Below are 48,737 nucleotides of genomic sequence, written 5' to 3'. Positions count from 1 at the left end.
AAGCCTTTTTAAGAAAAATATCGAACCACAATGCAAATTTTTGAGTTTCTTTACACATTGATAACATAACAGGAATGTACACCTTATATATATATAGAGAGCGGGGAACCTTATGAGCATCGCTGCAATCAGGCTGTCTATCGACATAAAGCAACAGTATCATTTACCCAGGGCACAGTCTAATTCAATATAGTTACTCCTTACCCTCGTTAAAGTATCCTGCTCGTTATAAAGCTCAACTAATGGACATTTGGTAGGAAAAAACCGAGAGTTTCCAGCCTACCAAATGGCCATTTACACATAAAGCTCCAACACTTCATCCTTCGTCCTCTTCACACCAATCCCATCCATAGTTAGGTTTAGCTCCAATTTCATCAGGGTTGTGGGGTATTTCCCCATGTTGATCAGCATTTCCATCGCCATCGTTATCAAACCTTGAAGCTCCAGGAGCAATGAGCAACTCATCTAAGCCGAAGTGTATCGCAGCACAATCGGGTTTTAAATAATCATGTGTTTTCATTCGTTCCAACTCTATTTTAAGATGAGTTTCTTATGGTTGACAATATAAACGCCCTTTGGCAAGCCCTCGGTAGACGTTGCATTCGGACGTACCAGTTTCCCGTCTATGGCATAGATGTTGCACGGAACAGCGAATAGGTCGCCATTTCCCTCACTAGCCGTTGTTGCTATACCTGTAGTGTTGAACGTGTTGCCTATTTCCTCATTGTCAACGAAGAATTTCAGAGCTTTAGATTGAGTGGCAGAACCCGTAGCAATCCAGCAACGGAATCCCTTGACTGGCATTGGGCTTTGCGTATAGTGCCACAGCCACCTATGTTTCGATGCAGAGCTTTTGCCCAACGCATACGAAAAGGCTGGCACAACCGCACTAGCATGACGATATAGCGAACCACAGAACTGCAGTTTCCCGTCTGCCGTAGTACTCCAAGAGGCTGCATTTCGCAATATTCCCCCAGAATAACCTGGCTGGTCTTCCGGTTTCTTATCGAGTGTGACATTGTTAATGACGTAGTAAGGAGCATTAACCGAGAGCCACGGTTTATTATTCTTCAACTTACTGTAGGGTTTTAACGAGGTCATCACCGTTGGGTCTTTGGTAGGCTTTATCAAGTACAGCTTATAGGCATCAAGAGCAACATGGTCGTCCTCTTGGTCTAAATCAACCTTTGTAAAGTCGATACGTCTTTCATAATCTGTGGATTGTTTGGGATAGGCCGATAACTTCACATCTTCACCAAATGCCGCTTTCAGTTGTCCCACAGTAAGCGACACTGGCAACACAATAGAGTTCCACTCGTTCTTCTGCAACGTTCGTTTCAGCACCATTATGGCCGCCCTATTAGGTTTCACTTGTTCCAAGATATAAGTTGAGTTGTTTTGTGTTTCATCAAGTATCAAGTCAAGCGTTCCGCAATAAGCCAATGAGAAGTCATCCCAGCAAGTCCAGTCGAGCGGCTTAGTGGAATTAGCCACCCTTACGCCAATTTCCATTACATCGGTGTCGTGCGGAACATACACGAACACCGTGTTGTTATACATGCCGTGTTCAAAAACCTTAGCCGCCTTTACGTAAGGGCTCACTTTATCGGCAGCTCTGTCCGCATTGGTATATACCTTTCGAAATTCTTGAAGCGTATACTCAAAGTCACCCCCAAACTTGTTTAAGGTTGTTTTTACATTCGAATTTGCATCAGTAATACCCACTACACTCACAAAAAGCTCCGCCGTGAGGTTACTGCCTGTGGCAGGAGCATAGAAACCATTACACGAAATGCGATACCACCCCTTCTTAATAGCCTTCACTTTCTGCGAAACTTTCCCGTTGGCATGAGCCGTATTCCCCAGATTCCTCACGTTGGCTGTGCCATAGCTAGCATTATCGGCCATGTACGAGTTGCTGCTCGTGGCGCCATTGCCCACATAATATGTATATGCGTCATTCGCAGGTTCCAGCAAATAAGCGTTATGGTCAGCCCAGCCCCAAGTCAATCCACCTGCTGTAACCCATTTTTCCACATCTCTATCACCACGCGCAAAGTTGTGGTCGTCTATCAGAATGGTGGCATTAGCAGGCGATTCGTCAGACGCATACACATCTTTAAACACGTCTTTAAGGTCGGCTCGCGTAACTATCCTCCATTGACAGGTTTCGTCGTTAGGGTTAACATTGCCCGGATAGCTAATGGGATAAACCTTATCCTTCAACACCTTCGTCATTTGCAAATAGCGTTTGCCGCCCATTCCTTGGGTCGTCTCATCGTTATACACACTAATCCAATAAGTTTTGCTACCAGGCTTAACCTCTTCAAATTTCCAATCTAGCACGCCATTGATGTATTTTTTTTGTACGGCATAGGGGTTTGGCGTTACATCCGTATTGTATGTCACCCCTCTATCCACATACGCCCTGTTGTAGTTAGCCGCATCGTCAAACCCCGGCGTGTCTCTTCTTCGGCCAAAGGCAATGTTCTGTCCCTCAGTTGTCTTCAAGGGACCAACCATTCGATAGTGATTGGCAGGGGTAGAATGCTTGACTGTTATGGTCATACCCGTGCTGAAACCCACAAGCGACGTGCCCCAATAGCTACCGGCATTGAGGTATTTGCCTGTACCAACGTTATAAAGGTACACAATTCTTTTATTCTCGTCTGGGTTATTAATAACCGATTCGACGGGATTACCAAGCCATTTGTGCGTAGTGGGGTCTTGCCCTTGCGCATTCACAGCAAGCGGGATGCAGGCATACACGGCCAACAAAGCGAAAAACAGGATTCGTTTCATAATCATTAACTACTTAAATTCTCTTGTTATGTTTTTGATGGTGCTATACAGAAACGACGTAAGTTTCTCGTTATCTGGCACTTTTCATGGAGCGAAACGGTTCACAATAGCTGCCGTGGCTATATTTACTCGGATGTTTATTACCATGCACAGGAGCTAGGTTTTAACTTCATGCTAGGTAAGCGGAGCTTTAGCAAGGCGTTATTCATCCTTATTTATCAGCAATACTGTTGTTTTCCAATGTAGTACGCTTGTTCCGTTTCTTTCATTAGTTCTTTATCTGGGTGCAAATATATCAAAAAAAACAGATTGCGCCAAATTTTTTCGTATTTATTTATCCTTCACGTCGCCAAACAGTCCATTCATTATGCCAGCAAAGACATTGGCGTTAACCCACAATCAAGTACTTATATTTCACACTCTCGTCTTTGTTCGGCACCACAACCTCGTAAAAAAAGAAGGAAGTCGAGTTGCTAATTAACCATTGTTTTCTATCTTACACGCTTCGATATTCGTCAACATCTGAGAACGCCACCTGCATCTTGCCCCCTTACCTTTCCTGTTTGCTGCGAAACGCCGACTTTTCAATCTCCCGAAATCCGCTTTTCCATCAAAATGCACACTTCTTAAAATTCTTTTTACCCTTATCCTACACAAGTTTACCATCTAGCGAAAAGGCATTAACACCCACACAGGGCACAATTTGCTAGCCCTGCTTTTTGCTAGGCTTAACACTGCGATTTGCTGCTAATTGCAGTGCTTTTTACAACCGACAAACGGGCATTCTGCATCATATTGCAAGATGTTTTGCTGCAAATAACACGCCATTCTGCACAAGTCGCGCTTACAGGCAACATCAAACCGCTCTACCCCCTGTTTACAGCCTACTCCCACCATGTTTCAAAACACCCTCAGCGAGTATTGATCTTCTTTTTGCGACAAGGTGATAGATTGGCGAACGACGAGGAACCTCACAACGTTAAACCCCAATCGGCCGTTAGAACACCTGTCAATTATTATAGGTTGTTCCATCTCCTCCTGCACATCTTTAGTTTGTTTGACGGGCTTATTGCCCGTCTTATTCTTTTAACGTTGTCCGTTACGCCTTCAAAAATAAGACAGACAATAAGCCCAACAATCAAACAAAACTGCACAGGCTCTAATGTATGGCAGTGGACACTCGTGATTTCTATAAATTGAGATGAGTGTATTATCATTGTGATGCAAAACCGATACAAATACTCCTCTCCATGTACGACGTACTGTACAGAGACACGACAAAAAATGGATTTTTGCCCCATTTGTCTGTGGCAAAACGGGCTTATGCCGCAAAAGGTGAACTGGCGGAAGATATTCAATGCCTTCTCTACCATTTGAAAACCGGATCTCAATGGCAGATTACTTCCGCATTTTCATGATGCTGTCTTCGTTGGCCGTGATTAGCATGCCCCGCAACCGCTCGCGCTGGCGGTCGCAAGTGTACGTGCTTTCCGTCGCCGTTGCCATGCGTGCTTATACGGCACAATTGTCTTTTGTCCGGTTTTCAGCAAAAATTTTAACATTATGAGTGCCCCTTTTGTCCACCAACCGCTCACCCTGTCGTAAAAAATCGATTCTCGCGAAGGTTTGTTTTGATGCAAAAGGGGGTTAGCCAGTGAATGCGGCAAAATGAATATTAATTCCAAAAGGCCGCCATTAGCGCCCCTTTTGGGGCTATTTGCGGCAAAATATAGTGCAATATGCTGCTAAACGCAGTGCAATATGCCGCAAAACGCAGTGCGTTTTGGTGCAAAATGCAGTGTATTTTGGTGCTAAACGCAAGGTAAAATGGTGCTAAACGCAAGGTAAAATGGTGCAAAACGCAGGGTAAGATGCTGCTAAATGCGAGGCAAAAGGCATAAATATACGCCGTAATGGTATAAACAAAACCTTTTAGAGCCATGAAAAACATGTCTGAAAAGGGCAAAATAGTCGTTAAAAAGTGGGGTTTTATGGGCTAAAAGCAGGAAAATGGGCTTGAAAAAATACGAGGTGGCCACCAAACTAGAAAGGCAAAATGGTGCAAAACGCAAGTTCTGGGCGTAAAAATTGACAATGCCAAAGGTGCGAAAGGGTATAAAAAGCGGTTTTTTACTAACTTTTCAGCCTGAATTTTCGCTAGAACGGAGCGAAAATTAGAGCGATATTGTAAAATAAAAATATCAATTTAAGTTTTTGAGTTGATGAAACTGTGAGCTTTTTAGGTTATGAGGTCTTGAGTTAGCCAAGCTATGCACTCATGAATCTCTGAAACCCTAACACTCCAAGTTGACGAGCCGACAAGACAAAAACTTCGCATGTTTACGAAAAAGATACTGGCGAGCAAGCTGCCCAACGAGCCAACCTCCGTCAAGTTTCCACAGAGCCTAAAAGGAATCATCAAGCAGACGAACCCAAATCGATTGTTAGAGCTTTTGGAAATAAAGTGTAACGAAACGACTTCCGTAATCGACAGGGACACTAATGGAGAACTAACCATTTGCAAGCATACCGTGCTTTTCCTGCAAAAAGAAACAAGTTTCTTAATAACCAATTGGGTTAAACAAACATCCGCCCAAACGGAACGACTTACCAACAACAGCTGCACAACAACAAAATAAAAAGAGGTGTAAGGAATTTCCTTACACCTCTTTAATATAGTTGCGGAGACACGACTCGAACATGTGACCTCCAGGTTATGAGCCTGGCGAGCTACCAACTGCTCCACTCCGCGATGTTTATTTTGCGCCTCATTTCTGATTTGCGAGTGCAAAGGTACACATTTATCTGGAAACACACAAACTTTCTGCGAACTTTTTAGCGAAAAAGAATAGAACTGTTAACAGAATAGCATCTTTCCTTGCTAAGCAACGACCATAAACGCTCGCAAAAGTAAGAATAGTGAGCGTTGAGACAAAGCCCAACTTCCACTCCACCAACAACGCGCCACGCCCCACACTTCAATGTCCGCCCTCGCGTGCGCGACGTTCCTCGTCCAGCGTTTGAAAATCCTTTTTACGCAACACAAAGCTATTGCTCAGATACTTCTCGCGTACGATTTTATTCTCAGCCAGCTCTTCGGGCGCGCCTTGGAATAGTATCCTACCCTCGAACAACAGGTAAGCCCTGTCTGTAATGGTAAGCGTTTCTTGCACATTATGGTCGGTTATAAGGATGCCGATGTTGCGATACTTCAACTGCCAAACGATGTGCTGAATATCTTCAACGGCAATGGGGTCAACGCCAGCGAAGGGTTCATCGAGCATAATAAACTTCGGGTCGATGGCCAAACACCGTGCAATCTCCGTACGCCGACGTTCTCCACCCGACAATTGGTCGCCCTTGTTCTTTCTCACCTTCCCCAAACGAAACTCGCGAATAAGGCTTTCAAGCTTATCTAGCTGATATTGGCGCGGCTTTCCCGTCAGCTCCAACACGGCCATGATATTGTCTTCCACGCTTAATTTTCTAAACACACTGGCCTCTTGCGGCAGATAGCCAATGCCGGCACGCGCACGTTTGTACACGGGGAAGTCGGTAATCTCGGTGTTGTCGATAAAGATATGCCCGTCGTTGGGTATCACCAAGCCCGTAGTCATATAGAACGAGGTTGTTTTACCTGCCCCGTTAGGCCCAAGCAGTCCCACAATCTCCCCCTGGCGAACGTTGATAGAAACATCGTTCACCACCGTTCGCTTGCCATAACGTTTCACAAGTCCTTCGGCACGCAGTTCCATGTGGGTATCTTCGTGGTTCTGGTTGTTGAATTGAAAATCATTCATAGACATATCTTTCCTTATATTCTGAAATTAAAACCTTGGTGCAAAGGTAGGCATAAAAGTGGAAACAAGAAATAAAAAGCGCGCGCAAGATGGCTGTTTCTATCATAATTTGCGTACTTTTGCATAAGTTAGGCGGCGTTCGGCAATCAGAAAAACAAATTTTCATTGCGCTCACTGGCACTAACTTTGCATAAGTTAGGCGGCACTGGGCAACGAGAAAACAAGCTTTTGCAGCCGACAACATGCCAAACGACAAAAGAGCTTAAACCTTGCCTGCCGACAAACGGAGAGTAATCGAAAGGCTTACACAATATTATATATAGGATAAAAATGTTGATACTCAACTATCTCAACACACTTGGGCAATACCTCATATTGATGGGCCGCTCTTTTTCGCGCCCCGAACGCATGCGGATGTTCTTTAAGCGCTACGTTAAGGAGATGTCACAGCTTGGCGTCGACTCGGTGGGCATTGTGCTGCTCATCTCTTTCTTCATCGGAGCAGTTATCTGCATACAGATGAAACTGAACATCCAAAGCCCCTGGATGCCCCGTTGGGTGTCGGGTTATACCACGCGCGAGATTATGTTGCTCGAATTTTCATCAAGCATCATGTGCCTTATCTTGGCCGGAAAGGTGGGTTCGAACATCGCCTCCGAACTTGGAACGATGCGCGTTACCCAACAGATAGACGCACTCGACATCATGGGCGTTAACTCGGCCTCGTACCTGATATTGCCCAAGATACTAGGATTGGTAACCATCATGCCGTTTCTTGTGATATTCAGTTCGGCCATGGGCATCCTCGGAGCCTACGCCACGGCCTACATTGGGCACATCCTCACCCCCGACGACCTCACCCTTGGCATACAACATGCGTTCAAACCCTGGTTCATGTGGATGAGTATCGTCAAGAGTTTGTTCTTCGCCTACATCATCGCCAGTGTGTCGTCGTACTTCGGCTACACGGTTGAAGGCGGTTCGGTAGAGGTAGGAAAGGCCAGCACAGATGCCGTTGTAAGCAGTTCGGTGCTCATTCTGTTCTCGGATGTGTTCCTTACACAAATGCTCAGCTAAACTTAGCCATGCTACACAACCTGTAATCCACAATAAGATGGAAACGTTTTTAGGTCTCGTAAAACGAGAGGGAAAAGCCCGCCCCAATGGGCAACGGATGGCCACGAAACGGCGAAAAACAAACCCGAAGGCCAACCCTTAAAAAGCAAAAACAATGATTGAAGTAAAGAAACTGACCAAATCTTTCGAGGACAAGACCGTTCTCAAAGGTATAGATTGCGTATTCGAGACAGGCAAAACCAACCTTATCATCGGACAAAGCGGTTCGGGAAAGACCGTCTTGATGAAGAACATCGTTGGCTTGCTCGAACCCACTTCGGGCGAGATTCTATACGATGGGCGCAACTTCGTTACGATGTCGAAACGCGAAAAGGTGCACATGCGCCGCGAAATGGGCATGATTTTCCAAAGTGCGGCCTTGTTCGACTCGCTTTCGGTGCTCGAAAACGTGATGTTTCCACTCGACATGTTCTCCACGATGAACCTGCGCGAACGAACAAAACGCGCGCAAGAGTGTCTTGCCCGCGTTAACCTTACCGACGCACAAGACAAGTTTCCTGGCGAAATATCGGGCGGAATGCAAAAGCGCGTGGCCATTGCAAGGGCCATTGTGCTAAACCCCAAATACTTGTTTTGCGACGAGCCGAACTCTGGACTCGATCCCAAAACTTCGCTCGTGATAGACGAATTGCTGTCGAGCATCACCAAAGAGTTTGGCATGACCACCATCATCAACACCCACGACATGAACTCTGTGATGGGCATTGGCGAAAACATCTGCTTTATCTATAAAGGTAAGAAAGAATGGCAGGGAACGAAAGACGATGTGATGAGCAGTAAAAACCAAAAGCTAAACGACCTAGTGTTTGCCTCCGACCTGTTCAGAAAGGTGAAAGAGGTGGAAGAACGCGAAGAGGCAAACATCACCGCTAGCAAATAATTCATTTCATTCTGTGCACCAAGTGGGTTGCTTGCGCAAATCTAGCAGCATGCCACATGCCTCAACACAGCATGCGTTTTATCTATTACTCACGCCCAACTCTCGGCAATGCGCCAAAACCAATCGGGGCAACATTAGCGCATATACCACACGCCCCGATGTAGCACCATAGGCACAACAACCTCTTCGCTAGTGCTGTCGCCATAGGCAAAAAGCAGGAACACATTGGCCGAACGCTTGGCCGTATCGGCCACGCCATTTACCACACGCACGTCAAGAATACCGCGCCGTTCGGCTTTTTGTTGTCCCACAAACATCTTAGCGTTGTCTATCAACTGTCGGCGATAGCTTGGCGGAATGCTGTCTGGCCGATAAAACCCATCCACATAATGTTCGTATTTGCCTGCCAATAGCTGCATGTAATATTCCTTGGCCGCTTGTGCAGCAACCTCGCCAGGGTCTGGCCCCATCGAACAGCCCACAACAAGCAATGCCACGAAAAAGTAAAATAGTTTCTTCATCTGTTCGCTATCCTGTTAATTTATAGCACAAAGATACGAATTATCTATTTAGAACAACGCCCTTTCAACGCTATTTTCCATTATCTAACAATGTTTTAGGAGAGCAACAAACGGTTGTTCGCTTTACAACACAAGTACAAAGTTCTAAACTCAGAGTTTACGGACAGCCTTGATATGCAACATTCAATGTTGCTTTGATAGCCAGAGCATTCCCCAACACGAAGGGCCGTGGTGTGACTGCCGTCCAAATCCTCGCTGGACATATCCAAGCAACACCTGTTACGCTCCAAAACTATGCCCACACCTTCTCCCATTCACCGTTCTTTGACCACTTGCGGAAATGCTCATACACGGTTTTGTAAGGCTGTGCTGTCCCGATGAAGATAAATGAAACAGGTATCATGTGCCTTTGGCAGCCAGTCTTCAGCTTATAGAGAATGCCCTGAATGACCTCTACGAGGTGTACTTTTCGTAACGAAACCACGTTTTGCCACAGATAAGAGGGGGTAAAATTTCGAATTTTATTGTATCTTTGTCCAGTACTTCGTACATGAGAGGAGTGTTTATCTTGGTTTAACATCACAAAGACAATAAACTTCTCTCAATTTAGAGATTAAAAGTCAAGACGACTTCAATAAGAAAGAGTGAAAAGTCACGATAGCTTTAGTGACATGAGTAGTAAATTCTTACACATGCTGATTCACTATATAAAATCCCATCTGCTTTCAGTTCACCAAAGCCTTGTTTTGGATTAATACAGTATGCAATAAATACGATTAAATACACTTCATTACTCCATATGCCAGAAGAATGTTAGATATGATGTTGAAGTTTTGGTATTTGAGAAGAATTGATTATTTTTGCAAAAAACATGCCACATGAATTGTAAACTTTATGTTTCTATTATATTGCATTTTATGTTACTCATTGCAGGTTGCGGTGAAAATCATAATAATGAGGTTGAATTAGCGAATAAATTGATACTGGCCAATCTTGCCAAATCCTTAGATTTCCCCAGTCATATACATCGCGAGGACATAAATAAGAATTATAGTGCGGAATGCCCTTTCATTCAATCAATCGTTCTAGGTATGAAAGAACTTGATTCTGGTGATAAATTCTTGACAAAGGCGGTTTGCACATATTATAATGCAGGAACAGACGCAACCCTTTATGCTCTGAATAAATACTGTCTGGAAAAACATTGTTTGTTAAATGTTGATACCGAATCTGCAGTAGTCAATTTGCAAAATTTTTCCGATGTGGCAGATGGACTGACAGACAAATTTACTAAAAATCTCGCCTTGAGGATACTCTCCATTTTTATTATGCAAGCCTGTCAACAATGGTTTGTGGAAGTGACTAAGTTTGCTAAGGGACATAAAGAATTCCTAAGCGTTGTCCATAACAATAGTTTTTCTTTATTTCCTATTGTTATTAAGGATGTGATTACTTTTACTAAGCAGTGTAAAGTCTATATCCGGTCTTTACATTATCCCAGGCTGTCGAATAAATTTTGTTTGTACAAGCATATATTCTGGACATTAAACCTTACAGCTGTTTGTCTTAAAGCCGCTTTCCCGACATCTTGTAACAAACTGTTGAGCAATGCCCACACAGAGAACCGCGAGTATAAGTATTATACAACCAACATACCACATTGTAATGATGCAAAGGGGCTTAGCTATGCGAAGTCTTTTGATTCCGCAAGTTTCTTCTCCTATCCTCTTGGATGTAAAAGCGAACAACTATATTGTAATTTATTTTTGGATACAAAATACGAGAGTAAGGTTGTAAAAAGAGGTACGATTGTTTTAACATTGCTGATTGTTTTGATACTCATTTTCTTTGCTGCGTCCATAATTTTAGCCTTACATTGTTTCAAACTGCATAGTATCTGCGTAAAAATTAAGGTGAAGTTAGGGAAACAAAGTCAAGAGAGAAGATTGCTCAACGAGAAACTGTTTCAAAAAGAGCTGCAACTTTCAAACATGCGCAATTTTATTTTAAGTAGGATAGATACTGCCGAAAAAATTCAGAGATTGAGGAGCAATAAATCTGACAACGTTCGACTTAAGGATGAGGATTGGGAAGAAATAAGACTATTTATGGATGCTGTTGACAATAACTTCATTACTAGGTTACTGAATCGCTTTCCAAGTTTAGGTATTGAAGACCTACATCTTTTGATGCTTATCCGCCTTAAGATGTCAACAAAAGCATTGGCATTGATATATGGAATCAGCGAAAAATCAATTAAACAAAAACTTTTTATTAGTAAAATTAAAGTGGGAATTAACGGTGGCAAGGTCTCTTTACGGGAGTTTATTGAAGTTTTTTAGTTAAAGTCTCGATGGAATAGACCTGTTCTTTTCCTCTCCATTTAATAAGTGACTGCTAGAGAGGAACTTATTTAAACGTCCTAAAATACAAAAATAGACCTAACTTGTTTGCATGTTTGTTTTTAATATTCTAATTTTGCAATCGAAGTTAATTTTCACTTTGAGATACATAAATGGCATTCATCTCTTAGCCTCAATTAAAGTCAAAAAAGATAAGCAGACCACAGTGTTATAAAGGGGTAAACACCGCAAAGCCTTAACGGTTTAATTATTAACATAAAATTTAAGTAAAATGAAGAAGTTAATTGCAACTTGTTGTCTCGTTTTCGGGTTTGCTACTGCTTCGTTTGCTGAAGTTCCTGCAGTTACACCAGAACTTAACAGCCCTAATGTCAGCAACGCTCAAAACAAAAGTGACAAGCCCGATGTCATTATCCTTGTTGTCGATGACAAAGGAGTCATTATTGACATTATTGTCATAAAGGTTCAGTAGGGACTTTTTAAAGTTATTGCCCTCTTCAAAAGCCATTTCAGTTTGTGGAGAGGGCAATTTCTTTATCTTCAAGAACAACATATCTTGAGGATAGTTTTCATATCATGTATGAACTGTAACAATTTAACCGAGTATGAGACTATTATTATTGCCATTCTTAATGTTTCTTTCTATGCTCACCTTTGCGCAGAGCATAGAGGTTAAGTACTTTGTATATTTAAAATCCAGAAAACAAGTTGTCAACAAGATTAAACAAGCCAAAGAGAACCGAAGCTATCAAGGGCTTTTGAATGATTTGCAAGCAGAGAAGCGAGATTCTTTCCGCCTGATTGTAAAGGGAAGAATGTCGTCTTTTGAACAAATCGTTTCCGAGGGTGAGCTGTCTCAAAATGAAGGGCCGAGGATTATCATCGTAAACCCTTCTTACAGCGAGGAGAAAGTGTCTGTTTACAAGAGCCTTGTTGACATGAGGGCGACGGAATTGAAAGACTTGCTTGGACGGACCTATTCCATAATACATCTTTTGCCACACTATCAATGGAAAGTGAGTTCAAAGTCGAAAAAGATAATGGGGCTTGAAGCTTACAAAGCAACCATCGGCGACTCTATAACAGCATGGTTTTGTCCGTCAATCCCTGTGCAAGACGGCCCTGGCTTGTACTATGGACTCCCTGGGCTTATCCTCGACTTGGAAGACAAGCACGCAATCTATACGTGTACAGCGATTAACACCAAGTCTTCACAGCCTGTGGCCAAGCCAAAGCGTGCGAAAGAAGTTACGAAGGACCAGTTTGAACAACTGAGAAAACGAGCATTTGCCAGATAAGCGATGAAGAAGAAAGGCCTGGTTTCCATATTGTTGATGCTGCTTGCTGCCTTACGGTGCTTGGCTAACGATGTCAAGCTAAGGGGGACCGTCGTAAGTTCGGCAGATGGCTCGCCCGTGCCATTTGCTAATGTGATGGTCTATGCTCTCCCAGATAGTGCGCTTTTGGGTTATGCCATTACATCTGATGATGGCTCTTTCTTAGTGGAAGCAACTTCTTCATCAACAGAGCTGCTCATAAAGGTATCGGGTATTGGTTTCAAGAGCAAGACCGCGCGAACCACGCGCGAAGAAACAAATGGTGTTTTAGTTAAGTTGGAGCCTAACAGCAAAATGCTCGAAACGATAGTCGTTACGGGGCGTGCTCCTGGAATCAAGGTGAGTGGAGACACCATCGACTATAACATCGGGAAATACACCACTGGAAACGAGAAAGTGCTTAAGGATATTCTGGCCAAGTTGCCTGGAATGGACGTTGATGAGAAAGGGCAAGTAACGGTTAATGGGGAAGCGGTTAAGAAAATTCTAATAGATGGGCAGGACTTTTTTGGCGATAAGAACGAGCAAATTACCAATAACCTGCCGGCCAAAATTGTGGATGGAATCCAGTTACAGAAGAATTACAGCGAGTTCTCCCTTCTTAGCGGATTTAACACCCACAAGGCAAATGCCCTGAATGTTAAGATAGACTCACTTCACCGAGGGCGCATCACGGGTAATGCCGAATTACAAGGAGGATGGCCGAGAAACTATCGGGCCACAGTTAACGCATATTCGTTTGGGAGCAAAGCCATGATGGGCTTCAATGTAAAATACTTCAACACGGGTGAAGCGTTTATGACGCTCATTGACTATATTAAACTTTTGGGGAGCGTTAATGATTATGCCCGCTCGTTTGGCGGACAAAACCGAGTGATAGACACTGGTGCTGGCCTTCCATCGTTTCTGACGAACGATATCAATTCATATAAAAGGCGTAATGCGCTTCTCTCTTCAAACATTGCCTGGAACCCGAGCGAGCGACTGAAAGTAAACGCCTATTACCTATTTAATTTCGACCAAAGCTATGGTAAGTACGACAACCGGAGAACCTACATGGAAACAGGCCGAACAGAAACGTTTTCCGAAACATCAGCAGCAAGGCGAGGTTTCCATCATCTGGGCTTGAACCTTAAATGCATGCTGCCAGGCAATGCTGCCTTTGACAGCCGCACCACAATAACGGCCATGCCGCAGACAAGCAATAGGCACATAAGCAATTACAACTGTGAGAGCAAGGTGCATGAGTGGAATTTCAGTCAACGGATGTCTGTTGTAAAGAACTGGAACAACAAAGACCTATTGTCCGTCAGTGGGGAATTTGACTATCGCAATAGCCGCCGGCAACTGAATGTAGAGTCGGCCAACACGCTGTACGATTTAACGGTTTACGATGTTGCCCAAAAACAGAAGCAGACTTTAATAAATGCCTTTTTGTCCTCATCATGGGTGCATAGGCTATCTCGGGCATGGCAGATGAACATGGCGGGCGGGTGGAACCTCATCCGTAACATAGCATCGGCATCGGCATCCGTTGACACATTTGATGTTGCCAAACAATTCCTAACGACCAATGTGTACAATTACAACATCTCTTTCTCAAAGAAGAGCGGACTGTTGCGACTGAATGGCGGGCTGACGTTGGCAAGCGTTAACAATCGCTTTGAAAACAACAGGCTGTTATTGTTGCCTGTTGCCAACATCGAACTGGCATTTAGTTCCACCAACTCCATTTCGCTCACTTACAGCAGTGGCTATGAAGCGGACAATGCCGTGTTCATGCGTGGCTTGATGATTGATGACTATCGGCAATACACCGCTTTCGAGGAGCAACACAACATCCTTCACAGAAAAGACAAGTTGCAATTGGGCGTGAACTATTTCGACATCCTTAACGACTTTACGTTCGTCGCGAGCCTTGGATGCTCATTTACAGACGAACCCTACATCTTTGACTATCACAATGACGGGCGCGGAGTTAGGGCAAGATTATTAAAGGCAGACCGTGACCGCTGCACGCAATATGCCTATTTCAACATCAAAAAGGGATTTCGCATACCATTGGTTCTGACCTTCAAATCTACAATGTCCAACTCTCTGTACCAAAACAGTTATCAACACATGTTTAGCAACAATCGTTCTTCCACATTTGATGGCACTTTCGCTTTGGCTACCAAATTTAAGTCGTTGCTTAACATAGAGGTGGGCTATAAACTTAACTTGCAACAAAGCAAGATTGGCATTAGCAACAATCATATAAACTATGCCGAACATGTGTTGTACGTAAAGCCAATGGCTATCAGAAAGGAACGCTTCGAACTGAGTTTGCCACTATCATACACGCTTGACCATTCGGGGCAGAACGAATTTCGCAACTTCGACATGGGGTTGACAGCAATGTTCACGTTCAAACGCTGGGCTTTGTCTATTGAGGGGAACAATATGCTTCACACCCGAGACTACCGCCGGCTGCGAATAGCATCCAGAAACGATTATAACGAAGTTGTCACCGAAAACAGATTGCCAGGATATGTTATAGCCGGCATAAAGTTCTTTTTATAGCGGGTCTGGGGCGTATGGCCGTTTAGGGCGAACTCGGTTGCTCTCTTTGTCGGCCTTCTCACCTTTAATAGTTGACGAGATGACAAGTTAACGAAGTCATCTTTACTTTTCTCTCTTTCTTATTCTCTTGAAAAGAATACTATGAATGCGATATAGTTCATGCCTTCCAGCAAGACAGCATCGTATCAAATCGATTAAGTACAAATGCGCATACACGGTTTTGCCGTGTAGGACTATCCCTCCGTAGATGGACGAAACAGGTATCATGTGCCTTTAGCAACCTATCTTCAGCTTATAGAGAAGGCATTGAATGACTTCCACCAGGTCACTTTTTGAGACATACCCACGTTTTGCCACATACAAATATGGCAAGATCTCAGATTTTATTGTATCTTTGTCCAGTACTTCGTACATGAGAGGAGTGTTTATCTTGGTTTTACAGCACAAAGATAATAAACTCCTCTCAATTTATAAAACATTAAAAGTCAAGACGACTTCGACGACTTCTAGATATGAAACTGCTACTTGGATTTATATTTTCAGTTCTCATTTGCCTATGCATTACTTCGTGTGCAGGCATATTCCGTACTACATATTACATAACGGAGACGGATGGATGGAAGAAGTTGAAACCTTGTTCAGAAGGTGGCATAACTTACACTTATGATGTTACGCCAGACACGATTATGCTTAATGTGAGAGGGCCAGGTACTTCTGCAATTACCGTGGGGCCAATATTTTTTCCCTTTGCTTTCCCCACATGCCTTCAGTTTTGGGCAAAAGAAGAATCAAAGTTGATAGTGGCAGCAACGCTTTATATGAACCAGCCATGTACGATTTATCCACAAAGCATTCGCTTTACGGATAACGAGGGGCACATGATGACTCCCACAATGATAGAACGTCTAGATATGGTTCACAAACAAGACATAACAAAGCTAGACTCTACTGCAATCGTGCAGGGCATAAAGACAAGCGGAGCGATAAGGCTGCGTTGGCATTTTAGGGGGAAACAGGCAAGGAAGAAGGGATTTTGTGTATTGATAGATACCCCAACAATTATCGGAGAGGATGGCAAGCCATTGCTTATCTGGTTCAGACGCAAAACAGAGTATGAGTACATTCCGTTCTTTAGTCATTGATGCTTGATAAAAGCTGGTGGCTTTATATACTAAATGGATTAAAGTAAATATGAAAAGGGTATATTTGATTTTCATCATGAACAGTCTGATTTTCTGCATTTCAAATGCTCAGACATTAATTGAACAGATCGAACGTGCTTACAGCGCGCTCGATTCCACTTCTTTCATTGATAATATCGTCTTGTCTTATTCTAAATCGTTAGAAAAAGAACATGAAGAAACATTCAAATCATTTGTGGATATATGTAGCTCGGGTGTTGACAGCTCAGATGTTGTTCAAAAGCAGCATATAGCCGACAGTATATACTTAAGATATTTCAAAGACGATAAAACTTGGAATGATCAAGAAGTTAAAAAAATTGCAAATGAAGTGAGAGCAGGAACGCCTCTCTACGTTTTGAATTTAAAACTAAAAGATAAACAGACATTGCAAGTAGATACGAGCAGGTTGGCCTTTAATCTTTTTTATTTCGACAAAAGATGTAAAGGACGTTTATACGTATATTGTGATGATGGAGAATATAGTGGTTTAGATTCTCGTTATAGAACTTTTTCAAGACGTCTTGGAAGGAATGCACCAAAAGTTTTTAGGAAAATAATGCGTAAACGTCCGAAGTATCTGTTGTTCTGCCCAGAATTAGAAGGCATGAATACCATTTTATATGTAATCAACAATGAAGTGTTTATTTACAGAATTGTTGAAATGGAGAAGTATAAATTAGACGACTATATGAAGAATAGAACGGCTATTGTGACTTCATGATGGCCAACTGCAAGCTCATTCTTCATTTTGGTGCATATCTAAGGATTGGCTGAAGAAGATATGTTTTACAAAATATCTATACCCGATTTTAACAAAACAGGTTAGAATAGAGAGCTTGAAAGATAACCACTAATGGCCTATTTTGATTTAAACATAACACTTCCCCACGAAGCTTAATTCTATAATATAGGTGTCCGCTAAAACTTTATAGCATGCGGAATGGATATAAAAGTTTTAGCGGACAATAATAGAAATGAAAGGTAACACAGGATTAAAAACTTCTACCCCCCTTGTACATTACGAATGCAAAAGTAAGCATTTGAAAGGCGATGCGCACAAAAGACCACTACGTTCTTTTTCTTTTCTGCCAGTAACTTGTTGCTTACTGGTCGCAGATCGGGAGATTTTGACATTGCCCATTACCCCCTCACATCCGTTAGAGCTGGTGCTTTATAAGGATGATTCTATCAACAGAACGCACATCCGCCGCATCATTCTTATCACTTAGTGCGCTTTCCTTGCCTTTTCTTCCACCACAAATAGTAGCCACTGATAGGCAGGAAACCGCCAACGAGTGCGGCAATCGCATAAAGAACCCGTGAAAACCAACCAGCCCATTTGCCTGTGTGCAACGACTTGAAAAGCTTTTTACCACCAGGTTTCTTGCCGCTACCGTCTTTTTTTGTTTCGGGAGCCCCACCCTCTTGTCGCTGTGCGTGCTCCTTCACGCGGTCTGTATTATCGTGAGCAAAGGCATTTTGCTTTGTTGCAGCCTGCTTTCCATCCCCTTTTGGCATCTTCGTTTCCATCTTCTCGGCGTTCTGTCCGAAGAGTTTCGACATGCCTTGCCTGTACCAACCGAACGAAAACACAGGACCCGTAATGGCCATGAGGAACAGAAACACAAAGGCATAGATGCCTAAGGACACGTGCGTATCATACACAAATCGGCGAAAGCCTTTGTTAGTGCTCACCTTTAAACGGCTTTTCAGCATCTTTTTGCTCTTGGGCCACCAAACAACAACGCCCGTTAACAACACAAGCGCCATGCACATAGACGATACGGCCATAATTACTCGGCCAACCGAAAGTCCGCCGTGGGGATTGTTTGGCACCATAAAGAGCCAGCGATGCAACTGCTTAACGGCCTTATAGAAAGGTTCAACGCCCTCTTCCATGCCCAAAAGTGGGGAAATATCTTTTATCACCAGTAGCAGAAAGCCCGTGAAACATAGAATTGCCATAAACACTCCAAGGGGCAACGCTAGCCACTTGTGGATTTTCAAACAAATTTTTCTCATATACTAAATGGTCATTATTTATATTTGCGTGTATTTAAACACCTTCATAATAGACTAGAAACAGGCCCAAAAGTTTAATTGCAGACAGAAGTTTTCTGCCAGCTAACAGGGCTTAGTTGTTGATGAAACCTAGCTCGGAAAAAGCAAAACCGTATCGGGCTTGGCCTTTGCTGGGAGTTGGTTTAAGGTAATAAGCAAGTTATGTTGTTGGGATATAACGGAGTTTTATGCAATGCCCTGCTGCCTTGTGCGCGAGAAACAACGGCAAACGGCATGGCCAAAGCATAACACAAGTTGGGGATACAAGCCTAAGCCGTATCCCCAACACCTTATTTTTGTCTGATAAACACGTTAATTGGGCAGCCGTGCATGTTCCAATTTTCGCGTATCTTGTTTTCCAAAAAGCGGCGATAGTTCTCCTTTACGTACTGTGGCAGGTTGGCGTAGAACACAAACGAGGGTATCTGCGTGTTGGGCAACTGCGTGCAATACTTAATTTTGATGTACTTACCCTTAGTGGATGGGGGCGGATAAGCCTCGATAAGGGGAAGCATCACTTCGTTAAGTTTCGACGTTCCCACGCGTGCCTTGCGGTTAAGATATACCTGTTTGGCCGTCTCTAGCACCTTAAAGATGCGCTGCTTGGTAAGCGCCGAGGCGAAAATGATGGGGAAATCCACAAAGGGAGCCATGCGTTCGCGAATGGCATTCTCGAAAGTCTTTATCACCTTTTGGTCTTTATCTGGCACCAAATCCCACTTGTTAACCACCACAACAAGCGACTTTTGGTTTTTCTGAATAAGCTGGAAGATGTTCATGTCCTGCGATTCGATGCCGCGCGTGGCATCAATCATCAGAATACAAACGTCGCTATGCTCGATGGCACGTATCGAACGCATTACGCTATAAAACTCCAAATCTTCGGTTACCTTGTTTTTTCGGCGTATTCCGGCCGTATCTACAAGGTAGAAGTCGAAGCCAAACTTATCGAAACGCGTATAAATGCTGTCGCGTGTTGTACCTGCAATTTCGGTAACGATGTTGCGGTCCTCGCCTATAAAGGCGTTGATGATGCTGCTTTTGCCTGCGTTAGGCCTGCCCACCACGGCGAAACGAGGTATGCCGTCTTCAACATTATCGTTGTCGCCAGGTTTTAGTTGCTCAACAACAGCATCGAGCAAGTCGCCCGTTCCACTACCTGTTGATGCGCTAATGGGGAAGGGGTCGCCCAGACCCAACGAATAAAACACGGGGGCTTCGTAAATCTGCTCGTTGTTGTCGGCCTTGTTCACCACCAACACCACGGGCACCTTGGTACGCCTGAGTATCTGCGCCACATCCTCATCGAGGTCGGTTACGCCCGTGTTCACGTCTACGAGGAACAGCACCAAGTCGGCCTCTTCGGTAGCCACGAGCACTTGTCGGCGAATGGCATCTTCGAAGATGTCGTCCGAATTGACCACCCATCCGCCCGTATCTACAACCGAGAACTCGCGCCCAGCCCAGTCGCACTTGCCGTATTGACGGTCGCGCGTGGTGCCAGCGGTATCGCTCACGATAGCGCTACGGGTTTTTGTAAGTCTATTAAATAAGGTGGACTTGCCCACATTGGGACGTCCCACGATAGCTACTAAGTTTGCCATAAATGTAAATTCTTAATCGTCGAAAAAGCGTGTTAGCGTGACATGCGCGGCCAAATTCGGCTTACACGTGGCTCACGAGAAACGTCTTATTCGGGGTTATAGCCAAAACTGTCGAGTTCTTTCTTCGAGCTTCGCCAGTCTTTATCAACTTTCACGAAGGTTTCGAGGTACACCTCTTTGTCGAAAAACCTTTCCAACGTTTTTCGTGCCTCCGAAGAAACCTTCTTCAACGCCACGCCCTGATGCCCAATAACGATGCCTTTTTGACTTTCGCGCTCAACGTAGATAACGGCGTTGATGTGTATTTTCTTTTCTGTTTCCTTAAATCGCTCTACCTTAACCTCCACCGAATAGGGTATTTCCTTATCGTAGTAGAGCAGTATTTTCTCGCGAATTATCTCGCTGACGAAGAAACGCGCAGGCTTATCGGTAAGCTGATCTTTGTCGAAATAGGGCGGCGATTCGGGCAACAGCTCTTGTATTCGGCGCAGAAGGAGGTCGGTGCCGAACTTGTTTTTGGCCGAAATGGGTAATATTTCGGCCTTGGGCAACAGCGCGTGCCAGCGTTCCACGATGTCGCCGAGAGTTTTTTGGTCGCTCTCGTCAATCTTATTGATGAGCAGCAACACGGGAATCTTCATGCCCCGCACCTTCTCCAAGAAGTCGGCATTCTTCTCTGGGTCTTCCACCACGTCGGTAACATACAGCAACACGTCTGCATCGCTAAGTGCCGACACCGAGAAAGCCAGCATCGACTCTTGCAACTTGTAGTTGGGTTTGAGCACACCGGGCGTGTCCGAGAACACGATTTGCATCTCAGGGGTGTTCACAATGCCCATTATTCTGTGCCGCGTGGTTTGCGCCTTGAAGGTGGCTATGGAGATACGCTCGCCCACAAGCTGGTTCATCAGCGTGCTTTTGCCCACATTGGGGTTGCCAACGATGTTTACAAATCCTGCTTTGTGCATGTTTGTTGCTGTGATAAAGGTGTTTGTTTAGAGCTTGGATAAAGCTCAAAAAGACGCATCTTAAGAAATTAAGGATGCGTCTTCTTTGTTATTATTCAATTAAAGTTGGGGCAAACGTGCCGCTTTTACTTTCCTTGTTCGGCCATTTCGGCACCGTCGTAGGCCCACTTGTAGTAAGATGCGCCATGAACGAAACCAGCTCCAAAGCCAGTAAAGATAAGGTTGTCGCCCTTCTTCAATTGTTTTTCAAAATCCCAAAGCACCAAGGGCATACATGCCGCACTGGTGTTTCCGTAGCGTTGGATGTTTACCAGCACCTGTTCGGGCTGCACACCGATACGTTTACCCACCGCCTCGATAATACGGAGGTTGGCCTGATGCGGCACAAGGTAGTTAATATCGTTGGGTGTTAGTCCATTGCGTTCAATCAGCTTGGTACAATCGTCGCCCATTGCCGAAACCGCATAGCGATAAACGGTGCGGCCTTCCTGATAAGTGTAGTGTAAGCGGTGGTCTACGGTGAACTGCGAAGACGGACAAACCGAACCGCCGGCCTTAACATGAAGGAAAGGCAAGCCCTTTCCGTCGGCCAAGAACAGCGAGTCTACCAAGCCCACGTTTTCTTCCGTAGTTCCTTCCACCATCACAGCACCAGCCCCGTCGCCAAAGAGCGGACAGGTAGCGCGATCCTTATAATCGGTGATGGCCGACATCTTATCGGCACCGATAACGATGATGCGCTTATGGCGTCCGCTTTGTATCATGTTGCAAGCCACATCAAAAGCGTACATAAACCCGCAGCAGGCAGCCGAGAAGTCGAATGCGAAAGCATTTTTCAAGCCCAGCTTACCCAGCACGATAGATGCTGTGGAGGGGTGGATGTAGTCGGGAGTGGTGGTGGCAACGATAACCGCATCGATGCTGTCGGGATCAACGCCCGTCTTCTTCATCAGAAGTTTGGCGGCCTTACGGGCCAGATAAGAAGTACCGAGCCCTTCTTCCGTGAGGATGCGGCGCTCCTTGATACCAGTACGCGTAGTAATCCATTCGTCGTTGGTATCGACAATGCGCGACAGCTCCTCGTTGTTGAGGACATAGTCGGGCACGTAACCGGCGACGCCTGAGATTATCGCATTAATCTTATCCATTATTCAGCAACCTCTTCCTTAACGATAGCTACCTTACCTCTGTACTGTCCGCAAGTGGGGCAAACCGTATGATAAATGTAATAAGCGCCACAATTGGGGCATAGAGCCAGTGTGGGAGCTACGGCTTTATCGTGAGTTCTTCTTTTAAGTGTACGAGTCTTGGACTGTCTTCTTTTAGGATGTGCCATTTTGTCTTAATCTTTAATATTGTTTTTTTATTTCTTTCAGTTTCATCCAGCGCGGGTCAATCGCCTCTTCTTCATCCTCATCGCCACTTCGGTTGGCAGCATGTGCGTCCAGCACGTCTATCATTGCTGGGTTGCATTTGCCAGGCGCGTGCACATGCTTGATGGGTATGTTAAGTGCGATAAACTCGTAAACGAACCACGACAGGTCGATTACCCCAGGGTCTTCTTCCAGCGTAACCAGTTCGTCTTCTTCTGAATATTCTTCTCCAAACCTCACTATCAGCCGTTCTTTTGTGTTAACGGGCTGTTCCATGTCGTCAAGACAGAGGTCGCAAGGTATGCTGACCGAACCTTCCATATTGAAGTTCAGCTCAAAAAGGTCGCCGTTTCTTGTAGCTTGCAGCTCAACGTTCACCTTTCCTTTCCTAATTTCGGGGGCGTCGATGGCCTCAAAGAAACTATCGTCAAGCACGTACTCCAACAGGGTTTTGCCTTGCTTTAACGCCTTGACATCCAGCTTAAAGGTTTCTAAGTCACACATTTGGTGTGCAAAGTTACAAATATTTTCCGATAAGTTATAACGAAACTCAAAAAAGTTAGTGTAAGTTGGTTAGTTTTTGAGTTATGAGTTAATGGGCGGGCGAGGTTTTAAGCCAACAAACCAAGGGAAATACAACATGTTTTTCTTCACCCATCCCACTTTTTTCAGCACAACCACCCTGTTCTACCAGCCGAAAGGTTCGCAAGCAAACCGTGCAGAATAAGCCTCATACAGCGTTTACTATTACCACAAAAAAACAACTGATAAAGTATATGCTTTACTAACCATTACCCCTTATTCCCCTTTCTCATCTCTTTTATCTTTCTTTTATAGGCTTTCCAATCTTTCTTATTATCCCATAAATACCTTCGTTGCTTGTTTCTGAAACTTGATGATGGTGGGAGATTGTGTGCAGGAATGAAGTCATAAAGAATGTGGCAGCCATCAGGCTCGTCGGCCTCATCAGGACTTACCCAAATCTGTTGAAAGAGAAGCAAATGATTTTTATCGAGAACTTTAAAAAATCTTTTCACAAGCACTCCCCTAAGCATGTAGTTCCAGTAAAGGTCTACTTCAATCGTATCACCTTTCATCCGATAATAGCCACCAAACCCATTGAATCCATGCTTTGAATGTTGAATTTGAGTCATTAAATCAGTATTCGCCCGTCTTTGTTCCCGAACAGAATCATTGTTCTTAAAGTATATCTCACCAAATGTCGCATCCTTATAGAGTATAAAGGGTTCTAATGTGCTACCTGTCGTCCCTATGGCTTTTACATAGTAGCCATCAATATTTACCTTTTCATCAATATGGGTATTGATATCGGGATGAAATCTGCCTGCTTGCATTGACCTTTCCTTTGAATTTGGGAAAGGATACCAGCAAGAAGAGAATGACAAACAACCTATTATGTAGAATATTATTTTCATACAACCAAACATATAATGTCGATTTTATATCCAAAAGAAAGATACGCCACAGGTATGAAAAGCTCGTCCTAATGACATTATCTCCAACATCAGTTACCTCTTTTTATTATCATTTGCTGTTTCATTCTTTGCTTATAGGCTTTCCAGTCGGCCTTGTTCTCCCACATATACTTGTTCAGCTTACAGCCAAAGCTTGTGGAGGGTGGCAAATTCTTAGCAGGGACAAATTCGTAAAGTACATCATAAGGGTCAGGTACGTCTTCTTTCTTTGATACAACCCACATTCCGCTAAAGAGAAGGAGGTGATTTTTATCGATTATCTTAAAGCGTTTTTTCGCCAACACTTTGCGGAGTTGATAACGATATACTTTATCAACTTCCAATGTGTCTCCTTTAATTTCATAATATCCACCTCCCCCACAAAATCCTTTTTCTGAACTTATAATTTCTTGCATCAAATCTGTATCTTGTTTTTTCTGCTCGTAAAGCGAGTCTCTATTTTTAAAAACGATATTGCCAAACGTTCCATCAGAATAAAGAATAAACGGCTCGAATGTTCCCACCCTCTTATGGGTCACGACGTAGTATCCATTAATGTTCACTTTTTTAGCAATTCCAGTGTTAATGTTAGGGCGAAAGCGACCCAACTGCATCGAACGTTCATAGGCATTAGGAAAGGGCGACCAACAGGCGTATAACACCAAAAGCCCAAAGAAAACCAATAAATTTCTCATACGCATATATTGAAGTAGTCTTGACTTTTAATTTTTCTATGAATAGAGAGGAGTTTATTATCTTTGGGATGCAAAACCAAGACAAACACCCTGCTCATGTACGAAGTACCCGACAAAGATACGATAAAATCCGAAATTCTGCCCCACTTGCCTATGGCAAAAAGTGGTTATACCTTGAAAACGAATGAACCCACAAACTCGTCAAAGCGGGGTGACAGAGTTAACCCCCAATCGGCTCCTTAGGCCGCTTATCAAATATTTTTGGTTACTTCCATCGCTTTCCGGTCGTCTTTCGTCGGCTTATCGGCACCTTGACCGCCTTATTCTCTTGTCGTTGTTCGCCACGCCTTCAATAATAAGACAGACAAGATGCTCAACAATACACAAAATCTGCACAGGCCCTAATGAACGATTAGGGTTAAAGGGTTAAGCCAAATGACTTGTACGAAGTGGACGACAAGCATTGTCACCTCAAAAACTCGTAAGCTCATAAACTCCTCCAACTCACAAATTCACCAACTCGCGGCCCAACACGCTCGCCGACTTGTCAACTCGTCAACTCGATACGTTGTCAATTTTTCAGCACACATTTTAACATTATGAGTGCCCTTTTTATCCACCACGTGCTCACCTTGTCGCAAAAAATCGATTCTCGCAGAGGTTTGTTTTTGATGCAAAAGGGGGGTAGTTTGTGAATGTGGTAAAATGAATATTTATTTCAAGAAACCGTCATTTGTACCACATTTCGGGCTATTTGCTGCTAAATATAGTGCAATTTGCGGCAAAACGCAGTGCAATATGCCGCAAAACGCAGTGCGTTTTGGTGCTAAATGCAGTGCGTTTTGATGCTAAATGCAGTGCGTTTTGGTGCTAAACGCAGTGTATTTTGGTGCTAAATGCAAGGTAAAATGCAGCTAAACGCAAGACGAAAAGCATAAATATCCGCAGGAATAGTATAAATAAAACCATACAGAACCATTAAAAACATGGTAGAAAAGGGCAAAATAGTCGTTAAAAAGTGGGTTTTTAGGGGTTAAAAGCAGGTTATTGGACTTGAAAAATGACGGTCTGGCAACCAAAATAGAAAGGCAAAATGGTGCAAAATGCAGGCTTTGCTCTTAAAAACAGACAAAACAAGAGGCGTGAAAGACCAGAAATAGTGCCTATTTACCTACTTTTTGGCCCATATTTTCGCTAGAACGGAGTGAAAATTAGAGCAACTTTGTAAAATAAAAGATAACAATTTAAGTTTTTGAGTTGATGGGTCTTTGGGGGTGGTGAGTTGGTGAGTTGGTGTATTCTGGGAGTTGGTCGTCTGATGCGTTCGTTATTTTCCATTGCCACTTGTCTTTAATGTTTGCTTATCAAAGCATAAGTTTCTCCATTTTCCTTTTAATTTTTGTAGGGCACTTATCGTATGGGAGTATTCGTGAGCGATGAATATAGCCTATGCACGGTCCTCCATCCCTAAGATAAACTCTATACCAATCACAGCTTAAGATTGGGGTATAGAAAAAGATTTTATCCTTTTCTATCTTTGCCTTTACCTTAAACGTCGTAGATGGTCCTTCTCTAATGAATGTAAACCCATCAGGATCGTTAATCACTGCGGGAAACCTCATATAGTCTTCTTTGTTTAGAAGATTACGTCCCTCGCCATCATACACACAATTAATGTCTGCGCATTTAAAGTTGCGAGGAGGTTCGGTATTCACCATAAAATACAGTGCTTTGTCTCCCAAATCAAGCATCACCACAGAATCTAACGGGTTGCCGTAACTGAACACTCGGGCTTTTGCGATTGCTCCAACAACAAGTTCATGGCCCTTGCCTTGATAGAGCGATTTCACAGAATAAAAACTGTGCCCAATGCTAATACTATCCAGCTGTGCCCCCTCCACCACCTTATAAAGAACTTGTATGCAATCCTTACAAGAACGTTGAGCATGTGCATAAAGAAAGCAAATGCTTGCTAACATGAATATGACGAAGTTCTTTCTCATCATTCTAAGTTTGTTTAGTCGATACACATTTGTTATGTTAAATTACGTTCCTTAACTTCACGTACAAAATTGCCCGCAATACTTGTTGCAGAACAAATCTCTCCCATAGGTTACCTACAACATTGTAAGCAAAAACGCACTTTTTCAAACTTTCGATGTCTAATTTTTCCGTAAGAGCACCAAAGGCTGTTGACAGTGGATTTTATCAACTACGTGCAAGAAAGGTAAGAAGTGGGGCGCGGCGTATACCCCACCACTTAAACAGATCCTTGAGCTTTTGTGCTAAATTCCCAACCAAGAGCAACTCTTCGGGAGTTGGTCGTCTGATGCATCCTTTGTTTTCCATTTGCTGTTTGTTTTTTAGTTTAACCAAACACGTGAGTTTTCAGAAGCCTTTGACAAGCCATTCGCTTTTACGCGTAGTCATTTAATTATTGTCCATTTACATCATTAATAGGCACAAACTTCTTTAGTTCCCTATCATGGCGTGTGGAGTTCCACAAAAAATCAAACGTTTCTTTCTTTATTGGTTGATAATTAAATTTCTTAAAGAAATTTATATCGCAATCAAGATCCGACCAATAACCATAGTTTCTCTCATCAGGCAAGCTTAACAATGAGATTCTTATTCGTGTCGAAGCCCATTTCGCGAACTGCTTGATGAAATTCTACATCATCGTATTCTATAAGCCATTCGGCCACGAAATCAATAGATTCTTCAAAGTCTGGATTGGCTTCGAGACGATGAAACAGCTTTGAGAAGAGCCTTCCTAGGAATGATCTTTTCACTTGTTTACTAGCATCATCATGACAAAATGGCTTGAAATGAAATTTGAAGTATATCATATAGGCGAAACGTTAAACGTATTTCTAAAAATCAAGATGGTTTAAAATACTAACAATAGTCTCTTCTAATCTTGTTAGTTTTATTACAAATATTCCATTTAAGATTGATTGTTCAAATCAAGTATCACGAGATCAAACAGCACATCCGAGCCTTCCTCGTAACATCCCTTAGTCACACTATCTAGTACAATCTGAATATACTTAATGGCTTCGTCACAACTATTATCAGTATACTCTTTTATTAGTTCATCGCTCTTCCGCTCGTAATACCACCCGTCATCTGTGGGGTAGACTCTTGTAGGGTCATTTTTCTTTATATACACATCGCCACCCAAAATTGGAGTAACTTCTTCTCGCAGGATATTAACCATTCTCAATGCCTCATCTGGTAAAAATGCAACAGAGTAAACTCCGTATTCTTGCAAAGATACATATTTAATTCGATAATGGTCAGCTAATTCTTTAGTTGTCATTGCTTTTATTTTTCTTTTATAGCCTCTCCTAAGGTTGCGGTTTGCAATCTTAGGGAAGGCTTGTTTAATACTACCAAACTTAATGGCGAGTTATGTCCGAAAGAGGAATGTAGGCCTCGATAGGATGCCTTACCTTTACATTAAAGGTTATACAACTACAATTGGGCAGAAGTCAATATTCCAAAGAATAAGGGCTGACGTATGCTTGTCACCATTTAAGTGATTTGTCTATCGGAGCATCTTCAAACTTGTCCATGTTACTTGACAAACGTATCTCGGAATGGTCTCAAACCAAGATATTTGTCGCCAAAATCTTTTAATTTCCATTTCGTTATTGTGGTAGATGATCCAGCTCCGTACGTGAAAACGACAACATTACGTTGGCGTGTCACTGCGAAAAGGACGTTTCCCACCTTGTTGTATAGATTTATAACCTGAAAGAAACCAATGAAGTCATCGTCTTCTAATATGGCAACTAACGCTGATAGATCTCCAGGAAGGAATGTTTTCACACCAGAACTAGCTGCGGAAAAGAATTGAATCCAACCGACACCACCTAAACTCTTATCTTTTTTCAACACGATTGACTCTGTGCTGAGAAAGGTTTTGCCTTGATCTAAGGCCTTAACTTTCATTCTTCCTAGGCGGGATATACTTAGGAATACCGAGTCTGTAAAGTCTTCTTTTATAAAGTTGGATGGCGACTTTGCAGTTCCTCCAAGCTGTGATGTAAGTTGGCAAATCGCGATATGGTACACGTAAATACTGTCAAAGTATCTCCGTTCTTTGCTTTTGCGGATAAGTGTGCAAACCCGTTTATTGAGTTCGCTTGTTTGTTCCCGCGTATAGTAAATAGAATGCTGCTTATTAAGTATTGTGTATTTTGGAAGCGATGCGCAGCCTATGAGTAGTATCACCGCTATAGATAATAGTATCGCTTTCATCGTTTTATAAGCCAATTGTTTCCAGTAAAATGCCGTGCAATTAAATTTGAAGTATATCATTATATTCAAACCTAGTTACCGCTTTCCCTTTTTCTTCCTTTGCTGTTTCATTCTTTGCTTATATGCTTTCCAGTCCGCCTTGTTCTCCCACATGTACTTATTCAACTTACAGCCAAAATTAGTGGAGGGGGCAGGTTGGTGGCAGGGACAAACTGATAAAGGATGTCACGTCCGTTCGGTTTATCTTCTTTACCAGTGTAATCCACCCAATGCTCTAACAGGAACACAACGCTAAGCATACTGTTATACAAGATAAATTCTTCATACGTCTTATTAACGGCTACTGCCTGTTTTCTTTTCTCACTTCTTTCATTCTTCTTTTATAGGCTTTCCAATCTTTCTTGTTCTCCCATAAATACCTTCTCAGTTTACCAGCAAAGTTTGTAGAGGGTGGAAGGTTATCTGCGGGAACAAATTGGTAAAGAACATCGTGATCTGTTATGAAGTTATCGCCTTTCGGCATCACCCATGTTTGTTGAAAGAAAAGTAGGTGGTTTCTATCTAGAATCTTAAAGAGCCGCTTTATCAAAAAAATTCTAAGCATGTAACTCAAATAGAAGTTTACTTCTATCGTGTCATTCTTAACCTTATAATATCCGCCAGGTGCGTTGAAACCACGCTTTGAAATCAATATTTCATTCAGCAGACTGGTATGCGGACGTTTTTGTTCATAAGTAGAATCTTCATCCTTGAAGTATATGCCTCCGTACGTCCCATCCGTGTAGAGAATAAAGGGTTCTAGCGGACTGCCTGGCATATTCTTTTCCCTTACATAATAGCCATCAATATTTACTCTTTCATCAATATGGGTATTGATGTCGGGATGAAATCTGCCTGCTTGCATCGACCTCTCGTATGCATTTGGGAAAGGATACCAGCAAGAAGAGAATGACAAACAACCTATTATGTAGAATACTATTTTCATACAACCAAACATTTAATGTCGATTTTATATCCAAAAGAAAGATACGCCACAGGTAGGAAAAGCTTGTCCTAATGACATTATCTCCAACATCAGTTACCTCTTTTTATTATCATTTGCTGTTTCATTCTTTGCTTATAGGCTTTCCAGTCGGCCTTGTTCTCCCACATATACTTGTTCAACTTACAGCCAAAGCTTGTGGAGGGTGGCAAATTCTTAGCAGGGACAAATTCGTAAAGTACATCATAAGGTTCAGGTACGTCTTCTTTCTTTGATACAACCCACATTCCGCTAAAGAGAAGGAGGTGATTTTTATCGATTATCTTAAAGCGACTCTTCGCCAACACTTTGCGGAGTTGATAACGATATACTTTATCAACTTCCAATGTGTCTCCTTTAATTTCATAATATCCACCTCCCCCACAAAATCCTTTTTCTGAACTTATAATTTCTTGCATCAAATCTGTATCTTGTTTTTTCTGCTCGTAAAGTGAGTCTCTATTTTTAAAAACGATACTGCCAAACGTTCCATCAGAATAAAGAATAAACGGCTCGAATGTTCCCACCCTCTTATGGGTCACGACGTAGTATCCATTAATGTTCACTTTTTTAGCAATTCCAGTGTTAATGTTAGGGCGAAAGCGACCCACCTGCATCGAACGCTCATAGGCATTAGGAAAGGGCGACCAACATGAGCATAGCACCAGAAATCCAAAGGAAAATAATAATATCTTCATACAAATTATTTTATTGCCTTTTGGAGATTGCAACACAATCTCCAAAAGGCAGGTTTCACACTACCAAAGACTTAATGGCGAATTATGCCCGAAAGAAGAATACAAGCCTCTGTAGAACTCCTTACCTGGTATAAAGTAAGGAGTTGGTACAAGATAACGATGAACAAGATTTTGTGTGAGACTCTGTACAATCCTCGCACTTACCCCAAATCGATAGATTTGGCTTCCCGACTTGATTCCAACCCAAAAAGGTGCTGAATAGACTTTCCCGTTAGGCCAACCACCACCAACTTTTTGATCTCTACCATTAACATGGATGACTCTTTCAGGATTAGCACCAAGATACGGGTCGACAATATTAGGATCATATCCATAGATACCCGATTCTTCCTTACCGTCATTTGTCGTCACATACGTGCCTACACTGAAATCTCCGATGGTGAGTTCCGCAGCACTAGTACGCCAGCGATCATGGCCAGACTGTCCAAACATGTCGTTATACAGTCGGAAAGAAACGTCGCCAGGCGCGAGTAAAGTTATTGCACCTACGATTTGTTTGCCTAACACATTGCCTCTTACGGTTTGTTCGCCATAATAGGTTTTGCCAAAGCCTGCACCCCAACCGCCATAAGAAGCTTCTGCGTTCCAGCCAACATAATTGTTGGTTATACCGCCGCTAACACTTGCACTAAAATCTCCATCCGTGTAGGAAAGCGAGGCAAGCATGCCCGCCGTCAGACCGCCTTCCGTCCAACTAAACGAAGGAGAGAAAGCAAGGCCCAAATGGTCATTCAAGGGAACATTGCCTGATGGGAATGCCTTGTTTACAATGCCATTCAAACAAATGCTGCCAACTTGCCTCCATGTGGCAGAGGTGATGCTGCCCGTTGCTAGTCCTGCTGTATTAAAACCTAACCATGATGCTCCCGCTGTGATAAGCCCACTTTTTATGGAACTCCACCCCCAGTTGTGAGAGCTGATGGCATTGCCAAGGTAACCAACAACAAAACCAGCACCTGCAACAATAAGGTCGTCTATGCCAAACCATTCTCCGCTCGGGTCGGTATACTTCAACGGATTGTTAAGGCAATAGCTGTAACGATTAAAGTTTTGGCTATTGAACGGCATCTGCACATAGTTGTCGGGACTGAAGAAACGGCCGATAACAGGATCGTACAGGCGACCGTTCATGTTGATTATGTCATACTCGTTGAGCATCTCATGACCTGTGTAGCCCCGATAAAGCCCGATGTCGTTTTGCGTAATGGTTTGTTTACCCCACGCATCGTAAGAAGCATCGAACACTTTCCGTCCTTCTTCATCGCACACAGAGAGTATGCTGCCAAGGTTATCGGTAAAGGCAAGATAAGGCTTGAACAAACCATCCCTTATCACAATTACGTTGCCATCGAGGTAATAATATCCGCGTGTATCACCATTCTCGTAAACTTCTTCGTAATCGCCTGCATAGATGGTGGAACGCACAAGATTACCATCGCGATATTGTGCAGAACACCATCTTTCTTGATCTGGCCCATAGAAGAAGTGTGTTGATAAGCCTTTAACAGAATCAGTAATCATATCAACTTTGCCATACTCATTATAAGTTGTGGTAAGCGGGTCGCTAGGAATCGCCGCAATTGGATTGTCCACCTCGGTAACGGCATGCGGCCTTATATTTGCATCATAATTATAATTGCCCACATCTGTTTTAAATAGCACATTACCATTAGGGGCGTAATCTATTTTCATCATTCCGCCTTGGCTTGGCTTATACGAAATCAGACGGTCAAGGTTGTCGTAACCGAATTCTTCCTTGGAACTGTTGTTTCTGCGGCGAGACAACAAATTGCCTGTTGCCTTGTCATATTCCGAAGTAAAATCTTCAAGCGTTGAATTGCCGTTCGTTAATTTCAGATTAGTTTCAAAACCATCTTTGTCTCGTACACTTGTAGAAACTAACTTGCCCAAGAACGAGAAGCGGTTTACAAGCCCATCATAGTCCTCCTGTTTATAAACGATGTCACCATTTACCTCAACTTGATCCTTAAACCCGTTGAGATCATACTGGTAGTTCACCTCTAAATTACCAGGATATATAACCTGAGACAGTTGGTTTTTGTCGTTATATGTATACTCAAACTTGTATGCCTTTTCGTGTCCCCTAATGTCCCGTTTCTCAGAAACCATTCGGCCGAGCTTATCGTATTGATACTGAACAGAACAACGATCGTTAATTCTGCTTAGCACAAGTGGACTGCCGTTGACGTACGCACCATAGTTGGTTACCAACAGCTGTTTTCCAATGCAGGTGAGGAAGGGGCGTCCCAGCTCATCAAACTGGTAAGTGGTCTTTGTCCCCTTGCCATCTGTTTGAGCAAGCAGCGTTCCGTCTGCAGCATAGGTATAGGTAGAAGTCCCTGCATCGGGGTCGGCAAGCGAGGTTTGGTTGCCGGCCGCATCGTAGGTCATACATACGGTAGAGCCGTGTGCTGTCACACTGGCAGGTTTGCCTACAGAAGCATATTTGTAGGTGACGATGCCCGACGGGTCTTCCACCTTAACCACATTGCCCCACGCATCAAAAGTCTTCGTTACGCTCTGGCCTGTCTCAGCAATCGTAGAGGTTACAGTACGGTTGCCGTAAGTATATTTGGTGGTTTTACCCGAGCTCAGCACTTCTTTCACAAGTCGTCCACGACCGTCGTAAGTGAGAACTTGTTTCGTTGTAAGTTTGCCAGTAGTCTTTTCAATCTTTGAAACCAGTCCTTTAGTATTGTAGGTTGTCTTGTTATTGATATCTACACCTTTCGGCCCAACCGACTTTTTGCTGAGTTCACGCCCTTTCTGGTCATAGCATGTCAGCACTGTCGGTGCACCGTCAGAAACCACCTCGATATCGTATTGTTCCGTTGAGAATGGGGATGTCCATCTGCGTTCAACTTTTGTCTTTGTCCCATCCGCTGCCACAACCTGCGTTTCCTGTCCCCATCCATCGTAAGTGTGCGTTGTGGTGAGTGGTTCTGCGGAGTTTGTTATATCCGTTTGCGTGAGTAGGTTTCCCCATTCATCGTAGGCGAAGGTGTTCACCGAAGTCTCAGGCGTGGTGAACGTCTTAACAACAAGGCGTCCATCGTTGTCATACTCAAAGTGCTTTGTTATGGGTTTCACCCCTTTGCCCGTGGTAACCGTGGTAAGGATGTTGCCTTGTGCGTTGTAGGTGTTGGTGGTTGTCAAAGCCATTTCCGTGCCGTAATTCTCCGTTGTGGAGAGAATGTTGCCATTATCATCATACTTGTACGAGGTTGTTGTGCTAAATGGCGAAGGGTCGTCCTTATGCTTTTGGGTCTTGGTCATGGTTGTGGGCAACCATCGCGCCTGTTTCTTCACATAACCGCCGTACGTCACCCTGCGGTACATGTTGTCGCCATCATTCTCAACCACCTCTTCCACGGGTACGCCTTTCCCATTGTCGTAGGCCGAGCGTGTTATGGTGCGGTTTCCGTCCATGTCCGTTGCCTCTTGCTTGGAAATATAGGCAAAGTAATTACCTTTATCCTGGCCGACGATTGTGGTTGTAGACAAAGTGGTGGCTGCACAACCGCCTTGCTCCACAACAGTCTTAGTTTCTGTGGGTAGCCACCTGGTTTCATCCCACTTGGTTGTCTCGGTAGAAGTCTTGATGCCTAGTGAGGTGTTTGTACTTGCCATCTTGTTGAAACCAAGCATACCTCTCCCCGCGATATGCAATCGCAAATCTTCGTAGCCATATTCGGTGTAGTAGTGCCCCGCACTTCCGTCGTTTGCATACACGTATCGTACAACTGCTATCGGCAGCGCATAGGTGTTAACAGGGTAACGGTTGGCGATGGTGCGCTTATACACAATAGGGTTTGTGGCGTAGGCATACAAGATACTATGAGAAGTTCCCATTCCGTCTTCCACCTTTGTCACACGTCCGGCATTGGCTTTCTCACCATAGTTGAAGTAAGCGTGTATTGTTCCATTAAATCCATCGTCTCCGCTGGTTAGCTTACTGCCGTAGTTTGCCAGTTCCATTTGCCCGTCACCGTCGAAGTCGCCAAGGAAAATTTTGTTCTCCAAAGCATCGTCTTCTCTCCCTTTAGATGCGGCGTTGTTGAAAGCGAATCCATCCCCAGTAGAGCGATACCACCGCACTTCGGTAGCGGTGAATTCCGTTTTGAATTTAGGAAATCCTCTGTACCTGTATCTGGCCTTGCACACCATCACGTCTGTTAGTCCATCGCGGTCCATGTCCCATGTCAGGAGCGCGAACTTGTCATCGTCATTCGTAGTGCCCTGATCTGAGAAACCCATGTCTACACCCTTGCCAATGCGGAATGTTCCACCACCCTCGTTATAGGCCACCCAAAGGTGGTAGTCACCGTCGCCGCAGTTGTACACAAAGTCGATAAGGCCATCTCCGTCGAAATCGCCTTGTTGAATGCGCCATCGGTTGCGCAGGTTTGTTCCTTCGGCTGTCTTTGTTTCAACAAATTTCTCATCCGTGGGTTTTCCACCCGCATTGAAGTAAATCTTATAGCCATTGGCGTAAAGGAAAATCAAATCTTGTAGTCCATCGTTGTTGTAATCACCCACAAACATTTTCTCAGGGTTTTGTGGTAGGCGCAACTTATACTCCCGATGGTCCAGTTTATCCCCATCCATATATTTTATGATGGTACAAGGGTAATAGCCATCCTTTTGCCTTTGTTCCACACACACCACATCATCCTTTCCGTTGCCGTCTGTGTCGAAAGGAACAAGAAGCGGCACAGCATCTGCGGCCTTCAACCCCATGCCGATTTCTTTCACGTTCCATGTGTTGCCATTTGTAACATCGTTCCCCGAGATGAACTGGAACCTGACGTTATTCCAGTGGCCTTCCACCTTGTCTTAATAAGGTATTAGCAAGTCGTTATAGCCGTCACCGTCGAAGTCCATCACCGATGCCCCACCCATTGTCGTCTTGATGTCGCCCAAGGAAATGTTTGCAGGCAAGGAGAAGACTAGCGGCTTTTCATAAGAGACGTTGCCGTTTGGGGAAACCTTACTGCGGCTGACATAAACATAGGTGTTGTAATGTGAGTGGGTGGTGCCATAACCCTGCCAGTCAATAACCTCTACCGGCGCCACTCTGATGATGTCGTTTACACCGTCGCCGTTGAGGTCGGTGGCAAAGAAACCCTTATCGGACTCTTTCACATACCACCTGTCGTCGTTCGTGCTCACGTCCATCTGGAGAGGAGATGCATCGCCTTTTGGCAAGAAGCTCCAATTCAGCTTCACAGGAGGGTATTTCTCACCCTTGCCGTTCTCTTCGCTTACTTGCACAAGTCGTGTCCATTTGGTTTGGCTACCATCAGAATTGTCGTCGTAGGTAAGCGTATACTTTCGATACGTATGGTTAGCACAGGCCGCGACGATAGAAGACAAACACACATCGAAGTTTCCTCTATCCACATACGCGGCAAAAGGCCTAGCATTCGTCCCTAGTTTCGCATACGAAAATTCGATATTATAAAACTTCCCTTTCCCTGTTTCATCCTTAGGTCCGTAGGAAATGTAAACTGGCCTGACAGTAAGACCGCTGTTGTCGTATGAATAAAATATAAAATTACCATTCTTATCTCGCACAGCACTGACATACCATGCGACACAGCCATGTTTCTTTTGGTCTAGAGAACCGCAAAAGAGCGTTGCATCGGCATCACTCGCATATTCATACTCCAATCCGTCAGCAGTAACCACCTTAAAGCACATCCCATCAACTTGAAATGGATGAAAACCGTATTGAAAAACCTTCGTAAAAGGATCACCCTCTACCGCATATACCACGCAAGAATCTTCCATCTCACCCGATTGGTATATCAGGCGTTTCCCATCTAAGTAGAGGTTATCGCTTGCGTTGAACTCTACTCCTTGTTGTTTGCCGTCATGAAAGAGGTCCTTATTCCCGCGAGTGATTACCGAGATACCGCTGATGTTCACGCCATACCCAGCCAGGCCATACCCCGCAGACTGACTATTGTAGGTTAAGCTTATTTTGGGCGTAAGCGGACCTGCATCAGGAACGTCTATCTTGATGTCGTAAATGGCAGCACCCGAATTGGAAACGTTGAACGAACAAGTAGGTGTGCCAACAACGTACATGTCGTTTGATGGGACTTCATCAGGCGGGATAACCGGCGGTATACGAGAAGAATCCTCTTGCCCAGGGCATGTACCTCCTCCATGAGGTGGTACGCATTTGTTCAACACAGGTGTTTCGCCGTTGCGTTTCGACACTTCTTGTGCCAAGTTTGCCAAAGGTAAAAATGCTAGGCAAAGCGTTATGAGATAAAAACGTCGCATAGTTAAATTGTTTAGGTGTTGAAAATAAATTCATGTTCAGTTTGTTAAGAGATTTCACGTATGCACGCAAGGCTCATCGCTTCACTATCTTCCATGCCGAGGTGTTTTCGCCCACCACGGCTTTCACCAGATATACGCCATCAGCACAATGCGTAATGCTGATTTCGTTTGTTCCGACAACTGCTGTCCCACGATAAACCAATGCGCCAGCGGCTGAATACACATAGAGCTCGCAACTACTGCCATTTGGTAACATAGGGACGTTTACACGGATAATGCCTTGGGCATAGCTATGCGTTACCCCTTCCATGCTTACAGGCATCCGTTCGTTTGCAGATTGGGTTTGCGCCTTAGCTTGTGCAACTTTTGATTTGGGTACTACGGCTTCGCGCGCCACCCTGTTTCCAGCAGCGTCGTAGCTGAACTTAATCTTGTGTTGGGCGGCTACCAACAGCGATGTCGCAAAGGCGACAATTGTAAGAAAAGCCTTTTTCATAATTCTTTCATCGTCCACTTTCGGTTAATAAACCCTTCATTGGAGTGAGTGGGCATGCGCTCCAAGGGTTGAGTGCACAAAAAGGTATGCACGCCATAGCTAGTAAAGTAACGAAGACAATTTGCCACTGAGGCGAATAGCAACTCCCCAATGGTCGGCAGTATCCGCCGCAAATTTACAAAAAAACACAAAACGCGCAAACATTTATCGATATTTTTTTGAATAAGCACTAAAAGATAAAATGCACACAGCTGACTTTTCCCCCTGAAACTCTACCGTGCCTCCCTTCATTGCAAAAACCATCATGCTAAAATTAACGCACAAATATGGTCATCATTATCGAAAACCAGGCATAGAACAGGGTGAAAAATCACAACAAGTGAGTATTGCCGAAAAAAGAAGTTATTGTTACTTTTGCGGCGTTATAACAGATTAGATTTCATAAAATACAAGTACAATGAAAATCAGAACAACCATCAGGGCACTTGTTATTGCATCTGCCTTGTTCTTCGGTAGTGCGTGGGGCATGGCTGCTAACCACGTTAAAGTGAGCGGCAAGTCGGGTGAGAGCGTGTTCTTCGCACTGGCCGACAAGCCTACGGTGACTTTTACTACCAACAAGTTGGTAATAACGGCAGGCAAACAAACCGTTGAATACCCACTGAACGAGTTCCGTTCATTCGAGTTCGCCGACCCTTCTTCTACGGGCATCAGCACCGCTCCCTCGCCAAACGAGAGCCAAGCCGTGTTCAGTTTCGGCCAATCGGTTCACGGCGAAGGCCTGCAACCAGGCTCGCGCGTGTCGATATTCAATGTTTCGGGGCAGCTAGTTGTATCGGCAACAGTCAACTCCGACGGCTCGGTAGACCTACCTTTGAAGGGCCAAACGGGCGTTTTCATCGTTAAATCCACATCAAGAACCTTCAAATTCATTCAGAAATGAAATATCTCTTTACACTTGTTTTCGCCATACTGGCGGGCGTAGCCACTACCAAGGCACAAACAGTAACCATCACCAAGTCCGACGGTTCTACCGTTACATATAAGGCCAGCGAGATTAAGAACATACAATTTACCAACGAAGAGTCGCAGGTAAAGCCCATCCACACCTTTACAGGCTACATCGTTGTCAACTCGCCCATGTTCATGGACACCTATTATGGCGAGGAAGCCAAGATGGAAATATTTGCACAAGGTAAGAAATCCATCTGCAAATTCACCGACGCCAAATGGGGAACAGGCACTTTCGAAGTTACACTCAACGATGGCGAAATAAGAGGTTCGGGCAAGATAAGTGTTGCCGACCCACATAAGGCAGGCCAAACCAAGGAATACGAAGCACTCATCTCGGGTCCCATGGCCGCCGTTAACATTTCCATAAAAGGCCTGATGGGCGGAACAACCATTAAATGGAGAAATGGGAAAGCTCCAGAAAAGGTTAAACTATCTGGCACATACTTGGGTGACAACTCCGTATCGGTGACGGGACTAACGTACGTAGCAAAGAACACAGGCTACAGCTTCTGGGTGAACGACGACGGCACATACACGATTATGGTTCTTGGCCAAAAGCTTGAAGGTACGCTTATGGGCGACTTAACCTTAGGTGCGTACACCATCAACAACCTTGTCTACGATAAGAAAACCGAAACGTTCAGCAAAGACTATTCGAATGATGGCTTGAAACTCAAGTTTAAGAAGGGAGCGGAAACGGAATATAAAGAATACCTACTGACCAAGGCCACCATCAAAGCAACCTTTGGCAAAGACGGCAGCCTGAAGGTAGAAAACAATTTCACTGCCGGCCACATGCCGTTCCCACTCCAAGGCGTGTTCAACGGTAAGATTTACAAAATGTAAAGCCGCCGTACAAGCTTTTATCCCTAGCAAGGCAGTAGAGATTATAAGGGAGAGACACAGCAAACCGCCTTGGGCTTGTGGCGTGTCTTCCCATCCCAATCTTCGTAGTGGGCACGCCTGGACCATTTGCCAGGCGTGCCTCTTAAAAAGTTCACCTCATAGCCTCAAAAACCCATGCACTCCATCATCAAACTGGCCTACAAACTAAGTATGGGTACGCTCATAGCCTTGGTTTCAGCCTGCACAGGACTGTTCGACGGCATCTACGACTCGCCCGACAAAGCTCCGAAAATAAATGCCAACCAGCTGGCAATAGACGCAAGCGATTGGCATAATTGGTATTACATCGACTTCGACTCGCTGCAAATGCTGGCCGAAGCTGGCGATGCAGATGCCTTTCTGCATGCCCGAACCCACTTCACGCCCTATCCCATCCCAACAATTAAAGACGAAACACAGGCAAACAACCAAACAGGCATCTACACGTATTGGTTCGACGTGTTTGGAAAAGGCTTACCACACAACGAGAAAAGAGACTTTAAACCCACTGCCAAACAGCCCGAACCGCCCGCATGGAGCATCGCCATACACCGCGACAACGTGCGAACCAACGGCGGAGCGGTGCTAGAAACCAACTATACATCGATGAGTCAGCTGCCACAAAGCAGCACACAGTTTATGGGAGCAACCTTCAAACCCGACGAATGGACCACCAACGAGGTTTGGGTAGACCAGTCGCAGATGGCCAACAGCCTCATTGGATGTCAAGGCATTCACATCAACCGCGTGCTATCTTCTTGGCTACGCCTCGACATTCCCCCCATGCCTCCCGCATTCAAGCATAACAGTCGGGTGTTTGTGGTGAAACTTAACAACGGAAAGTTTGTGGCCCTGCAACTAGAGAGCTACATCAATCCCACAACCGGCACCAAATGTTATCTCATCATTAATTATAGGTATCCCTATTAGAAGTTGACGAGTTGATAGGCGAAGCCATCTCTTCACCACATTAGGAGTTAAGGAATTATGGAGTTAAGGAGTTAAGCCAAATGCCAGGTGGCGGTAGCCATCTTTTCTCCATTAGGAGTTAAGGAGTTATGGAGTTAAGGAGTTAAGCCAAATGCCTAGGTGGCGGTAGTCATCTTTTAAGAGTTAAGGAGTTAAGCCAAACGAATAGGTGGCGTTAGCCATCTTTTCACCCTTTCACCCTTTCACCTTTTCACCCTTTCACTTTTAAAAGGCAGCCATCTTTTCACCTTTTCACCCTTTCACCCTTTCACCTTTTCACCCTTTCACCCTTTCACCCTTTCACCTCTAAAAGTCAACTTCACATCAAAATTACGCTCATGTTCCACCGCACATTCATCTTTTTATCCCTCATCACATCCCACATAACGGCCAACGCAGCTCTTCCTACCGACACACTTAACCGCACCATCAACCTCGAACAGGTGGTGGTTACTGGCACGCGAAGTCCGAAACTGTTGGCAAGCACGCCCGTTCTAACGCGCGTCATCACACGAAAAGACATCGAAAAGACCGATGCCACCAACCTGCGCGATCTACTTCAAACCTCCATGCCTGGCATTGAGTTCTCGTATGCCATGAACCAACAAACCCATTTGAACTTTGCTGGATTTGGCGGACAAAGCTTACTGATACTCGTTGACGGCGAACGCCTGGCAGGAGAAACGATGGACGATGTTGACTTTACCCGCTTGAGCATGGACAACGTTGAAAGGATAGAGATTGTTCGCGATGCAGCCTCGGCACTTTATGGCTCTAACGCCGCAGGTGGTGTCATTAACATCATCACCCGAAGTGCCACGCAGCCTTTTAAACTAAACCTTAACGCACGCGTTGCGCGCCACAACGATTGGCGACAAGGCCTGAGCATGCAACTGAAAAATGGTAAATGGGCCAACACCCTAGCACTTACCCACACTTCGATAGATAACTACGACGTAACCAACGGCCCTTCGCCCATATCGCGCGTTGTCACTACCATCTACGGCGATAATACGTGGAACGCCAGCAACCAGTTATCCTTCAATCCTGTGCGCGAACTGAAACTGACTGGCCGTGCTGGCTACTTTTTCCGCGAAACAACCCGAACGATAGACGCGCCCGAACGTTATCGCGACTTCTCTGGCGGCCTACGCGCACTTTGGCAGCCATCCGACAAGCAGCATTTAGAACTCTCCTACTCGTTCGATCAATACGACAAGTCGACCTATCTACAACAGTATCGCCTCGACCTTCGCTCTTACTCGAACGTACAAAACGCCTTCCGCCTGCTCTACACCCTCAACTTGCGGCAAGGCGACGTGCTTTCTCTGGGTGCCGACTGGATGCACGATTGGCTGTTAAACCCCAACCTCGAAGGGCGAACGCGCAAACAACGCTCGTGCGACGTCTTCGCACAATACGATCTCAACCTCGGCAAGGCGTGGGAGGTGGTTGGCGCACTACGACTTGACCACTTTTCCGACCACGCCAACACGCGCCTAACACCCAAACTAAGTCTTCGGCACACGCCCCTACCCCATTTAAACCTACGCTTGGGCTACGGCATGGGTTTCCGTTCGCCCACACTCAAAGAGAAATATTACAACTTCGACATGGCCGGCATTTGGCTTGTAACGGGCAACGCCAACCTTAAACCCGAAGTTAGCCACAACTTTAACCTCTCGGCCGAATACACGCGCCTGCATTATAACTTCACGTTGAGTGGCCATTACAATCTGGTGAGCGACAAAATAGCCACAGGCGCGCCTTTCTTCGCCAACCCATCAGAGCCTCTCCCCCACCTTCCCTACATCAATTTGGCGCAATATGCGGTGCTGGGCTTTGAGGCCACAGTGAAAGGAAAGTGGCAAAACGGTATGTCGGCACAGCTTTCATACTGCTTTACGCACGAACGCTTGCCCAAGGATAAGGACGGGAAACAACTGAACAACCAATACCAGCCTGCCCGAAAACATACGTTCACCGCGCATTGGGATTGGAGTCACCACTTTAACAAAACCTACCAGTTGGCTTTCAACATAGACGGACGTGCGCTTTCGCCCGTAGACAATCTGGAATATGTAGACTATTACGACCTGTCTAAGGGCACCAACACCATTCATTATCCCGCCTACACGCTGTGGAAAGTATCTGCCGTGCAGCAAATCGGCAGCATATTCACGCTCACACTATCGGTAGACAACGTGCTAAACTATCGCCCCCAGTACCATTACCTTAACTCGCCACTCACTGATGGAGCTAATTTTATGGTGGGAGCAGCAATCAACTTGTAAAGGTGAAAGGGTGAAAGAGTGAAAAGGTGAAAAAATGGCTTTAAAAGGTGAAAGGGTGAAAAGGTGAAAAGGTGAAAAAATGGCTAACGCCACCTATTCATTTGGCTTAACTCCTTAACTCCATAACTCCTAATGTTGAAAAGGTGAAAGGGTGAAAAGGTGAAAAAATGGCTAACGCCACCTATTCATTTGATTTAGCCCCTTGTTTCCTGAGCTATTGGCTTAACTCCTTAACTTCTAATAGTGAAAGGGTGAAAAAATGGCTAACGCCACCTGTTCATTTGGCTTAACTCCTTATCTCCTGAGCTATTGGCTTAACTCCTTAATTCCATAACTCCTTAACTCCTAATGGTGAAAAGATGGCTGCGCCTACAAACTTGTCAACTCGTAAACCTCTAAACTAGCCTACTCGCTAAATCTTCAACTTATCTTCTCGTTGGCTTGTTAACTAAACCTCTCGCCAACTAAACCACTTATCAACTCGTCAACTTATTGACTTGTTAACTTGTCAACTTGTTACTTTGTCAACTCGTTAACTTGTCATCTCGTCATCTCGTCAACTTGTTAACTTCTCAACTCGTTAACTTGTCAACTCGTTAACTTGTCAACTCGTTAACTTGTCAACTCGTTAACTTGTCATCTCATCAACTCGTTAACTTCTCATCTCGTCAACTTGTTAACTTGTCAACTCGTTAACTTGTCATCTCATCAACTCATCAACCAAACTACCCATCAACTAGCCAACTAATGTAAATTTTTCAGTGCGTTCTTTAACATTATGAGTGCCTTTTTATCCATCAAGTGTCCATCCAGTCGCAAAAAATCGATTCTCGCGGAGGTTGGTTTTGTTGCAAAAAGGGGTTAGCATGTGATTGCGACAAAATGAATTTTTATTGAAAAAGACCGCCGTTTGTACCCGTTTTTGGGCTGTTTGCTGCTAAATGTAGTGCAATATGCCGCTAAATGCAGTGTATTTTGGTGCTAAATGCAGTGCGTTTTGGTGCTAATTGCAATGCGTTTTGGTGCTAAATGCGATGCGTTTTGGTGCAAAACGCAAGGTAAAATGGTGCTAGATGCGTGACGAAAAGCATAAACATCCACAGCAATGGTATAAATAAAACCCCTTTGTGCCATGAAACATAAGGTTCTAAAAGGCGAAACAGCTGTTAAAAAGCAGGGTTTTAGGAGCTAAAAGCGGCGATTTGGGCTTGAAAATTTACGAGCTGACAACCAAAATAGAAAGGCAAAGTGATGCAAAATGCAGGTGATGCGCTCAAAAATGAGGTAAAACAGGAACGTGCAAGACTGAAAATAATAGCAAATAACTTGCATTTTAATCTAATTTTGTGCTAGAATGGGGTGGCAAGCTGCACGTGTTTTGTAAAATATTTCCACGAAAATTAACCAAAGACAGTAGTCAGAAAAACACTAAAAGCTAACCTCTAAACAATAGATTTCTCACACATCAGTTTACCCAGTATCTTCTTTCACCAGCAATTCTTGGCCAACCCCCATCGTCTTCGTGTTTCAGTTGGTTTGCCCAGCACCTCCTATCGCCAGTAATTCTTGGCCAAACCAATACATTTACTCCCCGATGCCTGATGCGTAGCGTTGCTAATGATAACATCGCTGCATATATAAGACATCGGGGAGCATCAAAAATACAAGCCTATTACTTAGCCTGCCGTTGGCTTAGGGTGCTTTTAAGTCGGCCTGCCTGCACATATTTTGGCCATGCGCCTAGACTTTTTTACTTCAAATACGACTTCAATCGCTTTTCAAGGAGCATGTAATGCGCTTTCAAATCAGGTGAGCCAACCTTTGGAATACACGACAATAGCAGGCGGTGCAGCTTTTGGGCATAAAACAGTTGGAACTCAGAAGTGCGGTTAACTGTTGTTCCCCACAATGGTTCGGGTTCGCCATAACCGTTGCCAAAGTTAAGGAAAGCGGTTGCGGCATTATCCGTCTGCCCGTCGGTTGTTGGGAAACAAGCGTGCGAGCCGCACCACTGATGTGCACCAGCAGAGCGAAGAGGGTATGCAGAAAGGTCTGTTTGTACGCTGTCGGCCTGCAAATTGTGCACATTGGGTGCCTGTTTCATGTCGGCCACACCCGATTGCAGCAAGTCTACATAAAGCCGTTGCATAGACAAGTCGGCCACAGACAGGTTCTCGTTGCCTGCAATGGTTTTCCCAAACACGTCGGCATAAACATCCTCCATGTATTCGAGCGGCGAATACGAGGTAGAGTCCAAGTAATAGGATATGGCCAACTTGGCATTGGCCATCATGGCCAACGATTGCACATCGCGCGCCAATATCTTAAACGGCTTATTAGCACCGTATGGCAGTTTACGCTCTAACGTATCGTTACCCAATGTGGCGAAGGTGCGCGCTTGGCGCAACAGCCACTGTGCCGATGCCTTCTGCTGGTCTTTGGGCACAACCTTATAGCGTGGCAAGCCCGACTTTTCGCTCGTTTGGTACAGGTAAATGCCGGGCACGTTTGCAAAAACATGGCGCACATAGCGCATGGCTTGCTGCAAAATCTCGTTATATAGTTCGGCCTTACGCTTGCCGCCATCCTCATCGCCAATCCATTTGTCGAGGTTCGACAGTATAAATCGCAAGTTGGCCATACCATAATCGCCAGCCTTTACGGGGTCGTTGCTCAAGTCTTCTTCAATGGCCGAGGGGTCGTAACGCGTGTTTGTCTGCTGCAAGCCATAGCGATAGAAGGGGTCGCCCTCGTGTTTGCCGACCAAGTTACGCAGCTGTTTGGCATCGTCTTCGTAACCTTTCGAGCCGCGGAACAGCCTATACGCCCATTCCACAGCATAGAAATCGTACACACCCAGTTGCGGTGGCGTAAGTCGCACGCCCCTATCAGCGGGTTGCGCCACGTAGTTGAAGCGTGCATAGTCCATAATCGAGGCCGTGGTGCCGTGCTTACGGGTGAACGTTGGCGAGCGCAACGAGTCTGTTGGGATGGCAGCCGATGCAGCCATGTTGTGCATAAAGCCCAAGGTATGCCCCACTTCGTGTGCAATGATGTATTCCAACGTCTGTTCCACAATGCTGTCGGGCATCTGCGCAGCACGTGCGGCGGGGTCTAACTGCGCCGTTTGCACCAGTCGCCAGTTGTCTATGGTGTTCACCACATCGTTGTAAACCAGCACCGTGGCATTGATTATCTCGCCCGTTCGTGGGTCGGTCCACGATGGTCCCATAGCGTTTTCAACGTCAGTAGGCAAATACCTGATGCAGGAATAGGCGAAATTGTCGGGGTCGAAGTCGGGATTGTCGGTGGGAAAGTCGGCTACTTGCATCACATTCTTAAACCCAATGCGTTCGAAAGCCTTGTTCCACCACAATATACCCGCCTTAATGGCGCATTTCCAAAGCGGTGGAAAGGTGTTTTCCACATAAAACACGATGGGCTTAACGGGTTCGGTGGGCGTTCCTGCGAAATAAGCGGCCGTGTCTTTGGGTTCTATACGCCAACGCTTAACAAACGTGGCCTTGTCTACCGAGCCATCTTTGGCCAACACGTCCTTGTTAATGAGAAACATACCCACGCGCGTATCGCTTAAACGGGGCGTCATTTGCTCGCTGGGCAACAAGGCAAGGGTGAAGTTAACGCCGATGGTTACGGGGTAGTTGGAGATGGGCGTGCCGCTCTTTCCCGACAAGCTAACCAGGTAATGGCGGTCCATCTTGATGCAGGCGTTGCGTTCGAACACCTTGAGCGCGGTTATTCTCGACAGGTTTTCCTTTAAAGACGAGCTTACCGAGTACGAACCCACATTCTTAGCAATGATGGGAAAGAAACGGTCTTCTTTCAAGAAGAACGAAGAGGCGTCGAACAATACCGAGGCATTGCCTGCACTGCGTGCCTTGATGGGGAAAGAAAAGAAGTCGAGATTGTCGTAGTTTAGCCTTGCGGCAAGGCTTGCCGCGGGACTATCTTTCGGGATAAACAAGTCGGTGTTTACCACCTGCATCACCACTGCGCTGTCTTTCTCGATAAAACGCACATGCACGAGGTTGGAGTTTTTAAAGCCCAAGTCGCCCATTTTGGGGTTCGATACCGACGAGATGGTGACCCCGATAAGCATGTCGCGCCCCAAAGATGCCTGCGGCAACTCAACCAATATCTTCCCATCCGTTTTGTGCAACGACACGAAAGCACCCCTACACGACTCGGTGGCGTGTTCGGTTAGTGCGCGTTCGTAGGCCGATTTCTTCTCGGTTTGCGTGGTTTGCGCCTTTTTCTTACGTTTGAAAAGGGGGAAAGCCGTTGCCGAAGAGCCTAGCACGACAAGCATCAGCGAAAGCGAGAAAATACGTCGCGACGTTGCGCTATATAATAAGGAGTGTTTCATTTGCCGTCCTCCAATGCCTTGTTCACCTTAAAGAGCAACATCTCATAGTGCGAGCGTGCATCGGGCGAAAGGTTAGACTTAATACATCTTTCGAGCAAGGGCTTAAGCCTTAGCAACGAACTGTAAAAATAGATAGCCGAACCATCGAGCAATGCGGCATCGACGGTGGGTGCAAGCGACGCTGTGGGATTTCCGTAAGCCGCTGCAATAGGCATGGCTGTTGCAGAAACCTCGCCTTGAAGTGCAGCCGGGCCGTTGCCGCCTTGCTTGTTGGCCTTGTCTACCACGGCTCGCGAGTAAGTGAGGTAAGCGCGCTGCAACACCCTTTCTTCCTGCGAAGGGGCTTTTTGCTGCTCCACGCTTTGGAAGATGGCAGAGAAGAGATCGTCGAAATATTCCTTTTGGCTATAACCTTGCGGAGATAGATGCGACGACACGGCCAAACGCGTGCGCACGCCAAAAAGGTCGTAACCAATAAACTCTAACAGTTGGTCGTAATAGCTAACCGATATGAAACTTTTCCTCTCGAATGTGGGATCGGCATAACGCTTAAAGCGCTTTGCCTGCGCCAAACACCACAGCATGGCTTGACGTTGGCGCGCCTTAGACACCACTTCGTAGCGCGGCACACCCGAAGAAAGTTTCATGTCGTTGAGGTATATGCCGCCCACATTGCTCAACACGCGCTTGAAAAAGGCATAACGTTGCTGTGCAATGGTGAGGTAAAGCTTTTCCTTTATGCGGCTATCCTCATCTTTTTTAACCCAATTATAGAGGTTGCGCTCCACAATTTGAAGGTTGCGCAAGCCATATTCGCTCGCCTTAATGGCATCGTTGCCCAACGCGTTCTCTTGCACACGGGGGTCCCAAGCCAGCGAAGAGGTGCGGAAAAAGCGGTAACGCGGGTTCGTAACGCGCTTATCTACCATCTTTTCTAATATGTCCGCCTCTTCTTTAACGCTTGTTTTTGCGGGGTCGAAGTAGCGATAGGCCCACTCAATGGCGTGCCTGTCGTACATACCCGTTGCCGAAGGCATGAGCACAACACCCTTGTCGGCAGGCTGGGCCACATAGTTAAAGGGCGTATTGGCCATAATCGAGGCGGCCAAGCCATTGGCGTGGGTGAAAACGGCGTTGCGAAGTGAATCTACGGGGAAAGCAGATGGAGGCACCAATGTTGTCGAGTAGTCCTAATACATGCCCCACTTCGCGCGCCACAAGATAGCGCAAGCCCTCGTTGAACTTGCTTTGTGGCAAGTGCGAAGTGCGCACTGCGGGGTCGGCAGCCGCTGTTCCGATAAAGAACCAGCGGTAAAGCTGGTCGCCAACGTTGGCAGGAACAAACACCGAGGCATTGATTATCTCGCCCGTTTGTGGGTTAGCCATGAATGCCGAAGACACTTTCTCTGAGGCACTAGGCACATAACGTATGCAAGAAAAGGAGATGTTGTCGGGGTCGAAGGCTTTATCTGCTGTGGGAAAGTCCACCGCTTCAATGGCTTTCAGGTATCCGGCCTGTTCAAAAGCCTTATTCCAAAGCTCCACGCCTTGCTTTATGGCCGCCTTCCAC

37 protein-coding genes, 1 tRNA gene and 1 pseudogene are annotated in these 48,737 nt (G+C 44.9%); 14 read left to right on the top strand and 25 right to left on the bottom strand.

The genetic code is table 11. The annotated features are described in order from the left end of the window. Nucleotides 1–316: 316 nt before the first annotated feature. Nucleotides 317–520 carry a hypothetical protein gene (locus BN93_RS17060; RefSeq protein ID WP_009231923.1) on the bottom strand — a complete coding sequence of 68 codons (204 nt, stop codon included), beginning with the start codon at nt 518–520 and terminating at the stop codon, nt 317–319. A gap of 11 nt (nt 521–531) precedes the next feature. Further along, nucleotides 532–2,808 (bottom strand): hypothetical protein, encoded by a 2,277-nt coding sequence (locus tag BN93_RS13700; RefSeq protein ID WP_019188885.1) that lies wholly within the window; start codon nt 2,806–2,808, stop codon nt 532–534. 1,384 nt (nt 2,809–4,192) lie between these two features. On the opposite strand from BN93_RS13700, the gene BN93_RS18110 reads away from it, so the two are divergent. Beyond that, nucleotides 4,193–4,369: a hypothetical protein gene (locus BN93_RS18110; protein WP_019188884.1), complete on the top strand. Its 177-nt coding sequence runs from the start codon at nt 4,193–4,195 to the stop codon at nt 4,367–4,369. A gap of 769 nt (nt 4,370–5,138) precedes the next feature. Continuing rightward, on the top strand, nt 5,139–5,441 hold the full coding sequence (locus BN93_RS13690) for a hypothetical protein (protein ID WP_019188882.1): 303 nt from the start codon (nt 5,139–5,141) through the stop codon (nt 5,439–5,441). 40 nt (nt 5,442–5,481) lie between these two features. Here the strand turns inward: BN93_RS13690 and BN93_RS13685 are convergent. Then, nucleotides 5,482–5,554, bottom strand: a tRNA-Met gene (locus tag BN93_RS13685). Nucleotides 5,555–5,780: 226 nt separating this feature from the next. Further along, complete coding sequence (lptB, locus tag BN93_RS13680) at nt 5,781–6,608, bottom strand: LPS export ABC transporter ATP-binding protein (RefSeq protein WP_019188881.1); 828 nt, start codon at nt 6,606–6,608, stop codon at nt 5,781–5,783. A 324-nt stretch (nt 6,609–6,932) separates the two neighbouring features. Between lptB and BN93_RS13675 the strand changes: the two genes are divergently transcribed. Next, on the top strand, nt 6,933–7,679 hold the full coding sequence (locus BN93_RS13675) for an MlaE family ABC transporter permease (RefSeq protein ID WP_009231926.1): 747 nt from the start codon (nt 6,933–6,935) through the stop codon (nt 7,677–7,679). A 154-nt stretch (nt 7,680–7,833) separates the two neighbouring features. After that, nucleotides 7,834–8,619: an ABC transporter ATP-binding protein gene (locus BN93_RS13670; protein WP_019188880.1), complete on the top strand. Its 786-nt coding sequence runs from the start codon at nt 7,834–7,836 to the stop codon at nt 8,617–8,619. Between the two features lie 134 nt (nt 8,620–8,753). Here BN93_RS13670 and BN93_RS13665 read toward each other — a convergent pair whose 3' ends face one another. Both BN93_RS13665 and BN93_RS13660 read right to left on the bottom strand, forming a co-directional pair. Continuing rightward, nucleotides 8,754–9,140, bottom strand: a complete 387-nt coding sequence (locus BN93_RS13665) for a hypothetical protein (protein ID WP_019188879.1) — start codon at nt 9,138–9,140, stop codon at nt 8,754–8,756. Between the two features lie 292 nt (nt 9,141–9,432). Beyond that, nucleotides 9,433–9,720: a transposase gene (locus tag BN93_RS13660; RefSeq protein WP_083317671.1), complete on the bottom strand. Its 288-nt coding sequence runs from the start codon at nt 9,718–9,720 to the stop codon at nt 9,433–9,435. A 298-nt stretch (nt 9,721–10,018) separates the two neighbouring features. Here BN93_RS13660 and BN93_RS13655 point away from each other — a divergent pair, with 298 nt between their 5' ends. From BN93_RS13655 to BN93_RS13630, 6 genes are all read left to right on the top strand, one after another. After that, entirely contained in the window at nt 10,019–11,482 is a 1,464-nt protein-coding gene (locus tag BN93_RS13655; RefSeq protein WP_019188878.1) for a hypothetical protein, read from the top strand. 292 nt (nt 11,483–11,774) lie between these two features. Continuing rightward, a complete protein-coding gene (locus BN93_RS17765; protein ID WP_070722528.1) occupies nt 11,775–11,975 on the top strand; it encodes a hypothetical protein in 201 nt (66 codons plus the stop codon). Nucleotides 11,976–12,108: 133 nt separating this feature from the next. Beyond that, nucleotides 12,109–12,801 (top strand): GLPGLI family protein, encoded by a 693-nt coding sequence (locus BN93_RS13645; protein ID WP_019188876.1) that lies wholly within the window; start codon nt 12,109–12,111, stop codon nt 12,799–12,801. Nucleotides 12,802–12,804: 3 nt separating this feature from the next. Then, on the top strand, nt 12,805–15,402 hold the full coding sequence (locus BN93_RS13640; protein WP_019188875.1) for a peptidase associated/transthyretin-like domain-containing protein: 2,598 nt from the start codon (nt 12,805–12,807) through the stop codon (nt 15,400–15,402). Nucleotides 15,403–16,280: 878 nt separating this feature from the next. Continuing rightward, a complete protein-coding gene (locus BN93_RS18775; RefSeq protein ID WP_232211190.1) occupies nt 16,281–16,544 on the top strand; it encodes a hypothetical protein in 264 nt (87 codons plus the stop codon). A 76-nt stretch (nt 16,545–16,620) separates the two neighbouring features. Further along, the gene (locus BN93_RS13630) at nt 16,621–17,307 is read left to right on the top strand and encodes a hypothetical protein (protein WP_232211189.1); all 687 of its coding nucleotides are present in this window, start codon (nt 16,621–16,623) and stop codon (nt 17,305–17,307) included. Between the two features lie 500 nt (nt 17,308–17,807). Here the strand turns inward: BN93_RS13630 and BN93_RS13625 are convergent, their stop codons facing one another. The 17 genes from BN93_RS13625 to BN93_RS13550 all read right to left on the bottom strand — a co-directional run bounded on the left by BN93_RS13625 (nt 17,808) and on the right by BN93_RS13550 (nt 37,618). Then, nucleotides 17,808–18,608 carry a PepSY-associated TM helix domain-containing protein gene (locus BN93_RS13625; RefSeq protein ID WP_019188871.1) on the bottom strand — a complete coding sequence of 267 codons (801 nt, stop codon included), beginning with the start codon at nt 18,606–18,608 and terminating at the stop codon, nt 17,808–17,810. A gap of 329 nt (nt 18,609–18,937) precedes the next feature. After that, nucleotides 18,938–20,251 (bottom strand): ribosome biogenesis GTPase Der, encoded by a 1,314-nt coding sequence (der, locus tag BN93_RS13620; RefSeq protein WP_019188870.1) that lies wholly within the window; start codon nt 20,249–20,251, stop codon nt 18,938–18,940. Between the two features lie 86 nt (nt 20,252–20,337). Continuing rightward, nucleotides 20,338–21,219 (bottom strand): GTPase Era, encoded by an 882-nt coding sequence (era, locus tag BN93_RS13615; protein WP_009231932.1) that lies wholly within the window; start codon nt 21,217–21,219, stop codon nt 20,338–20,340. A 125-nt stretch (nt 21,220–21,344) separates the two neighbouring features. Then, on the bottom strand, nt 21,345–22,367 hold the full coding sequence (locus BN93_RS13610) for a beta-ketoacyl-ACP synthase III (RefSeq protein WP_009231933.1): 1,023 nt from the start codon (nt 22,365–22,367) through the stop codon (nt 21,345–21,347). Then, nucleotides 22,367–22,555, bottom strand: coding sequence for a 50S ribosomal protein L32 (gene rpmF, locus BN93_RS17050; protein ID WP_009231934.1), 189 nt, complete (start codon nt 22,553–22,555; stop codon nt 22,367–22,369). The genes BN93_RS13610 and rpmF overlap by 1 nt, the downstream gene beginning before the upstream one ends. A gap of 13 nt (nt 22,556–22,568) precedes the next feature. Then, nucleotides 22,569–23,096 (bottom strand): YceD family protein, encoded by a 528-nt coding sequence (locus BN93_RS13605; protein ID WP_019188869.1) that lies wholly within the window; start codon nt 23,094–23,096, stop codon nt 22,569–22,571. A 287-nt stretch (nt 23,097–23,383) separates the two neighbouring features. Continuing rightward, a complete protein-coding gene (locus tag BN93_RS13600; RefSeq protein WP_198007531.1) occupies nt 23,384–24,028 on the bottom strand; it encodes a hypothetical protein in 645 nt (214 codons plus the stop codon). An 89-nt stretch (nt 24,029–24,117) separates the two neighbouring features. Next, complete coding sequence (locus tag BN93_RS13595) at nt 24,118–24,762, bottom strand: hypothetical protein (RefSeq protein WP_157462881.1); 645 nt, start codon at nt 24,760–24,762, stop codon at nt 24,118–24,120. A 1,364-nt stretch (nt 24,763–26,126) separates the two neighbouring features. Beyond that, nucleotides 26,127–26,768 carry an SH3 domain-containing protein gene (locus BN93_RS13590; RefSeq protein WP_019188865.1) on the bottom strand — a complete coding sequence of 214 codons (642 nt, stop codon included), beginning with the start codon at nt 26,766–26,768 and terminating at the stop codon, nt 26,127–26,129. 597 nt (nt 26,769–27,365) lie between these two features. Next, nucleotides 27,366–27,554 (bottom strand): hypothetical protein, encoded by a 189-nt coding sequence (locus tag BN93_RS18770; protein ID WP_232211188.1) that lies wholly within the window; start codon nt 27,552–27,554, stop codon nt 27,366–27,368. A gap of 155 nt (nt 27,555–27,709) precedes the next feature. After that, the gene (locus BN93_RS13580; protein WP_044260866.1) at nt 27,710–28,084 is read right to left on the bottom strand and encodes an Imm40 family immunity protein; all 375 of its coding nucleotides are present in this window, start codon (nt 28,082–28,084) and stop codon (nt 27,710–27,712) included. Nucleotides 28,085–28,341: 257 nt separating this feature from the next. After that, nucleotides 28,342–29,028 carry a hypothetical protein gene (locus tag BN93_RS13575; protein WP_157462879.1) on the bottom strand — a complete coding sequence of 229 codons (687 nt, stop codon included), beginning with the start codon at nt 29,026–29,028 and terminating at the stop codon, nt 28,342–28,344. A 340-nt stretch (nt 29,029–29,368) separates the two neighbouring features. Next, nucleotides 29,369–30,013, bottom strand: coding sequence for a hypothetical protein (locus tag BN93_RS13570; protein WP_198007530.1), 645 nt, complete (start codon nt 30,011–30,013; stop codon nt 29,369–29,371). 89 nt (nt 30,014–30,102) lie between these two features. Continuing rightward, nucleotides 30,103–30,747, bottom strand: coding sequence for a hypothetical protein (locus BN93_RS13565; protein WP_157462877.1), 645 nt, complete (start codon nt 30,745–30,747; stop codon nt 30,103–30,105). A 60-nt stretch (nt 30,748–30,807) separates the two neighbouring features. Continuing rightward, the gene (locus BN93_RS17045; protein ID WP_157462875.1) at nt 30,808–35,583 is read right to left on the bottom strand and encodes a polymorphic toxin type 23 domain-containing protein; all 4,776 of its coding nucleotides are present in this window, start codon (nt 35,581–35,583) and stop codon (nt 30,808–30,810) included. A gap of 81 nt (nt 35,584–35,664) precedes the next feature. Beyond that, the gene (locus BN93_RS13555) at nt 35,665–36,921 is read right to left on the bottom strand and encodes a SpvB/TcaC N-terminal domain-containing protein (RefSeq protein ID WP_198007529.1); all 1,257 of its coding nucleotides are present in this window, start codon (nt 36,919–36,921) and stop codon (nt 35,665–35,667) included. A gap of 274 nt (nt 36,922–37,195) precedes the next feature. Further along, nucleotides 37,196–37,618, bottom strand: coding sequence for a T9SS type A sorting domain-containing protein (locus BN93_RS13550; RefSeq protein ID WP_019188857.1), 423 nt, complete (start codon nt 37,616–37,618; stop codon nt 37,196–37,198). A gap of 457 nt (nt 37,619–38,075) precedes the next feature. Between BN93_RS13550 and BN93_RS13545 the strand changes: the two genes are divergently transcribed. The 4 genes from BN93_RS13545 (at nt 38,076) to BN93_RS13530 (ending at nt 42,780) form a co-directional block, all read left to right on the top strand. Continuing rightward, nucleotides 38,076–38,561: a T9SS type A sorting domain-containing protein gene (locus BN93_RS13545; protein ID WP_009231821.1), complete on the top strand. Its 486-nt coding sequence runs from the start codon at nt 38,076–38,078 to the stop codon at nt 38,559–38,561. Next, a complete protein-coding gene (locus tag BN93_RS13540) occupies nt 38,558–39,478 on the top strand; it encodes a calycin-like domain-containing protein (protein ID WP_009231822.1) in 921 nt (306 codons plus the stop codon). The genes BN93_RS13545 and BN93_RS13540 overlap by 4 nt, the downstream gene beginning before the upstream one ends. A 174-nt stretch (nt 39,479–39,652) precedes the next feature. Further along, entirely contained in the window at nt 39,653–40,447 is a 795-nt protein-coding gene (locus BN93_RS13535; RefSeq protein ID WP_019188856.1) for an HmuY family protein, read from the top strand. 377 nt (nt 40,448–40,824) lie between these two features. Continuing rightward, on the top strand, nt 40,825–42,780 hold the full coding sequence (locus BN93_RS13530; protein WP_019188855.1) for a TonB-dependent receptor plug domain-containing protein: 1,956 nt from the start codon (nt 40,825–40,827) through the stop codon (nt 42,778–42,780). 1,750 nt (nt 42,781–44,530) lie between these two features. Here the strand turns inward: BN93_RS13530 and BN93_RS13525 are convergent. After that, complete coding sequence (locus BN93_RS13525) at nt 44,531–47,110, bottom strand: zinc-dependent metalloprotease (protein ID WP_084768830.1); 2,580 nt, start codon at nt 47,108–47,110, stop codon at nt 44,531–44,533. Nucleotides 47,111–47,163: 53 nt separating this feature from the next. Then, nucleotides 47,164–48,737, bottom strand: a pseudogene (locus BN93_RS13520) (zinc-dependent metalloprotease); the annotation flags it as partial.

The sequence above is a fragment of the Prevotella conceptionensis 9403948 genome, from assembly GCF_000312305.1.
Lineage (GTDB): Bacteria > Bacteroidota > Bacteroidia > Bacteroidales > Bacteroidaceae > Prevotella > Prevotella conceptionensis.
This window is presented reverse-complemented; position numbering and strand designations above follow the sequence as displayed.

Coding starts and splice junctions, on each gene's coding strand:
- BN93_RS13570 (WP_198007530.1), bottom strand. CDS start 30,013: ATGAAAATAGTATTCTACATAATAGGTTGTTTGTCATTCTCTTCTTGC.
- BN93_RS13575 (WP_157462879.1), bottom strand. CDS start 29,028: ATGAAAGCGATACTATTATCTATAGCGGTGATACTACTCATAGGCTGC.
- BN93_RS13660 (WP_083317671.1), bottom strand. CDS start 9,720: ATGTTAAACCAAGATAAACACTCCTCTCATGTACGAAGTACTGGACAA.
- BN93_RS13640 (WP_019188875.1), top strand. CDS start 12,805: ATGAAGAAGAAAGGCCTGGTTTCCATATTGTTGATGCTGCTTGCTGCC.
- BN93_RS13700 (WP_019188885.1), bottom strand. CDS start 2,808: ATGATTATGAAACGAATCCTGTTTTTCGCTTTGTTGGCCGTGTATGCC.
- BN93_RS13600 (WP_198007531.1), bottom strand. CDS start 24,028: ATGAAAATAATATTCTACATAATAGGTTGTTTGTCATTCTCTTCTTGC.
- BN93_RS13540 (WP_009231822.1), top strand. CDS start 38,558: ATGAAATATCTCTTTACACTTGTTTTCGCCATACTGGCGGGCGTAGCC.
- BN93_RS13535 (WP_019188856.1), top strand. CDS start 39,653: ATGCACTCCATCATCAAACTGGCCTACAAACTAAGTATGGGTACGCTC.
- der (WP_019188870.1), bottom strand. CDS start 20,251: ATGGCAAACTTAGTAGCTATCGTGGGACGTCCCAATGTGGGCAAGTCC.
- BN93_RS13690 (WP_019188882.1), top strand. CDS start 5,139: ATGTTTACGAAAAAGATACTGGCGAGCAAGCTGCCCAACGAGCCAACC.
- BN93_RS13665 (WP_019188879.1), bottom strand. CDS start 9,140: ATGAAGAAACTATTTTACTTTTTCGTGGCATTGCTTGTTGTGGGCTGT.
- BN93_RS13555 (WP_198007529.1), bottom strand. CDS start 36,921: ATGTACGTTGTTGGCACACCTACTTGTTCGTTCAACGTTTCCAATTCG.
- BN93_RS18110 (WP_019188884.1), top strand. CDS start 4,193: ATGGCAGATTACTTCCGCATTTTCATGATGCTGTCTTCGTTGGCCGTG.
- BN93_RS13590 (WP_019188865.1), bottom strand. CDS start 26,768: ATGATGAGAAAGAACTTCGTCATATTCATGTTAGCAAGCATTTGCTTT.
- rpmF (WP_009231934.1), bottom strand. CDS start 22,555: ATGGCACATCCTAAAAGAAGACAGTCCAAGACTCGTACACTTAAAAGA.
- BN93_RS13610 (WP_009231933.1), bottom strand. CDS start 22,367: ATGGATAAGATTAATGCGATAATCTCAGGCGTCGCCGGTTACGTGCCC.
- BN93_RS17765 (WP_070722528.1), top strand. CDS start 11,775: ATGAAGAAGTTAATTGCAACTTGTTGTCTCGTTTTCGGGTTTGCTACT.
- BN93_RS13580 (WP_044260866.1), bottom strand. CDS start 28,084: ATGACAACTAAAGAATTAGCTGACCATTATCGAATTAAATATGTATCT.
- BN93_RS13655 (WP_019188878.1), top strand. CDS start 10,019: ATGAATTGTAAACTTTATGTTTCTATTATATTGCATTTTATGTTACTC.
- BN93_RS18775 (WP_232211190.1), top strand. CDS start 16,281: ATGATGACTCCCACAATGATAGAACGTCTAGATATGGTTCACAAACAA.
- BN93_RS13645 (WP_019188876.1), top strand. CDS start 12,109: ATGAGACTATTATTATTGCCATTCTTAATGTTTCTTTCTATGCTCACC.
- BN93_RS17060 (WP_009231923.1), bottom strand. CDS start 520: ATGAAAACACATGATTATTTAAAACCCGATTGTGCTGCGATACACTTC.
- BN93_RS13530 (WP_019188855.1), top strand. CDS start 40,825: ATGTTCCACCGCACATTCATCTTTTTATCCCTCATCACATCCCACATA.
- BN93_RS13550 (WP_019188857.1), bottom strand. CDS start 37,618: ATGAAAAAGGCTTTTCTTACAATTGTCGCCTTTGCGACATCGCTGTTG.
- BN93_RS13625 (WP_019188871.1), bottom strand. CDS start 18,608: ATGAGAAAAATTTGTTTGAAAATCCACAAGTGGCTAGCGTTGCCCCTT.
- BN93_RS13595 (WP_157462881.1), bottom strand. CDS start 24,762: ATGAGAAATTTATTGGTTTTCTTTGGGCTTTTGGTGTTATACGCCTGT.
- BN93_RS13670 (WP_019188880.1), top strand. CDS start 7,834: ATGATTGAAGTAAAGAAACTGACCAAATCTTTCGAGGACAAGACCGTT.
- era (WP_009231932.1), bottom strand. CDS start 21,219: ATGCACAAAGCAGGATTTGTAAACATCGTTGGCAACCCCAATGTGGGC.
- BN93_RS13675 (WP_009231926.1), top strand. CDS start 6,933: ATGTTGATACTCAACTATCTCAACACACTTGGGCAATACCTCATATTG.
- BN93_RS13605 (WP_019188869.1), bottom strand. CDS start 23,096: ATGTGTGACTTAGAAACCTTTAAGCTGGATGTCAAGGCGTTAAAGCAA.
- BN93_RS13545 (WP_009231821.1), top strand. CDS start 38,076: ATGAAAATCAGAACAACCATCAGGGCACTTGTTATTGCATCTGCCTTG.
- BN93_RS13630 (WP_232211189.1), top strand. CDS start 16,621: ATGAACAGTCTGATTTTCTGCATTTCAAATGCTCAGACATTAATTGAA.
- BN93_RS13565 (WP_157462877.1), bottom strand. CDS start 30,747: ATGAAGATATTATTATTTTCCTTTGGATTTCTGGTGCTATGCTCATGT.
- lptB (WP_019188881.1), bottom strand. CDS start 6,608: ATGTCTATGAATGATTTTCAATTCAACAACCAGAACCACGAAGATACC.
- BN93_RS13525 (WP_084768830.1), bottom strand. CDS start 47,110: ATGCTTGTCGTGCTAGGCTCTTCGGCAACGGCTTTCCCCCTTTTCAAA.